The 57,671-nt window shown below is 71.5% G+C and carries 43 protein-coding genes and 2 tRNA genes (1 of these 45 only partly in view); 19 read left to right on the forward strand and 26 right to left on the reverse strand.

All coding sequences use genetic code 11. The features are described 5' to 3' along the window. From BUE48_RS07215 to BUE48_RS07225, 3 genes are all read left to right on the forward strand, one after another. A protein-coding gene (locus BUE48_RS07215; RefSeq protein ID WP_286989401.1) for an Eco57I restriction-modification methylase domain-containing protein crosses the window boundary here: on the forward strand, positions 1 to 913 show its final stretch. The gene continues 2,561 nt to the left of window position 1, outside the view; 913 of the gene's 3,474 nt are visible here — the last part of the coding sequence; its start codon lies beyond the left edge, outside the window; it ends in the stop codon at positions 911 to 913. Between the two features lie 138 nt (positions 914 to 1,051). After that, positions 1,052 to 1,501, forward strand: a complete 450-nt coding sequence (locus BUE48_RS07220; RefSeq protein WP_286989402.1) for a lamin tail domain-containing protein — start codon at positions 1,052 to 1,054, stop codon at positions 1,499 to 1,501. A 286-nt stretch (positions 1,502 to 1,787) separates the two neighbouring features. Beyond that, positions 1,788 to 4,697, forward strand: coding sequence for an AfsR/SARP family transcriptional regulator (locus tag BUE48_RS07225; protein WP_286989403.1), 2,910 nt, complete (start codon positions 1,788 to 1,790; stop codon positions 4,695 to 4,697). On the opposite strand, the gene BUE48_RS07230 is transcribed toward BUE48_RS07225, so the two are convergent. Together BUE48_RS07230 and BUE48_RS07235 are read right to left on the reverse strand one after the other, a co-directional pair. After that, on the reverse strand, positions 4,651 to 5,190 hold the full coding sequence (locus BUE48_RS07230; RefSeq protein WP_286989404.1) for a hypothetical protein: 540 nt from the start codon (positions 5,188 to 5,190) through the stop codon (positions 4,651 to 4,653). The genes BUE48_RS07225 and BUE48_RS07230 overlap by 47 nt on opposite strands. A gap of 4 nt (positions 5,191 to 5,194) precedes the next feature. Continuing rightward, positions 5,195 to 6,535 (reverse strand): FAD-dependent oxidoreductase, encoded by a 1,341-nt coding sequence (locus BUE48_RS07235; RefSeq protein WP_012851833.1) that lies wholly within the window; start codon positions 6,533 to 6,535, stop codon positions 5,195 to 5,197. A gap of 325 nt (positions 6,536 to 6,860) precedes the next feature. On the opposite strand from BUE48_RS07235, the gene BUE48_RS07240 reads away from it, so the two are divergent. From BUE48_RS07240 to BUE48_RS07265, 6 genes are all read left to right on the forward strand, one after another. Further along, positions 6,861 to 7,427, forward strand: coding sequence for a TetR/AcrR family transcriptional regulator C-terminal domain-containing protein (locus tag BUE48_RS07240; RefSeq protein WP_012851834.1), 567 nt, complete (start codon positions 6,861 to 6,863; stop codon positions 7,425 to 7,427). A gap of 397 nt (positions 7,428 to 7,824) precedes the next feature. After that, the gene (locus BUE48_RS07245) at positions 7,825 to 9,045 is read left to right on the forward strand and encodes an acetyl-CoA C-acetyltransferase (RefSeq protein ID WP_012851835.1); all 1,221 of its coding nucleotides are present in this window, start codon (positions 7,825 to 7,827) and stop codon (positions 9,043 to 9,045) included. A 43-nt stretch (positions 9,046 to 9,088) separates the two neighbouring features. Then, positions 9,089 to 9,850: a 3-oxoacyl-ACP reductase FabG gene (gene fabG / locus BUE48_RS07250; protein ID WP_012851836.1), complete on the forward strand. Its 762-nt coding sequence runs from the start codon at positions 9,089 to 9,091 to the stop codon at positions 9,848 to 9,850. Positions 9,851 to 9,877: 27 nt separating this feature from the next. Beyond that, on the forward strand, positions 9,878 to 10,330 hold the full coding sequence (locus tag BUE48_RS07255; protein ID WP_012851837.1) for a MaoC family dehydratase: 453 nt from the start codon (positions 9,878 to 9,880) through the stop codon (positions 10,328 to 10,330). A 1-nt stretch (position 10,331) separates the two neighbouring features. After that, positions 10,332 to 11,525: an acyl-CoA dehydrogenase family protein gene (locus tag BUE48_RS07260; RefSeq protein WP_286989406.1), complete on the forward strand. Its 1,194-nt coding sequence runs from the start codon at positions 10,332 to 10,334 to the stop codon at positions 11,523 to 11,525. 28 nt (positions 11,526 to 11,553) lie between these two features. After that, positions 11,554 to 12,657 (forward strand): acyl-CoA dehydrogenase family protein, encoded by a 1,104-nt coding sequence (locus tag BUE48_RS07265; RefSeq protein WP_286989407.1) that lies wholly within the window; start codon positions 11,554 to 11,556, stop codon positions 12,655 to 12,657. Positions 12,658 to 12,775: 118 nt separating this feature from the next. Here BUE48_RS07265 and BUE48_RS07270 read toward each other — a convergent pair whose 3' ends face one another. From BUE48_RS07270 to BUE48_RS07280, 3 genes are all read right to left on the reverse strand, one after another. After that, a complete protein-coding gene (locus BUE48_RS07270; RefSeq protein WP_012851840.1) occupies positions 12,776 to 14,044 on the reverse strand; it encodes a PucR family transcriptional regulator in 1,269 nt (422 codons plus the stop codon). A 94-nt stretch (positions 14,045 to 14,138) separates the two neighbouring features. Continuing rightward, positions 14,139 to 15,335, reverse strand: coding sequence for a hypothetical protein (locus tag BUE48_RS07275; protein ID WP_286989410.1), 1,197 nt, complete (start codon positions 15,333 to 15,335; stop codon positions 14,139 to 14,141). 148 nt (positions 15,336 to 15,483) lie between these two features. Further along, positions 15,484 to 15,556 (reverse strand) — tRNA-Pro (locus tag BUE48_RS07280). Between the two features lie 143 nt (positions 15,557 to 15,699). On the opposite strand from BUE48_RS07280, the gene BUE48_RS07285 reads away from it, so the two are divergent. The 4 genes from BUE48_RS07285 (at position 15,700) to BUE48_RS07300 (ending at position 20,644) form a co-directional block, all read left to right on the forward strand. Next, positions 15,700 to 16,515 carry a hypothetical protein gene (locus BUE48_RS07285; protein ID WP_286989412.1) on the forward strand — a complete coding sequence of 272 codons (816 nt, stop codon included), beginning with the start codon at positions 15,700 to 15,702 and terminating at the stop codon, positions 16,513 to 16,515. Positions 16,516 to 16,593: 78 nt separating this feature from the next. Continuing rightward, entirely contained in the window at positions 16,594 to 17,802 is a 1,209-nt protein-coding gene (locus BUE48_RS07290; protein ID WP_012851843.1) for a hypothetical protein, read from the forward strand. Then, entirely contained in the window at positions 17,799 to 19,295 is a 1,497-nt protein-coding gene (locus tag BUE48_RS07295) for a hypothetical protein (protein WP_012851844.1), read from the forward strand. The genes BUE48_RS07290 and BUE48_RS07295 overlap by 4 nt, the downstream gene beginning before the upstream one ends. Beyond that, positions 19,292 to 20,644: an AAA family ATPase gene (locus tag BUE48_RS07300; protein ID WP_012851845.1), complete on the forward strand. Its 1,353-nt coding sequence runs from the start codon at positions 19,292 to 19,294 to the stop codon at positions 20,642 to 20,644. Before BUE48_RS07295 ends, BUE48_RS07300 begins: the two co-directional genes overlap by 4 nt. A gap of 1,951 nt (positions 20,645 to 22,595) precedes the next feature. Here the strand turns inward: BUE48_RS07300 and BUE48_RS07305 are convergent. The 4 genes from BUE48_RS07305 to BUE48_RS07320 all read right to left on the reverse strand — a co-directional run bounded on the left by BUE48_RS07305 (position 22,596) and on the right by BUE48_RS07320 (position 28,052). Beyond that, entirely contained in the window at positions 22,596 to 23,072 is a 477-nt protein-coding gene (locus tag BUE48_RS07305) for a hypothetical protein (protein WP_012851847.1), read from the reverse strand. Between the two features lie 116 nt (positions 23,073 to 23,188). Beyond that, on the reverse strand, positions 23,189 to 26,047 hold the full coding sequence (locus BUE48_RS07310; protein ID WP_286989414.1) for an ATP-binding protein: 2,859 nt from the start codon (positions 26,045 to 26,047) through the stop codon (positions 23,189 to 23,191). A gap of 185 nt (positions 26,048 to 26,232) precedes the next feature. Continuing rightward, entirely contained in the window at positions 26,233 to 27,459 is a 1,227-nt protein-coding gene (locus BUE48_RS07315; RefSeq protein WP_286989415.1) for an FAD-dependent monooxygenase, read from the reverse strand. Next, positions 27,456 to 28,052 carry a PadR family transcriptional regulator gene (locus tag BUE48_RS07320; protein WP_286989416.1) on the reverse strand — a complete coding sequence of 199 codons (597 nt, stop codon included), beginning with the start codon at positions 28,050 to 28,052 and terminating at the stop codon, positions 27,456 to 27,458. The genes BUE48_RS07315 and BUE48_RS07320 overlap by 4 nt, the downstream gene beginning before the upstream one ends. Positions 28,053 to 28,281: 229 nt before the next feature. Between BUE48_RS07320 and fadD5 the strand changes: the two genes are divergently transcribed. Both fadD5 and BUE48_RS07330 read left to right on the forward strand, forming a co-directional pair. Beyond that, entirely contained in the window at positions 28,282 to 29,859 is a 1,578-nt protein-coding gene (gene fadD5 / locus BUE48_RS07325; RefSeq protein ID WP_286989418.1) for a fatty-acid--CoA ligase FadD5, read from the forward strand. A 260-nt stretch (positions 29,860 to 30,119) separates the two neighbouring features. Further along, positions 30,120 to 30,353: an EF-hand domain-containing protein gene (locus BUE48_RS07330; protein WP_012851852.1), complete on the forward strand. Its 234-nt coding sequence runs from the start codon at positions 30,120 to 30,122 to the stop codon at positions 30,351 to 30,353. A 416-nt stretch (positions 30,354 to 30,769) separates the two neighbouring features. Here the strand turns inward: BUE48_RS07330 and BUE48_RS07335 are convergent, their stop codons facing one another. From BUE48_RS07335 to BUE48_RS07395, 13 genes are all read right to left on the reverse strand, one after another. After that, positions 30,770 to 31,975, reverse strand: a complete 1,206-nt coding sequence (locus tag BUE48_RS07335) for a TIGR02679 family protein (RefSeq protein ID WP_286989420.1) — start codon at positions 31,973 to 31,975, stop codon at positions 30,770 to 30,772. Further along, positions 31,975 to 36,075, reverse strand: a complete 4,101-nt coding sequence (locus BUE48_RS07340) for a TIGR02680 family protein (protein ID WP_286989421.1) — start codon at positions 36,073 to 36,075, stop codon at positions 31,975 to 31,977. The genes BUE48_RS07335 and BUE48_RS07340 overlap by 1 nt, the downstream gene beginning before the upstream one ends. Beyond that, complete coding sequence (locus BUE48_RS07345; RefSeq protein ID WP_012851855.1) at positions 36,072 to 37,268, reverse strand: TIGR02678 family protein; 1,197 nt, start codon at positions 37,266 to 37,268, stop codon at positions 36,072 to 36,074. The genes BUE48_RS07340 and BUE48_RS07345 overlap by 4 nt, the downstream gene beginning before the upstream one ends. Beyond that, positions 37,265 to 38,839, reverse strand: a complete 1,575-nt coding sequence (locus tag BUE48_RS07350) for a TIGR02677 family protein (RefSeq protein WP_425358354.1) — start codon at positions 38,837 to 38,839, stop codon at positions 37,265 to 37,267. The genes BUE48_RS07345 and BUE48_RS07350 overlap by 4 nt, the downstream gene beginning before the upstream one ends. A 700-nt stretch (positions 38,840 to 39,539) precedes the next feature. Then, complete coding sequence (locus BUE48_RS07355) at positions 39,540 to 41,624, reverse strand: DEAD/DEAH box helicase (protein ID WP_012851857.1); 2,085 nt, start codon at positions 41,622 to 41,624, stop codon at positions 39,540 to 39,542. After that, a complete protein-coding gene (gene brxD / locus BUE48_RS07360; protein ID WP_286989424.1) occupies positions 41,621 to 42,946 on the reverse strand; it encodes a BREX system ATP-binding protein BrxD in 1,326 nt (441 codons plus the stop codon). Before brxD ends, BUE48_RS07355 begins: the two co-directional genes overlap by 4 nt. After that, on the reverse strand, positions 42,943 to 44,439 hold the full coding sequence (locus tag BUE48_RS07365; protein WP_286989426.1) for a polyadenylate binding domain-containing protein: 1,497 nt from the start codon (positions 44,437 to 44,439) through the stop codon (positions 42,943 to 42,945). Before BUE48_RS07365 ends, brxD begins: the two co-directional genes overlap by 4 nt. Continuing rightward, the gene (locus tag BUE48_RS07370) at positions 44,439 to 45,158 is read right to left on the reverse strand and encodes a protein phosphatase 2C domain-containing protein (protein ID WP_041439396.1); all 720 of its coding nucleotides are present in this window, start codon (positions 45,156 to 45,158) and stop codon (positions 44,439 to 44,441) included. The genes BUE48_RS07365 and BUE48_RS07370 overlap by 1 nt, the downstream gene beginning before the upstream one ends. A 113-nt stretch (positions 45,159 to 45,271) precedes the next feature. Beyond that, positions 45,272 to 45,958 (reverse strand): vWA domain-containing protein, encoded by a 687-nt coding sequence (locus BUE48_RS07375; protein ID WP_012851861.1) that lies wholly within the window; start codon positions 45,956 to 45,958, stop codon positions 45,272 to 45,274. Beyond that, the gene (locus BUE48_RS07380; RefSeq protein ID WP_245537004.1) at positions 45,955 to 46,443 is read right to left on the reverse strand and encodes a hypothetical protein; all 489 of its coding nucleotides are present in this window, start codon (positions 46,441 to 46,443) and stop codon (positions 45,955 to 45,957) included. The genes BUE48_RS07375 and BUE48_RS07380 overlap by 4 nt, the downstream gene beginning before the upstream one ends. 17 nt (positions 46,444 to 46,460) lie before the next feature. Then, complete coding sequence (locus BUE48_RS07385) at positions 46,461 to 47,819, reverse strand: coiled-coil domain-containing protein (protein WP_286989429.1); 1,359 nt, start codon at positions 47,817 to 47,819, stop codon at positions 46,461 to 46,463. 693 nt (positions 47,820 to 48,512) lie between these two features. Continuing rightward, a complete protein-coding gene (locus BUE48_RS07390) occupies positions 48,513 to 51,410 on the reverse strand; it encodes a pPIWI_RE module domain-containing protein (RefSeq protein ID WP_286989431.1) in 2,898 nt (965 codons plus the stop codon). Positions 51,411 to 51,438: 28 nt separating this feature from the next. After that, positions 51,439 to 52,512 carry a hypothetical protein gene (locus BUE48_RS07395; protein ID WP_286989432.1) on the reverse strand — a complete coding sequence of 358 codons (1,074 nt, stop codon included), beginning with the start codon at positions 52,510 to 52,512 and terminating at the stop codon, positions 51,439 to 51,441. On the opposite strand from BUE48_RS07395, the gene BUE48_RS07400 reads away from it, so the two are divergent. The 3 genes from BUE48_RS07400 to BUE48_RS07410 all read left to right on the forward strand — a co-directional run bounded on the left by BUE48_RS07400 (position 52,463) and on the right by BUE48_RS07410 (position 55,030). Next, positions 52,463 to 53,800 (forward strand): RecB family exonuclease, encoded by a 1,338-nt coding sequence (locus tag BUE48_RS07400; protein WP_286989434.1) that lies wholly within the window; start codon positions 52,463 to 52,465, stop codon positions 53,798 to 53,800. The two genes, BUE48_RS07395 and BUE48_RS07400, sit on opposite strands and share 50 nt — an antisense overlap. 187 nt (positions 53,801 to 53,987) lie before the next feature. Next, complete coding sequence (locus tag BUE48_RS07405) at positions 53,988 to 54,443, forward strand: excisionase family DNA-binding protein (RefSeq protein WP_012851865.1); 456 nt, start codon at positions 53,988 to 53,990, stop codon at positions 54,441 to 54,443. Positions 54,444 to 54,445: 2 nt separating this feature from the next. Next, positions 54,446 to 55,030 carry a PIN domain-containing protein gene (locus BUE48_RS07410; RefSeq protein ID WP_012851866.1) on the forward strand — a complete coding sequence of 195 codons (585 nt, stop codon included), beginning with the start codon at positions 54,446 to 54,448 and terminating at the stop codon, positions 55,028 to 55,030. A gap of 161 nt (positions 55,031 to 55,191) precedes the next feature. Here the strand turns inward: BUE48_RS07410 and BUE48_RS07415 are convergent, their stop codons facing one another. The 3 genes from BUE48_RS07415 to BUE48_RS07425 form a co-directional block, all read right to left on the reverse strand. Next, positions 55,192 to 55,500 (reverse strand): hypothetical protein, encoded by a 309-nt coding sequence (locus BUE48_RS07415; protein WP_286989438.1) that lies wholly within the window; start codon positions 55,498 to 55,500, stop codon positions 55,192 to 55,194. Between the two features lie 74 nt (positions 55,501 to 55,574). After that, positions 55,575 to 55,877, reverse strand: coding sequence for a hypothetical protein (locus tag BUE48_RS07420; protein WP_286989439.1), 303 nt, complete (start codon positions 55,875 to 55,877; stop codon positions 55,575 to 55,577). 141 nt (positions 55,878 to 56,018) lie between these two features. Then, positions 56,019 to 56,291, reverse strand: a complete 273-nt coding sequence (locus BUE48_RS07425; protein ID WP_286989441.1) for a hypothetical protein — start codon at positions 56,289 to 56,291, stop codon at positions 56,019 to 56,021. A gap of 503 nt (positions 56,292 to 56,794) precedes the next feature. On the opposite strand from BUE48_RS07425, the gene BUE48_RS07430 reads away from it, so the two are divergent. Continuing rightward, on the forward strand, positions 56,795 to 57,094 hold the full coding sequence (locus BUE48_RS07430) for a VOC family protein (protein ID WP_012851869.1): 300 nt from the start codon (positions 56,795 to 56,797) through the stop codon (positions 57,092 to 57,094). Positions 57,095 to 57,484: 390 nt separating this feature from the next. Here BUE48_RS07430 and BUE48_RS07435 read toward each other — a convergent pair. Continuing rightward, positions 57,485 to 57,555: transfer RNA gene (locus BUE48_RS07435), tRNA-Gly, on the reverse strand. Between the last annotated feature and the right edge of the window lie 116 nt (positions 57,556 to 57,671).

Raw genomic sequence — 57,671 nt, forward strand, 5'->3', positions numbered from 1 at the left:
GGCGAAGATGCTGCACCACCACGACCACCGGTGGGCCACCTACGAGGCCGACGGCTCCATCCGGGACGTCACCGCGGAGGAGAAACGCGACCCCGGCTTCGTCGTCATGCCCCGCTACTGGGTGCCCGAGCACGATGTGCCCACCGGCCGCACCGACCGGCGGGGACGGCCCGTCATGGCGCCCGGGGTCCGCTCCCGCCTGGCCGCGCGCGGCTGGACGGCCGGCTGGATGCTGGGGTTCCGCAACGCCTGCCGCGCCACCGACGAGCGCACCTTCATCGGGCACCTGCTGCCGCGGGCCGGGGTGGGCAACAGCATGCCCGTGATCATCACCGACGACGCCTCCTGCGCCCCGGCCCTGATGGCCTGCCTGCAGTCCTTCGTGCTGGACTTCGTGGTCCGCGCCAAGGCCGGCGGCGCGAACATGAACTTCTTCATCGTCGAGCAGCTGCCGGTGCTCCAGCGGTCGAGGCTGCCCGAGCCCGCCCCCTGGGACGGCACCGCGACGTTGGCGGACTGGCTGGGCGCCCGCTTCCTGGAGCTCAGCCACACGTCCGGCGACCTCGGCCTGCTGCCCGTCGCCCCCTTCCGCTGGGAGGAGGAACGGCGGCGCCTGCTACGGGCGGAGCTGGACGCGGCGTTCTTCCACCTGTATGGGATTAAGCGGGACGACGTGGACTACATCATGGACACGTTCCCGATCGTGCGGCGCAAGGATCTGGCGGCGTTCGGGCGCTACCGGACCAAGGAGCTGATCCTGGCCGCCTATGACGCGATGGCCCGCGCCATCCGCTGCAAAGAGCCCTACCGGACGCCGCTCGATCCTCCGCCGGCTCAGGGCCTGTCCCAGGTGCGGCTCATCACCGCGGAAGCGCCCAAGGTGCAACCGCCCGGCGGGCGGGCGGCGCGCTGAGCCGTTCTTCCCCGGCCCCGGGCCGCACAGCGCTCCGTGAGGCCCGGATGACATGCTGTGAACACCTTGGATGGGAAGTGATCTTTGTGAACTAAATCTTCACAAGAAGATCTGGAGTGTGGTATCAATCTCTGCATCATGCGAAACCGAATCGTTGCCTCAGGTGCGGCCCTGTGCGCCGCGGCCGCCGTGATCTTGACTCCCACCACCGCCGAGGCAGCCGGGCCCGTGCAGATCTACCGGGTCTACTACGACTCGCCCGGCAAGGACACCGGCTCCAACAGCTCCCTCAACGCCGAGTGGGTGCAGATCATCAACCGGGGCACCAAGACCCGGCAGCTCAAGGGCTGGCGGATCCACGACAGGACCGGCTACACCTACACCTTCGGCTCGTTCAAGCTGGGCCCCAAGAAGACCGTGAAGGTCCGCACCGGCAGGGGCAAGAACACCTCCGCCAACCGTTACTGGGGCCGCCGCTGGTACGTGTGGAACAACACCGGCGACACCGCCTACCTGCGCCGCCCGAGCGGCTCCCTGGCCGACTCCTGCTCCTGGAGCAAGAAGGGCAGCGGCCACAAGTACTGCTGACCGCCTTCGCCGAACCTTTTCAGCACGCGTCCTTGAGCGCCGGGAGCCAAAGGGCTCGGCGATGCCCGGCACTGGGCCGTCCCCGCAGGCCGTGACCTGCAGGGACGGCTTGAAGAGGTTCACCGCGGGCGCGGCCCGCGCCGCCGGGACGCAGGCGGCGCGGGCCGCGCCCCCATCGATGCCGCACCCCTTTTAGGCCCGCCGATTGTTGAGCGACGCGCCGCCTCTTATCCTCTTGGCTTTACCCTCGTATCGGCCCTTTCGCGGGCCAGGGGTGGGGTTTGCGGTGGTGCGTTTTCAAGTGCTCGGGCCGCTCAAAGCGGACCTGGGCGGACGGCCGGTGAGGCTCGGCGGGCTCCGGCAGCGGGCGGTGCTGGCGGTGCTGCTGATCGCGCGGGGCAGGATCGTGTCGGCCGAACAGATCGTCTCCGCGGTCTGGGAGGGGTCCCCGCCGCCCTCGCCGACCACCCTGCACGCCTATGTCTCCGAGCTGCGCCGCGCCCTGGAACCGGACCGCCCGGCGCGCGCACCCGCCCGGCTGCTGGTGCGGGAAGGCCCGGGATACGCGCTGCGGATCACCCCCGACCAGCTGGACGCCGAACGCTTCACCGACCTGGCCGCGCGGGGACGGCGGGCACTGGAGGCCGGTGCGGCGGCCCAGGCCGAAGAGCTGCTCGGCCGCGCCCTCGACCTGTGGCAGGGACCCGCCTACGCCGAGTTCACCGACGCCGGGTTCGCCATCCCCGAGATCGCACGCCTGGAGGACCTGCGGGCCGGCGTCCAGGACGACCGCGTGGCCGCCATGATCGAGCTGGGCCGGCACGCGACGGCCGTGGGCCTGCTGGAGGCCCAGGTCGCCGAGCATCCACTGCGGGAACGCGGCTGGGAACTGCTGGCGCTGGCGCTGTATCGCTCCGGCCGCCAGGCCGACGCACTGGCCGCCCTGCGGACCGTCCGCCGCCGCCTGGCCGACGAACTGGGCATCGAACCGGGACCGGCGCTGCGCGCCCTGGAGACGGCGATGCTGACCCAGGACCCCGGCCTCGACCCGGCCCCCCGGCACGGCGCGGTCCCGCCCGGCAGGCCGCCCGCGGCGGAGCCCGTCCCGCCCCCCGCGGAGCCGCCCGCGCAATGGACGCCGGCACTGCGGCCGGAACCGGCGCGAACCGGCGGGAACCTGCCGTTCGCGCTGTCGGCCTTCGTCGGCCGGACCGAAGAGCTGGCCATGACCGGCCGCCTGCTGGCCGAGCACCGCCTGGTCACCTTGACCGGGACGGGCGGGGTGGGCAAGACCCGGCTGGCGCTGGAGGCCGCCCGGCGGCGAAGCGACCCCGACGGCCCCTGGCTGGTGGAGCTGGCCGGGCTGCAGGAGGAGACGCTGCTGGCCGCCGCGGTCGCCGCCGCGCTGGGCATCCCGGGGGTGAGCACCCCCGACCAGCTGGCCGCGGTGCTGGCCGGCCGGGAACTGGTGCTGCTGCTGGACAACTGCGAGCACCTGCTGCGGGGCGCCGCCGAACTGGTCGGTGCGCTGCTGGCGCGCTGCGGCGGGCTGCGGGTGCTGGCCACCTCCCGCGAGCCGCTGGGCGTGGCGGGCGAGGCGGTCTATGAGGTGCCGCCGCTGGAGCCCGCCGGGGACGCCGCCGAGCTGTTCCGCCGCCGGGCCGCCGCCGTGCTGCCCGGCTGGAGTCCCGACGAGGCCGAGCAGGCCCGCATCGTGCGGTTGTGCGCCGAGCTGGACGGCATTCCGCTGGCCATCGAGCTGGCCGCGGCCCAGTGCCGGGTGCTGTCCATCGACCAGGTCGCCGACGCGCTGGCCGACCGTTTCGCGGTGCTGGTCGGCGGCGCGGCCGGCGGCCCGTCCCGGCACCGCACCCTGGAGGAGGCCGTCGCCTGGAGCCACCAGCTGCTGGAACCGGCCGAGCGGCGGCTGTTCCACCGGCTGGGGGTGTTCGCCGGGGGCTTCGACCTGGAGGCGGCCGGGGCGGTCGCCGGCGTCACCCCGGTGCTGCCGCCGCTGTCGGCGCTGGTCCGCAAGTCGCTGCTGACCGTCGAGCCCGGCAGCGCCCCCCGCCGCTACCGCATGCTGGAGACGCTGCGCCAGTACGCGCTGCGGAAACTGGACCCCGCCGAACTGGAGGCGGCCCGCGAACGCCACCGCGCCTGGGTGCTGGCCCGCGCCGAGGCCGCCGACCGCCGGCTGCGCGGCCCGCAGGGAGCCGACCTGCTGGCCCAGTTGAGCGGGGACCTGGCGGAGATCCGGGCGGCGTTCGCCTCGGCGGCCGCCGCCGGGGACGGGGAGTACATGCTGCGGCTGGGCGCGGCGATGTACTGGTTCTGCTACCGCAAAGGGCACATCGCCGAGGGCCTGTCCTGGCTGTCGGAGGCGCTGGCCGCCGTGCCCGACGCCGACCCGGGGCTGCGGGCGCGCGCCCGCGTGGGCCTGGGCGGGCTGCTGTACCTGAACGGCCAGGTGCGGGACGCCTACGAGGCCGCGCTGACCGCCGGGCAGGAGGCCCGCGCGGCGGGGGACCGCATCACCGAGGCGCTCACCGACATCTACCGCGTCTACATGGGCGCGCTGGCCGGAGTGCCGCTGGATGTCGCCGAACTGAGCCGCACCGCCGTGGAACGGGCCCGCGCCACCACCGAAGAATGGCTGGTCGCCGAGGCGCTGATGGTGCAGGGCATGATGGCGCGCCTGGCGGGGGACCCGTCCGCGCCGCAGGTGCTGGAAGAGGCGATCGCGGTCGCGCAGGCCTGCGGTCACGGCTGGTCGGTCGGTTCGGCGCTGTGGGCCGCCATGAAGGCCGCGCTGGACCGCGGCGACGGCCCCCGCACCCTGGAGCTGGCCAAGGGCCTGCTCGACATCTCCGAACGCGACGTGGATGTGACCTCCTGGCTGGTGCTGCTGCACACCGCCGCCCACGCGCTGGTGCTGACCGGACGCCCCGAGTCCGCCGCCGTGCTGGTGGGCGCGGTGGAGGGCATCGGCCGGCAGGTCGGCTTCTCCCCGGAGAAGATGGACCCGCTGGACGGCCCCCGCACCTCCGCCGCCGTCCGCCGGGCGCTGCCCGCCCACGAGTACCGGCGGCACCTGGCCCGCGGCCGCCGCATGTCCCGCCGGGAGGTCTCCGCCCTGCTGGCCGATCTCATCGCCGAAACGACCGCAGCGGCGGGTCGGCCCGGCGCCCGGTGAGGACGTCGGCCACCAGCTCGGCGACCGCCGTCTCCGAAGGGGCCACCACGTCGATCACGGGGGTGCGCTCCTGCGCCAGCTCCAGCGTCCAGCCGCCGTCGCCGGCGTAGCAGCCCACCGTCAGCGCCGCCTCCCCCGACCACCCCCACGGCGGGGTGGCCGCCAGCCGGGGCAGCACCAGGCGCCCCTGGTAGACGCCCACCGGTGCGATCCCGGCCGCGGCCAGCGCCTCCGCCATGCGCTCCCGCCCGGCCCGCACCCGGGACGCCGAGCGGGCCCGGCGGTGCCGGCCGGCGACGGCCCGCAGGGCGAGGCCGGGCAGGTCCGCGCCCAGGCCGTCCCAGTCGCCCGGCGCGATGCCGTGCCCGTCCCCGGCCGCATACAGGTCGGCGAGCAGCGCCGCCGCCTCCCGCAGCACCGCGTCCGCGTAAACGGTGGCCGGCTGGGCCCGAGCGGCCGCCGCGACCTGCATGCCGGTGTCCGCTGCGCGCATCGGCTCAGCCCTCCTGCCCGGGCAGCAGCGGCAGCATGTCCTCGGCCGGCACCGGGCACGGGTGGACCGGCAGGGCCCATTCGGGACGGCGGCGCAGCACGCGGGCCAGCATGCCCGGGGCGAGCAGCCGCCGCGGGGGAGCGGCCAGGGCGGCCACGCGCAAGACGGCGTCGCCGACCACCGGGTCGGCCTCGGCCGCCGCGTGCAGCCGGTCGAAATAGGCGTTGCGCAGGCGGGGCGGCGTGCTGCACCCCAGCCACGAGCCTTTGGTCACGAGCGCCCAGGGGGCGTCGATGACCTCGGCGGCCTTGGCGAAGAACCGGCGGGCCGCATCGGCGGTCCCCTCCCGCAGCGCCTCCCGCAGCACCAGCGCCTGGCAGGCCGCCACGGTCACGTCATACCAGGAACAAGGACCGAAATGGCACAGTGCATCGCCGACCGCCACATACCGGCCGGGAAGGTGGCGCAGGCGCTCGTAGCGGCGGCGGACCCCGGCGGCCGGGCGCGTCAGCTGGGGCGGGCCGACCGGGTCCAGTTTGAGCATGAGCCGGTGAATGTCGGGAATCGGCAGCCGGGCGGCGAACGCCTCGTAGGCGTCCGGGTCGGCGCAGAGCGCGTCCTCGCCCGCGCCCAGCACGGTGATCAGCCAGCGTCCGCCCTCGGCCCGGGTCGCAAGCCCGCCGCGGGGCTCCGCCCCCGGCATGACCGCGATCACATCGGCGTCGGCGTCGCCGGGATGGGCGCGGTACTCGCGGGACACGCAGACCGGCCCGGGGCCCGCGTGCTCCTGCACGGGCGGCGCGCAGCCCAGTTCCCGCAGCCAGGCGATGCCGGGGTCGTCCCGCCCGGAGGCGTTCACCACCAGGTCGGCCGGGATCTCCGCGCGGCCGCCGGCCGTCTGCACGCGCACCCCGCCGGCCTCCGGCAGCAGCCCCACCGCTTCGCAGCGGAAGCGGATCCGCACGCCCGGCAGGGCCTCCACCCGGGCGCAGATCGCCTCCCGCAGCCGCGGCCGGCTGACGGCCAGCCCGCGCAGCCGCGAAGGCGCCGGGTGCAGCCGCCGCCCGCCGTGGTACCAGGCGCAGTCGCCCTGCAGATCACAACGGGCGGCGCCCAGGGCGGCCAGTTCGCCGATCAGCCCGGGAAACAGCCCCTCCAGCGCCTCGCAGCCCCGCGACGGCAGCAGGTGGGCGTGGCGGTCCCGCGCCGCGGACGCACCGGCCGGCTCGCCGCGGTCGATGACGCTGACGCGGGCGAAACGCTCCGCCAGCACCCGGGCGGCCAGCAGGCCGGCGATGCCCGCCCCGATGACGACGGCATGCCCGCCGCGGTCGATTTCCGTCATGACGATCCCCTCCACCGGCCCTGGCGCCGCATCCCTCACCCAGGCGCCGGGCCCTGCGATGACCAGGGTGCTCCCGGTGTCTTGGCGGGGACTTGGAACCTGCTTGCCCCGGCCGCATCCGCCCTCCAAGCGCACCGCGCGCAGGACGCCCGGCCGGCCGGGGCGCCAAGAAGAGTGAGAACTTTTCGTGAACTGTTCGCCTGAGGCGCCGCCGGACCGCTTACGCTTGGGGACTCCCCGTGCGGAGCGGGATGCGGTTTCGCAGGCGTGCCGGGCCGTTCCGCGCAGGGTGCGACGTGACGTCTCCTCGCAGTCGTGGAGGGCCATGTATTCCGATCGGGAGTGCTCTGCCGACCCGTCCCGTCGCCCGGCGGACGATGTGCGCCGCCGCGTGGTGGAGGCGGCCAGCGACACCCGGTTCCCCATGCGTTCGGCCGGCCGCTCCCATCTGGACGTCCACCTGTCGCTGCTGCAGGACCGCCTGCCGGTCTACGTCAGGACGATGGAAGAGATCCTGGGCAACGCCGGCCGGGCCGACGTCCACAAGAACCTGGTCCTGATCGCCCAGGCGACCATCGACTTCTATGAGGCCCTCCTGCCGTCCAAGGCGTCGGTGCTGGCCGACCCCGCCCAGCTCGTCCAGTACCGGGAGATGATGCGCTCGCGCGGCATCGGCCAGCAGCAGGCCGAAAAGGCGGTCGCCTGCTACCTGAACCGGGAGCGGGAGCTGGGCCGCCTCGGCGCGCGGGTGGACGTCCTGGCCGCCGCCCGGACGCTGCTCAACGGCTGCCTGGGATATGCCTTCAACCGGCTCCTGATGGGCCGGGAGGACCAGCCGTCCCCCGAGGAGTACGCCGACGGCCTGGTCGGCGGCCTCCGCCTGAACTCCTGACCCGCCCGGCCCGGCGCGCTCACTCTTGGTGAATGACATGACGCCTTCGCGTCATTGAGCGCGGGCGTCCCGCTGATTCGGCAATTGGGAATTTTCCCCAGCAGATTCCCTCCCATATTGGGACGGTGCCCACCCTTGGCCGGGTGCACCCCTTCTGACATGGGCGTTCTGCACAAAGTTCGTGGTGCGAACCGCATCGAACGACTTGTGAGATCTGGCTAATTTGTGCAGACAGTGAGATCCTCCGGCGTGTGCCATCGGCGTCATTCACCGGTTTTCCGGCCGGGCGCGGGGGCGTTCGCACAAAACCCGCCGCGGTCAGGGCGCGCGGTGGCAGCCGGTGACCACTTTGCAAGCGGGTACCGGCCACCCGGCCGTCACGAGGACAAGGACCGTCATGCCTGAAGCAGTGATCGTCTCGGCTGTGCGTTCGCCCATCGGACGCGCCGGCAAAGGGTCGTTGAAGGAGATGAGGCCGGACGATCTGGCGGCGCAGATGGTGCGCGCCGCCCTGGAGAAGGTCCCGCAACTGGACCCGGCCGACATCGACGACCTGATGCTGGGCTGCGGCCAGCCGGCCGGTGAATCCGGCTACAACCTCGCCCGGGTGGTGGCGGTGCTGCTCGGCTACGACCACCTGCCCGGCACGACCGTCAACCGGTACTGCTCCTCCAGCCTGCAGACCACCCGCATGGCCTTCCACGCCATCAAGGCCGGGGAGGGGGATGTGTTCATCTCCGCGGGCGTGGAGACCGTCAGCCGCTACGGCAAGGGACGCGCCGACGGCATGCCCGACACTCACAACCCGGTCTTCGCCGATGCCCGCGCCCGCACCGCGGAGTTCACCGAGGGCCGCGGCGGCCAGTGGAGCGATCCGCGGGAGCGCGGCGAGTTGCCGGACGTCTACATCGCCATGGGGCAGACCGCCGAGAACGTGGCGCAGCTGATGGGCATCAGCCGGCGCGAGCAGGACGAGTTCGGCGTGCGCAGCCAGAACCTGGCCGAAAAGGCCATCGCCAACGGCTTTTGGGCGCGCGAGATCACCCCCGTCACGCTGCCGGACGGCACGGTGGTCAGCGCCGACGACGGACCCCGCCCGGGCACCACGCTGGAGAAGGTCGCCGCCCTCAAGCCGGCCTTCCGCCCCGACGGCACGGTCACCGCCGGCAACTGCTGCCCGCTCAACGACGGCGCCGCCGCCCTGGTGATCATGTCCGACACCAAGGCCCGCGAGCTGGGCATCACCCCGCTGGCCCGGATCGTCTCCACCGGCGTCTCCGGCCTGTCCCCGGAGATCATGGGGCTCGGCCCCGTCGAGGCGTCCCGGCAGGCGCTGCGCCGCGCCGGGATGACCATCGACGACATCGACCTGGTGGAGATCAACGAGGCGTTCGCCGCCCAGGTCATCCCCTGCTACCGGGAGCTGGGCATCGACATCGACAAGCTGAACGTCAACGGCGGCGCCATCGCCGTCGGCCACCCGTTCGGCATGACCGGCGCCCGCATCACCACCACCCTCATCAACTCGCTGCAGTTCCACGACAAGCAGTACGGCCTGGAGACCATGTGCGTCGGCGGCGGCCAGGGCATGGCGATGGTGCTGGAACGGCTGTCGTGACGGCCCGGGAACGTCCGCTGAACAGACCACGAGGAGGACATTCATGACCCAGCAGGCATCCCGTACCGCCATCGTGACCGGCGCGGCGCGGGGCATCGGCGCCGCGGTGGCCAAACGGCTGGCCGGTGACGGGCTGGCGGTGGCCGTGCTCGACCTGGCCGAGGACGCCTGCAAGCCGGTCGTCGCCGAGATCGAGGCGGCCGGGGGCCGGGCGCTGGCGGTCGGCTGCGACGTGGCCGACGAGCAGGCCGTCACCGCCGCCGTCGAACGCGTGGCCGCCGAGCTCGGCCCGCCGCTCGTCCTGGTCAACAACGCCGGGATCATCCGCGACAACCTGCTGTTCAAGATGAGCACCGACGACTGGGACGCGGTGATGGCCGTGCACCTGCGCGGGGCGTTCCTGATGACCCGGGCGGCGCAGAAGTACATGACCGAGGCCAAGTGGGGCCGCATCGTCAACCTGTCGTCCACCTCGGCCCTGGGCAACCGCGGCCAGGCCAACTACTCGGCCGCCAAGGCCGGCCTGCAGGGCTTCACCAAGACCCTCGCGATCGAGCTGGGCAAGTTCGGCATCACCGCCAACGCCATCGCCCCGGGCTTCATCGAGACCGAGATGACCGCCGCCACCGCCGCCCGCGTCGGCGTGCCGTTCGAGGAGTTCAAGGCGGCCGCGGCCAAGCAGATCCCGGTCCAGCGCACCGGGCGCCCCGAGGACATCGCGCACGCGGTGTCCTTCTTCGTCAGCGAAGGAGCCGGGTTCGTCTCCGGTCAGGTCCTCTATGTGGCGGGCGGACCGCGCGGCTGACCGGAGCAGGGGGAGGAGATACACACCGTGAAGGTTTTCAACGGCGTCGCCGAACTGGAAAAGGCAGTCGGCACGCACCTGGGATACAGCGACTGGCACACCGTCACCCAAGAGCAGATCGACAAGTTCGCCGAGGCCACCGGCGACCACCAGTGGATCCACGTGGACACCGAAAAGGCCAAGGCGGGCCCCTTCGGCACCACCATCGCCCACGGGTACCTGACCCTGTCCCTGCTGCCGAAGCTGGTGCAGCAGGTCTACCGGGTGGACGGCCTGAAGATGGGCATCAACTACGGCTGCGACAAGGTCCGCTTCCCCTCCCCGGTGCCGGTCGGCTCCCGGCTGCGGGCGGGCGTGGAGCTGCTGGAGCTGACCCACACCCCCGCCGGCACCCGCGTCAAGGTCAAGGTCACGGTCGAACGCGAAGGCGGCGACAAGCCCGCCTGCGTGGCCGAATCGCTGTCGCTACTGGTGGCCTGAGATGACCGGTACCGAAGAGATGATCAAAGACCTCACCCGGCGGGTCGAGAAGCTGCTGGCCGAATACGACCCGGCCCGCACCGACCGGCTGGAGTTCCTGCGCGCCCGCTTCGACGCCGGGCTGGCCTGGGTGCACTTCCCCGAAGGGCTGGGCGGGCTGGGCCTGCCCCGGGAGCTGCAGGCCCACGTGGACCGCCTGCTGGCCGAGGCCGGCGCCCCCGACAACGACCCGCGCCGCAACGGCATCGGGCTGGGCATGGCCGCCCCGACCATCCTCGCCTACGGCACCGAGGAGCAGAAGAAACGCTTCCTGCGCCCGCTGTGGACGGGCGAGGAGATCTGGTGCCAGCTGTTCAGCGAACCGGGCGCCGGCTCGGACCTGGCCGCGCTCGCCACCCGGGCCGAGTGGGACGGCGAGTACTGGGTGGTCAACGGGCAGAAGGTGTGGACCTCCGGCGCCCACAAGGCCCACTGGGGGATCCTGGTGGCCCGCACCGACCCCGAGGCGCCCAAGCACCGCGGCATGACGTACTTCCTGTGCGACATGCGCGACCCGGGCGTGGAGGTCCGGCCGCTGCGGCAGATCACCGGGGAGGCGGAGTTCAACGAGGTCTTCCTGACCGACGTGCGCATCCCCGACGAGCACCGGCTGGGCGAGCGCGGGCAGGGCTGGCAGGTGGCCACCGCCACGCTGATGAACGAGCGGGTCGCCATCGGCGGCGGCGACATCCCCCGCGAAGGCGGCATGATCGGGGTCGTCGCCGACACCTGGCGGCGCCGGCCCGAGCTGCGCCGCCCCGACCTGCACGCCCGGCTGATGCGGCTGTGGGTGGAGGCCGAGGTGGCCCGCCTGACCGGCAAGCGGCTGCGGCAGAAGCTGGCCGCCGGGCAGCCCGGCCCCGAGGGGTCGGCGTCCAAGCTCACCTTCGCCCGGCTGTCCCAGCAGCTCTCCGGCCTGGAGATCGAACTGCTCGGCGAGGAAGGGCTGCGCTATGGCGACTGGACGATGAAGCGCCCCGACATCGTCGTCTTCACCGGCAAGGACGCCGGCTACCGGTACCTGCGCGCCAAGGGCAACTCCATCGAGGGCGGCACCTCGGAGATCCTGCGCAACATCGTCGCCGAACGCGTGCTGGGCCTGCCCCCCGAGCCGCGCGTCGACAAGAACGTCCCATGGAAGGACCTGCCCCGGTGACCGCACCGCAGGCAAGTGAGGAGAAGGCATGAGCGAGGATCTCAACCTGTTGTACACCGACGTCGAAGAGTCGGTGCGCGACAGCGTCCGCTCCCTGCTGGCCAAGCGGTGCGCCCCCGAGAAGGTGGTCGCCCTCTACGACGGCGGGGACGCCGGGCAGCGGGAGCTGTGGCAGGCCCTGGCCGGTGAACTGGGGCTGGCCGCCCTGCTGGTGCCCGAGGAGCACGGCGGCGCCGGCGCCTCGGCCCGCGAGGCGTCGGTGGTGCTGGAGGAACTGGGCCGCTTCGTCGCCCCCGTGCCGTTTTTGACCAGCGCCGTCGTCGCCACCACCGCGCTGGTGGAGGCCGGGGCCGGAAAACTGCTGGGGCCGCTGGCCGCCGGGGAGCAGACCGCGGCGCTGGCGGTGCCGCTGACCACCTCCCCTGACGGGCCGATCCCGGCGGTGACCGCAGATGGCGGCGCGCTGCAGGGGACGGCCACCAGCGTGGCCGGCGCCCTGGAGGCCGACGTGCTGCTGGTGCCCGTCCGCACCGAAGGCGGCCTGCAGCTGCACCGGGTGCCCGCCGAGGCGGCCCGCATCACACCGCTGACCTCCCTGGACATGACCCGGCAGATCGCCGACGTGGACGTGACCGGGGCGCCGGCCGACGCGGTGGCCGAAGGGGAGGCCGCCGAGCGGGCGGTGCGCGCCGCGCTGGAGACCGGGGCCGCGCTGATGGCCTCCGAGCAGCTCGGCGTGGCCCAGTGGTGCCTGGACACCACCGTGGCCTACCTGAAGGTCCGCCGCCAGTTCGGCCGGATCGTCGGCGGCTTCCAGGCCCTCAAGCACCGCCTGGCCGACCTGTATGTGATGGTCGAGTCGGCCCGCGCCGCCGCCCGGTACGCCGCCGCGGCACTGGCCGCCGACGACCCCGACCGTCCGGTCGCCGCCTCGCTGGCCCAGGCCTACTGCGCCGACGCGGCGGTGCTGGCCGCCGAAGAGTGCATCCAGCTGCACGGCGGCATCGGCATGACCTGGGAGCACCCGGCGCACCTGTACCTCAAGCGCGCCAAGGCCGACCAGCTCGCCTTCGGCACCCCGGGCGCCCACCACGCCCGCCTGGCGGACCTGGTCGACCTGCCCGCGGCCTGAGACCCTGCTCGTGGCGGCCCGCCGGCCTCGGCGGGCCGCCCGGCTGCGTCCTGCCCCGGAATGCGCCGGGCGCGTTCTGGGGCAGGGGCGCTCGAACCGGACGACTTCGCCCCGGCGGTCAGGACGGGGGCTGCTCGCCCGGGTCGTGACCTGCGGCGATCATCCCCAGGGACAGCTCCAGCCGGTCGCGGGCGTTCTGCAGGTCGCGGCCGGTGAGCGCCTCGATCTGCTTGGCCCGGTAGAGCACCGTGTTGCGGTGGCAGAACAGCACCTGCGCGGCCTGGGTCGCCGACCCGTTGTGCGCCAGCAGCGCCGCCAGCGTGCGCAACAGCATGTCCTTTTGCGCCGGCGGCAGGGCCAGCAGCGGCCCGACCGTCTCCCGCACCAGCACCGGCACCACCTCCGGGCTGCCGGCCACCAGCACCTCCGGAAGCCGCTCGGCGACGGTGACGATCCGCTGGGAGCCGCGCGGCAGCGACTCGGCGGCGCGGGCGGCCAGCCGGTAGGCGGTGGCGAACCCGGCCACGCCGTCGTGGGCCGCCGCCACGCCGACCCGGCCCGCCACTCCCGGCCGCAGCGCCTCCACCAGCTCGTCCACGGTGAACCCGCCGTGGCAGACCAGCCCGAAGTAGGTGCCGCCGCGCACATGCCAGTGCGAGGAGACGCCCAGCCTCTCCAGCCCGTCCTGGGGCGCGCGCAGCGGATCGTCGTGCGGCTCCTCCAGCAGCGCCACCACGCACGCCACCGGGTCGCCCGGCGCCACCCCCAGCGCCTCACGCGCCTCCTTGGAGAACTGCGGGTCGGTGCCGCGCCCGTCCACCAGCCCGTCCAGGAAGTTCTGCTGCCGCTGCAGGTCGCGGCGCTGCAGCCGGGCGCTCTCCCGCCGGTAGGCCTCCACCAGCGTGGCGTTCTGCACATCCAGCGCCGTCCACAGCCGCTGCCCGGCCAGCAGCAGCAGATGCTCGTCGATGTCGACCTTGTGGTCCCAGCGCAGCCGCAGCAGCGCCTCCCACAGGGTGCGGGCGCCCAGGTTGTAGGCGTTGAGCACCCGGTCCAGCGGCACCCCCTGGCGGGCCCGGGTCCGCCCGGTCTCCCGCCACAGCTCCACCGGGTGCTCCTCCGGCGGCGCCAGCCCCGCCATGGCCTGAATGCCGCGCCGCACGTGCTCCCGGGTGGTGCGGCGCTGGTCGGCCTGCAACTGGGGGGACTGCTCGCGCCAGTAGGGGTCGGTCTCCAGCAGCACCCGGGTGATCTCCTCGGCGATCCGGTCCACCTGCGGCAGCAGCAGCGAAAACGCCCGGGCGATGGCGCGTTCGGTCTCCGGATCCAGCCGCGGGATCCGCGGCGGCCGCACGGCCTCCCCGGCGGACCCCTCCCTGTGACGCACTCAAGCGAGCATGCCACCGCCTTCCGGATCCGCCAAACCTCCCTGTGACGGAGCACAACCGCCCCGAGTTGCGGCGAAGACGATTTGCGGCGCCTCAGCCGCCCGTCCGCATCCAGTGCCCGCCCTCCTGCCAGCCCAGGAAGCGGCGGGCGGCGGGGGCGGAGCCGTCGTCCAGGTCGCCGCCGGCCAGGACGTGGCGCAAACCGGCGAGCACCGGGTTCAGGCGGATGATGGTCTGCGCCGGGCGCCGCCGGAGCTCCTCCTGCATCCAGGCGGCCAGGGCGTCCTGTTCCGCCGGGGTGCACAGCGACATGGAGAACAGCGTCTGCCGCCAGGCGTAGGCGGCGTCCTTGACGGCCCGCAGCGGACGCGGATTGCCGAACACGCGCCCGACCTGGCGGCAGACCCCTTCGAAGGCGCGGCGGGCCGGGTCGGGCCGGCCGGGGGAGGGGGAGAGGCCGATCGGGCGGACCAGCGCGGCCAGGTTGTGCGTGGTCAGGATCTGCGCCTGCTCGATCAGCATGCCGTTGGACGGCACCGACCACCGCCTCTCCCGGATGCCGGCGCGCCGCCGGCACAGCGCGGTGAAGCCCTCGCAGACGCGCGTGCCGAACCGCTCGCCGAGCGGAGCGTCGGCCAGGTCGCGGACCGCGGTGTAGTCGATGCCGCAGTACCGCGCGTAGAGGCCGCCCTCCATCACGTCGGCGGCCGGCAGTGCGGCGTCGCGGAACTTGGCCGAGAAGGAGCCCATGAAAATGTCGGCGGCCAGTTCCTCCACCAGCGGCACCGCAAGGCCCGCCTGCCGGGCGCTCAGCGCGCGGTGCTCGGGCGAGCCGGGCCGGGCGCGCTTGGCGACCATCGAGTCCACGGCGTGCTGTAGCAGCCGGGACGGCCGGCGGCCCTCCAGCACGTCCTGCAGCGCCGTGCGCAAGATCGCCAGGTTCTCCTTGGGGTTGCGGTGCTTGGTGCACAAGGTGTGCTCGGCGGCCAGCCGGCGGTAGCGCGCCAGCAGCTCGGCGCCGCGCCGCCGCCACCCCTCGGGCTCCGCCGCGTGCACCCGGCCGTCCCGGACGGTCTCCAGCCAGTGCGCCAGCAGCTCGTCGGCGAACAGATTCCACACCGTCAGCGCCTCGTTCATCGCCGCGACCGCCGCGCTGGGCCGCCGCGCCGCCAGCCGCTCGCGCACCTGCCCGACCGTCCAGCGCTGCGTCAGGGACGCCTTCTGCGGCGCCCCGGAGGGCCGGGGCAGGAAACGCAGCCGGTCGGCGAACGGCCCGATCTCCTCCAGCACCTCCAGCGCGCCGGCCGCTCGGCAGCCCGGCGCCGGGTCTGCTCGTCCTCGTGAACGGCCGCGGTGAGGAACGCCTTGGCCATCTGCCCGGCGGCGTAGCCGGGGTTCGCCTGCGCCCGCGGGGCGCCGCCGGTGAAGTCGCCCATAGCCAGCGTGGCGGGTTCCGCCCCCGCGCCCTCCGGGTCCCAAGCCCGGCGCTCTGGCTACTGAGCTACACGCTGTCGTCGGCACGGCGTAAAAACCGGTGCCGACGCGATGCAATGGAAGACGCGATGCAATGGAATTGGCGCAATGGCCCAGATGGCGAAGCGAAGAGAAAATCGGGCCCGGCGGGAATGTCGCAACGGCTTGGTAGCCTGCGGCCGTGCGCGACGACGAGGCGGCCCTGGAGGAGCTCGAAGAGCGCATGGCCTCCCTGCGGCGCGCGCTCCGGGCGGCGCTGGTGCAGCGGGACTCGGCACGGGCCCGCAGGTTGCGGGCCGAGCTGCGCCGCACCGAGCGGGAATGGGAGGAGCTCGCCGCCCCGGCCGAGCGCAAGGCCCCCAGGCGGCTGCCCGCCCGCGAGCAGGCGCACCGGGTGCTGACGCTGCTGGGGGTGGCCGCCGCGCCCAGGCTCATCAGCGCCGTGCACGGCGCCTTCTTCCCCGGCGACCTGCCGGCCTCCCGGCTGTGGAACCTGCGGCGGGACGAGGAGCGCTCCTACCGGTCGGCCCCCGGCGCCCGCCCCTACTACCTGTGCCCGGCGCTGACCGCCGACCTGCTGGCCCCGGCGCGGGGGCTGCTGACGGTGAGCACCTGGCCGCTGGAGCGGCGGATCATCGGCCCGCACAGCCCCCGGGTGGACTTCCTGACCGCCGCGGTGCGGATCTCCACCGAGGTCCTCGCCCGCCGCAGGGCGGGCAGGCCCTGGCCGCCGCAGGCCAGGGCGCGGGCCGAGCGGCTGCTGCAGGAGCTCGCCGCCGGCATTCCCGACGCCCTGCCGCCCCCCGCCCGCGGCGCCGCCCGCGCCGACCCCGAGCAGGTGGCCCGGGCCGCCGAGACCGAGCTGGCGATCCACGCCGAGACCGACCGGCGGGAACGCGCGGCCGCCGCCGAACGCGCCCGCCGCCTCGGCGACACGGAGCGGCTTTTCGGAATCCGGCTCGCTCCCGTGCCGGGCCGCGCCACCATGGGACGCTGACCGGGCCTTCCGGCAGGCCGGCCCGGTGACCGCCCGCAACCTGACGACCGTCATCGCGTACTGAACAGGGTTTTCGCTGTGGACTCTGCCGCCGCCCGCCTGGCCGCGCTCCGGGGCGCCGCACCGCCGGTGAACCACGACGCCCGCACCCTGGCCGGGCTCAGCGCCAACCCCGGCTGCGCCCGCCGGGCGCTGCTGGACGCCTGCGGCGCCGACAAGGGCAAGATCGCCCGCCGGGCCGGCCACCCCTGGCAGTTCGGCATGTCGCCGTTCGCCCTGGCCCGCGGACGCGACTTCGAACGGCGGCTCAAGGACAACGGCGCGGCGCTGCTGCTCGCCCTGCTGCGGCAGGAGCTGGAACTGCCGCTGGAAGAAGTCGCCTACGTCCCGCTGGAGACGGTCGGCGACAACACCGGCCGCGAGCTGCGCCACCGCAACACCTGCCGGCGGCTGCTGGCGGCCGCCGCCGGCAGGGAGCCGGGCACATTGTTCGACCACCCGCTGCTGCGGCTGCAGATCGGCGGCGTCCCCGTCTACCTGGAACCGGACCTGGTGGCCCTCAAGGCCGCCGGCCGCTTCCACGTGGTGGAGATCAAATCGTTCCCGGTCATCGACGGCCGGGCCGACCCCGAGCACGCCGCCGCGGCCGTCAAGCAGGCCGCCGTCTACGTGGTGGCGCTGCAGGAGATGTTCGCCGAGCACGGCGTCGACCCCGACGTCGTCGCCACCTCGGTGGTGCTGGTGACGCCGAAGAACTTCGGCAACACGCCGACCGCCACGCAGGTGGACGCCCGCAAGCAGATCGCGACGATCCGGCGGCAGCTGCGGCGCATGCGCCGGGTGGAGGAGCTGCTGGAGCCGCTGCCGCCGGGGCTGACCTTCGACCTGGCCCCCGACGAGTGCGGCCGGCCCACCCGTCCGCCCGAAGAACTGACCGCCCACCTGCGGCAGGTCCCGTCCCGCTACCGGCCCGGCTGCATCGCCCGCTGCGAGCTGGCCGGGCTGTGCCGCAGCGAGGCGCGCGAGCGCGGCTCCCTCGATGTGTTCGGCCCGGACGTGGCGGACGTGCTGGGCGGCATCGACACCGTCGAGGCCGCCCTGGCGCTGGCCGAGGGCACCCGCGCCCCCACCGAGGAACAGGCCGACATCGCCCGGGCGCTGCGGCACGCCGAACGGCTGCGCGCCGAACTGGCCGGAGAGCCGGCCAGGCCGTCGCGTCCCGGCACCGAACCCGCCGGGGAGCGCGCCGAGCGGCCTCCCGCCCGGTCGGCCGGGGGAGCGGCATGAGCACTCTGGCCGCCCTGGCCCGCCTGCGCGCCGCCCGGCAGGGCAGGGCCGAACCGCTGTGCCGGGTCCGCCACCACCACCTGACGGACGAGCCGCTGGTCCTGGTCGTGCTGAACCTGTCGGGGGAGGCCACCGCCCCCCTGGCGTGCATGGCGGGCACCCGCCGGGATGAGGCGGTGACGCTCACCGTCCCCCAGCCCCGCAACCGCGACCTGCGGCAGGAGTTCTACCGCGAGCTGGCCGCCGTCGTGCTGGCCCACATCGCCCGCTGCGAAGACGACCGGCAGGAGCTGCCGGCGACCCGCACCAGGCCCGCCCAGCCGATCTGCACCGACGCCCCGCAGCTGGTGGTGGCCAACCGGCCCACCGCCGACTACCTGCGCCTGATGGGCCGCGCCACCCGCTTCCAGCGCCCCGGCGAAGACGGCGGCGACCAGGCCGTGGCGCACCTGGGCCAGTGGCTGACCTTCTTCACCGAACGCGCCGAATACCCCGGCTCTTCGCTGCTGCTGACGCTCACCGAGCAGCTGACCGCCCACTGGGCCACCGGGCAGAGCCGGCTGGAGGACGCCAACCTCGCCAAACTGCTGGCCTGGATCGACCCGCCGGACGGCCTGGACGGCGCCCGGGCCGCGCTGGCCGCCGAGAACCCGGTGGACTTCCCGCCCGCCGGCCCGGCCACCGACCCCACCTTCGATGAGGTGGAACTGCAACCGGCGATGCAGGCCTACGACGAGGCCGTCGCCGCCGGGGACGAGGAGGCCGCCCGCCAGGCCGCCGCCCGGCTGCGCCAGGCCGTGGCGGGCCAGCTCGCCCCCACCTGGCAGCGGATCTGGGACGGGCTGGAGCTGCTGCGCGCCATCCCCGAGGCGGCCGGCTGCCTGCGCCGCTGGGAGGACGACCGGCTGCGCTTCACCGCCATGTCCCAGCACATCCGCGACGGCGGCCCGCCCCAGCCGATCCACGACCGGGCCGTGGACGCCGCCATCCGGCTGGCCTCCCTGGAACGCGCCCAGCAGCTGTTCGACGACCAGCGGGCGCTGGACGACCCGTTCGTCCTCGCCGAGCGCCGCACCACCGGGGAGGCGTTCGGCGGCGTGGTGGTCGACCGGGACCTGGAGCACCTCGGGCAGAGCCCCACCGGCAGACCCGTCCGCCGCCCCCGCTTCACCGTCCGCACCGAGGACCCGCCGCCCTATGACACCACCCGCACGCTGGCCAGCCCCCGGCACCCGGGCAAGACCGTCCGCATCTGCCAGGTCACCCCGGACGGGCCGCAGGCGCACCTGATCCTTTTGGAACTGGTGTCGGGCATGGGCAACAGAAAGGAGCTGCCGCCGGACGTGGTGCCCGACATAGGGGAGACGGTCTGCTACACCCCCGTGCCCAGCTGGCGGGGCAGCCCCAAGTACCCCGCCGCCGAGGAGACGCCGTGGACCCACGGCGGCCCGCCGTCCCAGCCGGGTGACGTCCCGCAGCCCGAGGAGCCATGACAGCCACCGACCTTCCCGACGCCTCCGCCGCCTCCGAGGCCGCGGTCCGCGCCATCCTGGACGACCTGGCCGCCCTCACCGCCCCGGGGGCCGGGCGCGGTGTGGTCGTGGACTCCCCGCCCGGCGCCGGCAAGTCCACCCTGGTCCGCCGCGCCGCTCGCGCCCTGGTGGCGGCCGGCGAGCAGATCATGATCGTCGCGCAGACCAACAACCAGGTCGACGACCTGGCCTCCCGGCTGGCCGCCGAGGCGCCCGCGCTGCGCATCGGCCGGCTCAGCAGCACCGACTACCGCGGCCCGCTGCTCGGCTCGGCCGCGGTCCGCGTCGCCACCAAACCGGCCGAACTGGACGACTGCCACATCACGCTGGGCACCGCCGCCAAGTGGGCCACCGTCGAGGGCCACCACCGTCGGTGGGCGATCGTGGACGAGGCCTACCAGATGCGCTCGGACGCGCTGCTGCTGGTGGCCCCCCAGTTCGACCGCGCCCTGTTCGTCGGCGACCCCGGCCAGCTCGACCCGTTCGCGGTGGTGGAGACCGACCGGTGGGCCGGGCTGGCCTACGACCCCCGCCTGAACGCCGTCGACGTGCTGCTCAACCACAACGCCGACACGGTCGTCCAGCGCCGCCTGCCGGTGTCGTGGCGGCTGCCGCCCTCGGCGGCCGCGCTGGTGTCCCCGGCCTTCTACCCCTACACCGGGTTCGCCGCCGGGACCGCCGAAGAGGAGCGCCGCCTGGAGTTCACCGTCGCCGGCATCGGCTCTGCGCTGGATGAGACCTTGGAGACGGCCCGCCGCCACGGCTGGGCGCTGCACGAGCTGCCCGCCCGCCACACCCAGCGCACCGATCCGCAGGTCTGCGGTGCCGCCGCCGCACTGGCCGCCCGCTTCCTGGCCCGCGGCACCGTGGAACGATGCGAGCACCATCCGGACGGCCGGGCGCTGACCCCCGCCGACATCGCCGTCGGCGTCGTCCATCGCGATCAGGCCGACCAGGTGCGCCGCGCCCTAGCCGGCACCGGCGTGGCGGGCGCCGAGGAGATCGTCGTCGACACCGCCAACCGCCTCCAAGGCCGGGAGTTCGAGGTGGTCGTCGTGGTGCACCCCCTGTCGGGCCGCCGCGACGCCACCGCCTTCCACCTGGAGGCGGGCCGGCTGTGCGTGCTGACCTCCCGGCACCGCCACGCCTGCGTGGTCGTCGCCCGCGCCGGCATCCCCGACCTGCTGGACGCCCACCCCGTCGACGACCCCGTCCACCTCAACGTCCCCGTCAAGTTCCCCGACGGCTGGGAGGCCCACCACACCCTCCTGGCCCACCTGGAGCCCTACAAGACCGCCGTCACCGGGTGAGGGAGCCCGGGACGGCTGCCCGGCGTGCCGGCAGGGGCAGGCGCAGCACGGAAAGGGCGCCGCCGGGGCGTCGCGATGGGACCGTCTTTCCGGGGCAGATGGCGGCGACATGGCCACGATCGGCGCTGTTCGCCACTCACCGGGCCCACCGAGCATGGGCAGCAGCATGAGGCAGGGAATCCCCACGAAGAAGACGCCTATCGCGAGGACAACGAGGAGACCGGGGCCGGGAGGGAGGGTATGGCTCAAAGCGTCCACGGCCACGGACGACGGGTAGAAGCTCATGAATGTCCAGGCGAACGCACGGTATGAGAACAGGGGAAACCCGTCCCACCAGCCGAAGAACAGCCCCCACAGCATGACGCCGAGGCCGAGGTGGGCGAGGATCAGCCACCCTTGGAATTCGCCGCCGACTGTCGGCGGGAACTCCTCTAGTTCGTCCGCCACCTCCGCTGCGACGACCTCCCCCTCCCAGATCCGCAGTGTGATCGGTTGTCCGGGGCGGGCCTCGCGGTAGAAATCTGATTCCACATTGTGGGTCTGCCGGGAACCGTCGGCTCGCTGGAAGGTGATCTTGTAAAGAGTGATCCGCTCGCCGGTGTCGCTTGCCGTTGTGGTGTCGGTGCGACGACTGACGATGAGGCCTTGCTCACGGGCGAAGCAACCGCCGACGCTCTGCTCGCACGCCATGACCTGACCGAACTGCCGGAGCCGGTGGTAGGGGTCCTCGGCGGCGGCGAGCGCCGCCACGAGTATGCCCAGCCCGGCTGCGGCCAGGATCCACCGCACGAAGGAACGCCGATGCGGCAACTGGCAGCCCAGCCGAAGGCGGAGCGGAGGCAGGGAGGGGGAGATGGGGTACGTCATGGCACACCCCTCGCATGAAATTCGCCCGATGCTCCTCCAGTAAAAGAGGACAGGGCGATCTCCAGTAGGGAATTTTCCGCACTACGCGGCCCTGGCTGCCGGAAATGACGGCCCCGATGCGGTCCGGTGCCGTGTCATCGAAGGTCACGACGTCGCCCTTGACGGCGAGCCTTTCCCAACACGTGCCCAAAAGGCCGGAGACGGCAGCCTCGATAGTGTCCGGTGCCGCGGCCTTCCAGGTCATGGCATCGCCCCTGACTGCGACGTTCCCGTCTCGGCCTGCGGAGACGGCGTGTTGAAAAGGTTCAGCGATGCCGCCCGGCTCTTGGCGGGCATGAACCCGGCGCTTGTGGTGCTCGATCTACGCGTCTTATCGCTCGGCTCTCTCCTGCAAGGCGCGGCCCGGCGCAGCCCGGGCGTCGCGCCGGGCCGCGCCGGACAGCCGGCGCATCGGCCGGCTTTCCCTTCCGGTGCACGGACGTCCAAGACGCCGGGGCGGGCGTGCGGCCGCGGGCTTTGGGTCCCCTTGAGGCCGCGGCCTGGGTACCGGAAGGGCCGTGCGGGGGCACGGCCCCGCACGGCGCTCGGCGGGCCTTTTCCGGGGCGCCCCTTGCCGCGGGGCGGGGACGATGCGAGCCGGGCGCCGCCGGGCTTTTCGTTCCCGCCCTTGAGGGCGCGTGCCGGAAGAGGCTCATCGGTGAGTCGTGATCGACACGCGGCCCCGCGGGCCGGGGACGGGCGGGGCGCACTCGGCGGCGATACCGTGCCCCGGGATGTCACGCCCCGGGCGCTCCCGCTCCGTCCCGGCCGCCCGGCACCGGGTGCCGATCGGTGAGCCTTTTCAACACGCCGTTCCCGCAGGTCGAGACGGGGACGTCGCAGTCAGGGACGGTGCCGTGACCTGCAACGTCATGGCCTCGAACACCGTTCGGGCTCCCGTCCCCGCCTTCCAGGGCCACATGTTGAAAAGGCTCGGTGGACCCTTGTCGAGCACGCCGTCTCCGCGGGCCGGGACGGGTGCGCTGCGGCACCGGGCATCATCGAGGCCCGTCTCCGGCACCTGAGACCACGCGCTTGAGAAGGATCAGTGGAAGGTGAACTGGACCGAGTCGACGGTCTGGCTGTCCGGGCACAGCAGGCGCCTGGGGGACAGCTCGGTGGCGGTCAGGTTCGACCCGGTGTAGGTCCGGCTCGTGCCCACCCGGTAGACGGTGAGGTTGACCACCTGGTAGCGGCAGGTGCCCACGATCGGGGCGGTGACGTTGACGACGACCTGCGGGGAGAAGGCGGTGCCGGCCGCGTCGTTGAAGGTGACGGTGGGGCTGGCGCCCAGGGTGACGGTGATGCCGGAGGTGCTGCAGGACGGGCTGACCGTTGTGTGGTCGATCGTCAGCGTGTTGGGCGGCGTGTCGCTGGTGACCGCGTTGGACCAGGTGCACGTCACGCCGGCGGCGGTGACGGTGCCGTCCACGTGGCCGGGGGCCGCGTGGGCCGGGGTGGCGGTGAGGGCGACGGCGGCGGCCGCGGTGGAGAGCGCGGCCAGCAGAGCGGGGGTTCTCACAGGATCCTCCTCGGGGCGTGCGCCGGCCGGGGCCGCGTCGGGGGTGGGGCGCGACCCGCGACGAACGTGAATCGAATTCATAATCGGCGGCTTGACTAGTCCGATGACCCGTCCTTTCAGGACGGGTTTAGTCCGCGGCCGCACCGGGCGCACCGGCAGATGTGCGAGGCACCGGCCTCCAGCGCGTCGCGCAGCTGCCGGCGGTTGCTGACCTGGAGCTTGCGCATGGCGTTGGCCAAGTGGTACTTGACCGTGCGCTCGGCCAGGCACAGGGCCGCGGCGATGTCCCCGTTGGTGCGCCCCGAGGCCGCCAGGGCGGCGATCTCCTGCTCCCGCGGCGACAGGCGGTCCCCGTATCCGGGCCGGCCGCGCCGGTGCGGCACCGGCAGGCCCGCCGTGCGCATCAGCTGCTTGAGCCGGTCGGCGTCGCGGAGTTCGCCCAGCTCGGTGAGGGTGCGCCAGGTGCGGCGCAGCAGCTCGGCGTCCACGGCCTGCCCGGCCGCCAGGCGGCAGCGCGCCTCGCCCAGGCAGGCCTGCGCCGCCATCCGCGGGTCGGGCAGCGCGGCGTACCGGCGGCGGGCGCTGCGGTAACCGGCCGCCGCCCGTTCCGCATCGCCCCGCCGTTCGCTCAGCCGCGCCTCGGCCAGCTCGAGCGCGGCGCGGGCCAGCGGCGCGTCCCGTCCCGCCAGCGCCTCGCGGTAGCGGGGCAGCACCGCCTCCACCAGGTCCAGCGGGACGAACGGCAGCAGCGGCGCGGCCCACACCCAGATCTGCTTGCCCGCCAGCTCGGCCAGCACCCGGCGGGCCAGCGCCCGCCCCGCCCGCCGGTGCACCGCGCTCAGCGCCGCCTTGTTCAGCTCGGCGACGGCATGGGCCGCGACGGCCAGCTCCCCGATCTCGTGGGCCTCCTCGGCGACCGCGCGCAGCGCCCGCCGCGCCTCCTCCATCCGGCCCTGGCCCGCGCAGATCTGCGCCGACACCAGCCGCAGGGCCAGGCTCTGCCGGCTCGGCGGCTCCTGCGGCCCCTCGGCGGCGTCGGCCTGGCCCATCGTCCAGCGGATCCGCAGCGCGATGGCCCGCAGCCGCGGGCCGTGGACCGTGATGCGGGTGGCGGCGGCCAGGCGGCGCGCGCGTTCGAGGAACTCCAGGCCGCGCGCATAGTGCCCCAGGTGCAGGGCGGCCTCGGCCAGGTCCAGCAGGCCGTGCAGCAGCTGCCGGTTCACCTCCGGCCGGTCGGTGCGATCCGGCAGCGCCTCGGCCGCCGCCCAGCCTTTGGGGTCGCCGCAGGCCAGCAGCGAATGCGCGGTGCCGGTCAGCACGGCCGCGTGCGCCATCGGGTCGGCGGTCTGGGCGAGCGCCGCGCGGGCCCGGTCCAGGTACCCCAGCTGCACCGGCAGGGCGTGCCCCGGCAGGCGGTCGGGCGCGGCCAGCACCGTCAGGGCGATCGCATACAGCTCCGGGTACGGCATCAACGCACCGAGCCGGACGTACAGCTCGGCCGCGGCGCGTTCCATCTCCCGCCGGGAGGCGCCGCCGTCCAGCAGCGACCAGGCCCACAGCACCAGCAGCTCGGCCCGCCGCTCCGGTGCGGCGGCACGGCGGCGGGCGTCGGCCAGCAGCGCGGCGGTCGTGCCGGCGCGGTCGGCGCAGCCCGGCGCGGCCCAGCCCAGCCTGACCGCCAGCTCGGTGCGCCGGTCCCCGGTGACCGCACCGGCCCGCAGCACCTCCTGCAGCAGGGCGTGGGCGGTCTCGAAGGCCCCCTCGGCGGCGGCCCGTTCCGCGGCGGCCGCCGCGCACGCCGCCCAGCCCGGCACGTCACCGGCCCGCCGGTGGTGCTCTGCCGCCGCGACGAGCAGCCCGGTGCGGCCGCTGCGGGCCAGCTCGCGCGCGGCGAGAGCGTGCAGCCTGCGCCGCCGGGGCCCGGGGATCGCCCGGTAGACGGCCAGCCGGGCCAGTTCGTGGCGGAAGCGCACCGCCGTGCCGCCGGTGTCCTGCTCGCGCAGCAGCCCGTGCCGGACGGCCTCTGCGAGCGCGGCGCAGGCCCGGTCGGCGTCCAGCCCGGCGACCGCGGCCACCGGCTCGGGCTCGGCCGCCTCCGCCAGCACCGCCGCGGCCTCCAGCGCGGCGGCTCCCGCCCCCTCCAGCCGCCCGATCCGTGCCAGCACCTGGGCGGCGATCCGCGGCGGGACCGCCTCCGCCAGTTCCTGCGCGCCCAAAACCCAGCGGCCGTCCACCGGCCGCAGCAGCCCGCGGCGCCGCAGCAGCCGCACGTCCTCCCGCACCGCCAGCGGCACCCCTGCGCTGCGCGCGTGCAGCACGTCGGCGACGTGGCGGGGCAGCGTCGTCTCCGGCTCGCCCAGCACCGCCTCGGCCAGCCGCCGGGTGCCGTCCGGCGACAGCGGCGGCAGGCGCAGGCGGACGGCGTCCGGCCCGGCCTCGGTGAGGGCCGCCGGAGGCGCGCAGGTGACCACGACCGACAGTTCCGGCGGCGGCCGCGCCCCCAGCATCCGGACCAGTTCGAGCGTGGCCCGGTCGGCCCACTGCAGGTCTTCCAGCACCAGGACGGCCGGACCCAGCCCGGCGAGCAGCGCGGCCATGGCCCGCACCAGCCGGTGGCGGGCCAGGTGGGGGTCGGGCAGCGGCGGCGGGGGCGGCGGCAGCACCCCGGCCAGGTCGGGGAGCACCGGCCGCAGCGCCCCCGTCACCGCGTTCAGCGGACGCGCGGGCGCCGGGCGGGCGGCGGCGACCGCCTCGATCACCGGCCCCAGCGGGCAGCCGGTCAGGGTGGGGTGCGCCGCCCCCACCAGGCGGCGGGCGTCCGGTGCCGCCTGCGCCAGCGCCCGGTGCACCAGGCTGGTCTTGCCGATGCCCGGCTCGCCCTCCACCACCACGATGACCGGCGGCCGGGCGAGCGCCGCCGCCAGCGACCGCAGCGCGCCGTCGCGTTCCAGCAGCGCGGGCTCCCCAGGCGGCATGACCGAAACCTCCCGTTATCCGCCTGGGATCGTCACATGCCGGAATATCGGCGTCCAGTTCCGTTTCTGCTCCGGGCGAACCCGGCCGAGACCATCGCTTGGGCGGCGTTCGAAGCGCCGCCGGATGAACGCACTGGATTCCCCGGGTGCGCCGCCGGCGCGAGGGGAGACTGCGCCGGTGAGCCCTAGATCCGGCCGCCGGCCGGTTGCAGGGCCGGGGCGGTCACCGGGGCGTCCCAGTCGATCCGGTAGCGCTGCTCGGCGCCGAGCATCCGCTCCGGCGTCAGGAACGTCCTGGTCAGGATCGGCATCATGAGCCGCATCGCGGTCTTGGCGAACGGTCCGAGCGCCTTGCTGTCGTTGGTCTTGGCGCCGCGGTCGATGACCTTTTCCACCCGGCGGCGGCGCAGGCGCTCGTAGGCGGCGAAGGCGGCGGCGGGATCGGGCAGGTCGCGCAGGCAGCGCGCCAGTTCCACCGCGCTCTCCAGCGCCATCGAGGCGCCCTGGCCGGAGCTGGAGGACGGGGCGTGGGCCGAGTCGCCCACCAGCACCATGCGGCCGCGATGCCAGCACGGCACCTTCGGCATGTTCTCCAGCGAGCCGAGCACCACGAGCTTTTCCGGGTCGGTGTGGTCGAGCACGTCGCGGGCGGGGGTGTCGTCGGCGTAGACCTCCTTCAGCCGCCGCATCCACTCGGCCTTGGCGGTCTGCCGGGCCTGCCGTCCCGGCATCGGCCGGTCGTGCGGCACGTTGGCGAACCAGGCGGTGCGGCCGTCCGGCTGCACCCAGTACCCGAAGAAGCCCCGCCTGCCGAACACGAAGTACATCGCATCGGGCTCGGCCGGCACCGCGATGTCGGCGGCCGCGCCGAAGTTGAGCAGCTTGGCGCGTTCGGGCTCGGGGGCGTTGGGGTCGATCAAGCGGCGCACCGTGGAACGGATGCCGTCGGCGCCGATCAGCACCTCGGCGGTGGCGGTGGTTCCGTCGGCGAACTCGGCGGTGACGCCGCCCGGCTCCTCGTGGACGCGCACCAGGCGCTTGCCGTACTCGATCCGCACGCCCTGCCGTTCGGCCGTCTCGTGCAGGGCGCGGCACAGGTCGTCCCGCCACAGCCCCAGGCTCGGCGGCAGGCCCTCCAGGCCGGGCAGCTCGGCGAGCCTCCTGCCCCGCCCATCGGCCATGATCGACCGGTTCATCGGCTGGCCGACGCCGCGCACCGCCTCGGCCGCGCCGATGACCTCCAGGGCGGCGATGCCGTTCGGCGCGACCGCCAGCGTGACGCCCACCCCGTCGGCGGTGCTCGGGTACGCCTCGTACACCGTCGCCTCGATGCCCGCCTTCCGCAGCGCCATCGCCGTGGCCGGGCCGGCGATGCCGCCTCCGATGACCAGCGCGGTCTTTGCTGCCGTCATGGTCGGCTCCCGAATCTCTCTTCCCACTGCCGGACGTAGTCGGGCCGGGCCAGGTCCCGCCGAAGCTCGGTGACGAAGCGCATCTCGGCCTCCAGCAGGGCGAGCCGGTACTGCTCCTCCACCAGGAACACCCAGGCGACCCCCTGCTCGGTGGCGCCCCGGATGCGGGCGCGGGTCTCCTCGGCCTGGGCGCTCAAGGCCTCCAGCCGCTGGCCGAGCAGCTCCACGGTCTCCTCGGGACGCAGCACCACCAGCAGCGACAGCGCCACCCCGAACAGCGGGTACTCCTTCTGCGGCCGGGCCACCAGCTCCCGCATCCAGTCGTGGAGCTCGGCCCGCCCCTGCGGGGTGATGGCGTAGATCGTGCGCTCGGGCCGCTGGGTGTCGCGGACGGTCTGCTGCTCGACGATGAACCCCGCCTTGGCCAGCTGCTTGACCACCATGTAGAGCGACCCCCGGTTGTAGGGGATGCTGCGGTCCTGGTCGCTCTCCTGCAGCCGCCGGCCCAGCTCATAGGGGTGCATCGGCTCCCACGTCAGCCAGGCGAGCACGGCCAGCGCCAACGGGTTGCTCACCTTGCGTCGCTTTGCCACCGATGCCTCCACTTCCAATAGTCAGGATCAACTATCAGACACCAAATAGTCAGTGTCAACTAATTTCCCTTAATGGTACCGCCCTCCGGCCGGGGAGCCCGGGCGTTCCCGCAGGTCCGGCGCGTCCGCGAGGCCGCTCTTTGAGGCGCGGTGTCGCCCAGGGGGTCCAGTAATCCCTTACTGGCGGGCGCTGGATACTGTCCTGGTCGGTCTGGTGATGGGAGGAGACGTGGCGGCAGATCTGGTATCGGCCCCCTTGTCCTGGCGGCGGCAGCACTGGAACACGCACCTGGAACGGCATGCCTTCGCCGTCCCCGACCAGGCGGCGCTGCGCTTCGAGGGCCGCACGACGACCTGGCGGCAGCTGCGCGACCGGGTGCACCGCCTGGCGAACGCGCTGGCCCGCCGGGGAGTGGGCTTCGGCGACCGGGTGGCGCTGCTGACCGGCAACCGCCCGGAATTCATCGAGGCGATGCTGGCGGCCACCCGGCTCGGGGCGATCGCCGTCCCGGTCAACTTCCGGCTGACCGCCCCGGAGATCGCCTACGTCCTGGAGAACTCCGAAGCCAAGCTCATGGTCGCAGACGGCCTGGCCGACCGCCCCGCCCGCCAGGCCGTGGAGCAGATCGGCCACGACCTCACCGTGGTCACGGTCTCCCCGTCCGAGCCCTGGCCGCAGGCCGAGGCGTACGAGGACCTGATCGCCGAGACCGGCCCCGACCACGACCCGGTGGACGTCCCCGAATCGTCCCCCGCCCTGATCATGTACACCTCCGGGACCACCGGCCGGCCCAAGGGCGCGGTGCTGTCCCACCAGAACCTGCACGCCCAGGCGCTGACGATCATCCGGGCGTTCGGCTGGGTGGACGACGGCGAGGTCAACCTGGTCGCCTCCCCGCTGTTCCACATCGGCGCGATCGGCTCGGTGGTGCCCGCCCTGCTGATCGGCGCGACCATCGTGATCGCCCCCACCCGCCCCTTCGACTCCGGGGAGATCCTCGACCTGCTGGAGGGGGAGAAGGTCACCACCGTCTTCCTCGTCCCCACCCAGTGGCAGGCGTTGTGCGACGACCCCAGCGTCCCCAAGCGCGACCTGAGCGCGCTGCGCGTGATGTCGTGGGGCGCCGCCCCCGCCAGCGACACGCTGCTGCGGCGCATGGCCGAGGTGTTCCCGCACGCCTCCAACGTCGCTTTGTTCGGCCAAACGGAGATGTCCCCGGTCACCTGCGTGCTGCAGGGCAAGGACGCGCTGCGCAAGCTCGGCTCGGTCGGCCGCCCGGTCCCCACCGTCGCCGCCCGCATCGTCGACTCCGACATGAACGACGTCCCGGTCGGCGAGGTCGGCGAGATCGTCTACCGGGGGCCGTCCCTGATGGAGGGCTACTGGCGCAACCCCGAGGCCACCGCCGAAGCCTTCCGCGGCGGCTGGTTCCACTCCGGCGACCTGGTGCGGGCCGACGAGGAAGGCTTCATCTACGTCGTCGACCGCGTCAAAGACATGATCATCTCGGGCGGGGAGAACATCTACTGCGCCGAGGTGGAGAACGTCCTGGCCGGCCATCCGGCCATCGCCGAGGTCAGCGTGGTCGGCCGCCCCCACCCCCACTGGGGCGAAACCCCGGTCGCCTTCGTCGTCCTGCGCGACCCGCAGACCACCTTGACCATCGAGGAACTCCGCGAGTGGGCCTCCGGCAAACTGGCCCGCTACAAGCTCCCCACCTCCCTGGAGATCATCGACGTCCTGCCGCGCAACGCCTCCGGCAAGGTCCTCAAGCCCGTCCTGCGCGAACGCCTGACCAAGAGCTGACCCACCGGCGGCGGCCGGCCCCCACATCGAGACCGGCCGCCGCCGGAACCAGCGGGAAACCCAGCCACCAAGGCCCTGCCTTCCGCTGCCGGCACGCGTCGGCCGCCCCGTCAAGCGGGCCTCTTTCGTCTCCTCTTGCCGGGAGAACGGGACACCCGGACGCGACCTGAACCACACCGCTTCCCATCCAGAGCGGACCAAACCGCCTTCCCAGAGTGACTACGATCAGGGCCACGATCGCCTGCGCGAGGGGGAAAACCATGGCCGACCAGTACGAAGCGGTGTTCGCCCGCTACGACACCAACGGTGACGGGCAGCTCACCGTGGAGGAGGTGACCGCCGCGATCGCGAGCATGTTCTCGGCCTCCGAGGTCAACGACCTGTCCGGCATCGTCAAGGCCCTGTTCACCGAGTACGACACCGACGGCGACGGTCTGCTGTCGGTGTCCGAGTTCGTCCCCCTGGCCAAGAACCTCCCCGAACTCGGCTCCTAGGCCTGAAGCACCTGCGACCCGGCCCGGGCATGCAGGGTCATCCGGGCAACATGACGTCCCGGTGAGCGACACTCCGGCCAACGTGCACCGGTCGCTTCTACCACGTCGTTTCCGCAGGTCGGGCAGGGGACGTTTGGGGACGAGGCGGCGGCCGGTAAGGGCGCCGCAGCGGATGTCGCAAGGCTCCCGCCCCAGACTCCAAGACCACGTGGCGGAAGCGCTCTGAAAATGCTTCAGCCCTGGCGGGAGGCGGTATGGCACGGTTCCTCATCCACCTCATGGAAAGCCTCCGTGAGTGAAACCACGCGAGTGTTCGCGGGCGAAGCCTGCCGGGCCGGGGAGCTTTGCGGCGGTGCCCGGGATACAGGCTTCCCTCTCCCGTCCACGGGGCTTGAGGGGCGCCTTGGGGCAGCCGCTCAAGCCGTCAAGTCGGTGAGGAGGGCGGGGATGAGGCGTTCCTCCATGACGGCACGGCCGGTTTCGTGCATGCGGGTCGCCAGGGACGGGTCCCACGGGCTGGAGGAGGGGGTACCTCGTAGCGGCTCGGAGTCTCCGGCTGCCAGGGCGGAGTTGTAATCGGCGGTGCTCATCCGCCAGGGGACGGCGCCGTAGCGGTCGAGAGCCATGGCGGTGGTGCGCAGACCGGTCCAGTCGAAGTCGCCGCGCCAGTGGACGGGGCGCCCGGCGCAGTGGCTCAGCAGTCGGTGACAAGCGGCGGACGGGATGCCCTCGGTGCAGATGAGGGCCGCATCGGTGGGAACGGTGACCGCGGCGCGGAGCACAGAGGGGTTCTCGCATACCCATACCGCGGGGGACGTCACCGTGATCGGCATGGTGATGAGCTGGTGGAGGGTGATGCGGAAGGGGACGCGGGCCGCGGCGGCCCCGGTCAACCACTCGCCCAGGGGAGAACCAGTGGCGGTCAGGCCGAGGACCAGCACCTGGCTGGCCAGGTCGTCCACGACCACCCCGGCGGTCTCCCACAGCTCGCGTTCCGCCAGGCGGGTACGGGGGACGGGGAGCGCCGCCCGCAGGGCCAGAGCACGCAGCACCAGCCCGGCCAGCGGTCCCCGCGATAGGGCCTTGGTGTCGCCGGTGGCGCGTTCGGCCAGCACCGGCAGTGGCAGAGTGTCGGCCGGCAGCAGGTCCAATACGGCCGCGGCCCGGCCGAGCAGATCGTCTTCGCCGCGGCCGAGCAGCCTGGTGAGGGTGCCGTCGGTGGCGATGCCCTCCAGCCACTCCTGGAACCACGGCTCACCTGCATGCCGGCTCCGCCGGGCCCGGGTCAGCGCGGCCCGGCGGCGGGCGCTCTCGGCGGCCTGCCGTTCGGCGCGGGGGACGACCGGGCCGGCGACCGCTTCGACAGCGCTGCGCAGGTCGTCGGCCAGTCCGGCTCGGCGCAGCGCCTCCTCCAACGCCTCCAACGGCACCGACAGCGAAGAGCCCCGGCCGGGGCGGCGTCCCAGCAGCCGGGCGACGGCGGTCCGCTCGGCCTCGGAGGGACGCTCCAGCCGCACCGGCCCGGTGAGGGGACGGCCGTGCTCCAACCGCTGGACGAGCCGTTCGACCAGGCGTTTCAGAGCGGGATCGCCCAGCACCCGCCGCAGCCTTTGCCCATCCATCAAAACAGCGCCTGTTCGTCGGACGGAACGGAGGCCGGGGGACGGGCCGCATAGTCGCGTTCGACCATGGTGCGGCTGCTTCCGTCCCACTCCCAGGTCGTGACGTGCACGGCGTCGATGCCGTCGCGGCGGACCAGGTGGTGGGTGGCGATGCCGGGGACGGTGGAGTAAAAACCCCACTCCCGTTCGCTGGTCATCACCACGTCCAGATCGAAGGCCGCCAGCAGGCCCAGGCATTTGCGGCGCGCGTCATCGTCCACGCCCGCGAACGCCTCGTCCAACATGACCAGCCGGGGTGCGTCCGGATGCGCGGAGCGGTAGTGGGCGGAGGCGGCGGCGAACAGCGGCAGCGACACCGCCAGCACCCGTTCCCCGCCGGAGGCCGGCCCGGACGCCGGACGCCACCGGTCATCGGAGCGGCGGTCGATGAAGAAACGGTGCCAGGACCGGTAGTCCAGCGCCTCCCGGAGATGGTCGTGCCAGGTGCCCTGCTCGTTGCGGGAGCGCACCGCCTCGATCTGGGCCTGCAGGAATTCGCTGACCGCCGTGCGGTCCTCCTCCGACCACAGGTCGCCGCTCTGGCGCAGCAGCCGGCGGCGGGCCTCGGCCAGCCCGGTCGGCCCGTCCCGGCGCGGCTCCCAGCGCAGTCGCAGCCGCATCCCGGTGCTGGTGGGACGCTCCTCCAGCTCGGCGTTCATCCGCTCGACCTGGGCCTCGGCGTCGCCGATCAGCTCCTGCAGATGACTGGCCACCTCGTTGACCAGGTGCTCTTCCAGGAGCTCCCGTTCCCGGGCGGTCAGTATCCGCTCCTGGTAGGCGATCGCCCCCTCCAGGAGGTTCAGCAGCTCAACGGGGGAGCGGTCGCGTCCAGAGAAGTGGACGGTGACGACGAGCCAGTCCCCGTGCTCGGCCTGGACGCGGTGGCCATGCCGGGTGAGGGCGGCGGAGAGATTCTGAAGGCCTGTGGCGGTGCGGTCTTGGAGGCTCCGCCAGGACTCGTCGTCGATCGGGACGTCGCGTTGCAGTGCTTGCTCGGTCTGCCGGGCGATGCGGAGGGCGGTGGTGGGCGCCCACGGCTGCTCCGGCAGTTTCAGGTCGGACAGAGCCACTTCCAGCAGACCGGTACGGGCGAAACGCTGGAACTCGGTCACCGCCTCGTCCCGCCGCTCGGCCTCCTTTTTCAGGTTTTCTTCGAGCAGCGCCTTGCGGGCCTCGGCTTGGGCCTGCTGCTTGGCGGCCTCGCGCAGCGCTTCCTCTGCCCTTGGGATGTGGGATTCCAGCTCCTTGATGCGGGTTCGGGTCTGCGTGAGCCGCCGGTTCAGCTCCTCCACGGTGACCTGCAGGGAGCTGCGCAGCGTGTCGCGGCGGAGGACCGCCTCGGCGGCCTCACGTTCGGCTCTGGCGACCTCCTCCAGGGCGGTCGTGTGGGCTTGGCGGGCCTCCTCCAGATCCTCTGCCCAGTTGGCCAGCTCCGCCACCTGCTTGACGTGCACCCATAGCGCGCCCAGTAGCCGCTCCACGGCCGGGGTATAGGCCTTCACCGCCTCGGCCAGCTTGCGCAGCTCCTCAAGTGAGGTGGGAACGCGCACGTCGGCGGCGGCTTCGTCACGGGACTGCGCGGCCTGCGCAGCCGCGTGCTCGGCGGCCCGAACCACTTGCCGCTGCTTTTCCACCTTCTCTGCGGCACGCCGCAGAGCCCTGCGCGCCTCTCGCCATGCGCTGTGGGCGTTCCGCAGCTCTTGGTCGGACGGCCTGTCCTGCAGCTCGGCGGTGAGCCTGGCTTGACGCTGCTTGACGGCCTCGATCGCCGTGGTGGCCGCGGTGATCCGCTGCTTCTCCCGATCGATGAGGAGGTCCAGCTCGGCCAGGCGCCGTCGCCGCGCCTCCTCCCGGGCGGCGTACCCGATGAACTCGGCGGCGGGCTTGGACCAGGCCCCGTGCAGCGGCCCCAGCCGCCACCTTCCGTCGGCGGCCACCCACACGTCCGGGTGCGTCGGCCCGGCCAAGCCGATCGAGCGCAGCACCGCCTCCACAACATCGGACGACAGGGCGGCGGCCTGGGGGTCGTCGGGGTCGATGGCCGGGCGCAACACCCCGGTGAGGTCGCCGGTCTCCACGGGTTTCCCCGCCACCAGGACGGTGTCGTGAGTGGCGGGGTCGAGCAGCCGTCCCTCAGGGGTGATCCAGGCGTCGAGCAACCCAGAGGCCTGCAGCGCGGCCTCCAACCCGGCGCGCTCGGCCTCGGCGAGGTCGTCGTGGAAGTCCACGACCCGCCACAGCGGCGCACCGGGCCGGTCATCCCGCACACCCTCCCCGCGGGTGAGCGGGACCGGCGGCCGCTGCACCTCCCCGCGGCGCAGTACGTCCTGTTCCGCGGTGAGACGCTCAAGTTCCTCCCGGTTCGCTTGCAGTGCGGCCTTGGCCTCCGCCCGCTGCCGGGCCAGCTCCCGCTCCGCCGCCGCGGCGGCCTGCCGCAGCGCGCCCTCGGCCGGGTTGTCTCCCTCCAACGTCTCGGCCCACCAGGCCAGGTCCACATCCTCCGGGTGGGGGACGGTCAGCTCGGTGACCCGGGCGGCATACGACCGCCACGCGGCGACCAGCGCGGACGCCGCCTCGGAGACCGCGGCATGGGCCTGGGCGACCTCATCGGCGGCGATGTCGTGTTCGTGCTCCCGCTCGCCCAGGGTGCTGCGGGCCGCCACCAGCCGTTCGTACTGCTTTTCTGCCTGCTCGGCCAGCACGGTGACGTGAGCGACGGCTCGAGCCCGCCGTTCGGCCGCCGTCTGGGCGGCCCGACGGGCCCGGCGCAGCAGCGGCTCGATCTCCTCCTCCGGTGGGCCGTCCGGCAGCGCGAGCGCTGCTCGCACCTGGGCGTCGTCGGCCTCCAGCCCGGCACTCCGGGCGGCGTCGGTGAGCAGCTCGCCCGCTTCCTGCACTTCGACGCGGGTCTGCGCAGCCGCCCGAGTGGCGGTCTGGTGCCTGCGCTGGAGTTTGCCGTACTGGCGGGCAGCCGTCTCGGCGTGCCTGCGGGCGCGCTCAGCGGCCTGCTCGGCCTGCTCGGCTCGCTGTTCGGCCTCGTTGAGGTCCCTCAGCCTCGGGTCGCCGGTCAGCTCGTCGCGGACGGCCTTCTGCTCCTCCAGCTCACGTTTGGCGGCCTCCACCTGAGTCTGCAGCTCTTCTTCCCGCCGCCTGGCCTGCTCCGCCTCGGTGCGGGTGGCGGCCAGGCCGCGGCCGACCTCCTCGTGCTCGGACGCCGCCCGGCGCACTTTCCCCGCCTGGCGGCGGGCCGCCGCCGCGGCGTAGCGGCGATAGGGCTTCAGGAAGTGGGAGAGGTGCGTCCGGGCGTCCCGCAGTCCCGCCAGCTCCTCACGCTGCTGCTCCAGCTCGTGGAAGGCGGCGGCCACATCGCTGATCACCGCCTGGTCCACCGGAGGCAATGCCTGTGACAGGGCCTGTGACAGCTTCTCCTCGTCCGGTTTCTTCGACAGTTGCGGCTGGCGCAGTTGCAGCAGCAGGCTGATGAGCGCCTGATACCGGTCCGCTCCCAGGTGGAAGAGGCGCTCGTCGATGGTCCGCCGGTACTGCTCGGCCTTCCGGGTGACCTGCCCGTGCGTGCCGATCTCCTCGGCGAGGCGTTCGAAGGGGAGCGTGGTGTCGTTCGGGCCGATCAGGAACAGGTCCCGGCCGATCCGCTGAGAGGTGGTGAAGAACCACCGGTCGGCGATGCCGCGTCCGGTGACGGCCTTCATCCCGCAGCCGATCGTGAAGTACTCCCGCCGGCCCTCTTCGGTGCGGCGTCCGAACTCCAGCCAGGTGTACCCGAGCCGTTCGTCATAGCGACCGCCCAGCAGCAGGTTCCACTCCATCTTCTTGCCGCGGTCACCGTCGGGCTCGACCCGGCTGGCGGTCAGCTCACCGTCCAGCAGGAACGGCAGGGTGAGCGCCAGCACCTTGGACTTGCCGGTGCCGTTGTTGCCGCGCAGCAGCATCCGCCCGTCGCGGAACCAGAACTCCTGGTAGTCGTAGTAGAACAGGTCCACCAGCCCGCAGCGCAGCGGCTGCCAGCGCCGACGTTCCGCCTCCGGCAACGGGGAGGTCATGCGTCCTTCTTTCCGACGATGGTGGGCTCGGCGTAGCGGTAGCGGGCGATGGCCGGCAGCGCCGTCACCTGCTCACCGGACATCCGGACCAGCCCGAGCGCGGTGAGCCGGTGCAGGGCCCGCGCGGTCAACTCCCGCTCGGCGCCCGGCTCGGCGGCGGTCTTGCGCCAGTGCGTCCGATGGCGCTGCGCCATCGCGGCGAGGTGTCGGTGCAGCTCATCCAGCGGGACGGGACGGCCCTCCGCCGGCGCGGCGGCCAGGTACTCGGCGACCAGCAGTGTGGCATGGCCGTCGGTGCCCTCCTCGGGCATGGCCAGGTCGGTGGCCTCACCCGTGGGGTCCACCAAAGCGATGCCCTCGGCCCGCACCTCGGGGACCAGCCCGGTCGCCTGCTGGATGCGCCGCAGCAGCGGGCCGCGCTGGCGGTCCAGGTAGGTGCGCTCCTCCTCGGTCAGGTCCGCGTAGTACACCACCGGGTCGTCCAGCAGCCGCCGGGTGACGGCGTGCCGGAGGACGCGGTTACGGCCGTCTTCGGTGTCCGGTTGCACGTCCTCGGTGATGGCCCGCAGCCGGTCGGCGAAGCCGGCGCCCGCCACGGTGGACGGGCCGCGGCGCGCGATCAGCAGCGCCGACAGCACCCGCCGGTCCACGTCATAGAGCGCGTCGCCACTGCCGGCGACGAATGCCTGCTCATCCCCGGCCACCTGGGCCAGCACCCCGATCTCCAGCAGCAGCCGGGCGACCGTGACCAGGTCGGACCGTTCCTCCGCGCTCTCCAGGGTGAAAGTGACGCCCGCCTCGGTGAGCTGCGGGTCGGTGGCAAGGCGCAGGATGCGTTCGGCGAGCCGGCCAAGGGTGATCTGGGACTCGGCGCGTTCCAGCACCGCCAAGGCCAGGCAGGTGAGCACATAGCGGCGGCGGCTGAAGCGGGTTTTGACGGCTGCGCCGCGGGTCCCGTCGTCGTGGCCGGCCGGGGTCTTACGGAGCCGCGCCACACCCGAGTCCATCTGAAGCGACCAGCCGGCCTCCCGGGCGAACCAGTCCGCCAGCCACGCCGCATGCCTGCGGACCAGCGCGAAGAGCGCCGGGTCGGGGCGGGCCGGGGTCAGCAGCGGATGCCGCAGCAGTGCCCGCGCCGCCCGCTGCCGCTCCTCCTCCTGCTGGGAGTCCAGCACATCGGCGAGCACGGTCATGACGCGGCCGCCCGGTTGATGATGGTCAACTCATGATCGGGCCCGTACATGGTGCCGTCCTCGGTGGCGATGGCCGCGGTGCGCCCGCCGCCGACCGGGCGGAGCACCAGCTCCAGGGCGCCGTCGGCGGTCTGGGTGCGGATGACGCCGTCGGCGCCGGGTGGACCCGCCGACAGCGCCTCTCCCAGCAACCGCAAAAACAGCCCGAACTCCTCCCGGTCCAGCGCGCCGAGCTCGCTGAGCAGCACCGGACGCCCGGTCGCCAGGCGGCGGCGCGCCGCCTCGGCCTGGGCTCGTTCGGCGGCCAGCTGCCGGGCCAGGTATGCCTTCTCGATCGACCGGTCCCGAACCCTGGCCGCCCGGCCGCGCCGCTGGTAGTGGCCGGTGGCCCGCAGCCGTGGCGCGATCTCCACGGGTGGGGCGTCCGCCCAGCGGGTGGCGGCCGGGACCGACTCGGCGTCGCTTGGCGCGGTGTGGTGGCGAGCCGGGCTCAGCCCGAACGCCGCCCGCCACAGCCGGTGCGCGTCCTCCTCGGTGGGCGCCTGGGCGAACCACCGGGCCAGCTCCCGGAAGTCGGCCGAACGGTCACTGCGCCCGGCGCGCCGCTCGACCAGCACCCCAACGGCGGCCAGCAGATCGAGGATCGCCTGCCGGGTCCGCTGCCGCAGCAGTGCGGCCTGGCTGGGATGGGCGCGATCGCCGAGGAACCACGAACGCAGCCCCGTCCAGCGCTCCTGCCACTGCCGCAGCTTGTCGGCGGCGGGGTCGGCGGATGGGTCATCATCGGCGCCGGGCGCCACGTCGGCCGCCTCCCGCTCGGCGGCCAGCCGCAGCAACGCCGTCACGTCCGTGAGCTCCCGCAGCGTGGCGGCGATGTCGTGCGCCTTGACCACCAACTCGGAGACGAACCGTTCCAGGTAGGTGATCAGCCGGTCCTTGTAGGCCAGAAAGGCCTCTTCGTCGATGTCCTGCAGGTCGATCGTGCGTTGCAGGCTCCCCATGAACGCGCTCGCGTTGGCCGCCAGACTGTCGAGCCGACCGGAGATCTCCAACAGCAGGCTGTGCACGATCGCCGGATCCGGATCGGACCGCTCGGCCAGCTCACGCAGCGACCGCAGCCTCACCCGCAGATCCTCCAGCGCCACCGCCTGCAGCTCACCACGCCTGCCGATCTCTTTCTCGTAGACCTCCAGAGCCCGCTCCGCGGCCTCACCCTCCCGGCTGAGCTGGTACAGATACCGGGCCCGGTAGAAGTCCTCCACCGTGGTCACCCGCCCGGTGTCCGGATCTGCCCGCAGGTTCCCCCACTCCGCCAGCCGCGCCAACGCGTCACCAATGGCCTCCGCGCTCACCGGAGGGCCGCCGTCTTGGCGCAGTGCTTCAACGACGTCTTCAGGTCGCAGATGCACAACGAACCTGCGCTTGTTGTCCATGAAGGCTCGCATCACCCGCCGGTAGAGCGGAGCGGACGGGGAGTCCAGATGCGCAAACGGCCGCGGCCCCTGCCCCTTCATCACACCCCTTGGTCCGGCACTGTCACGGTAAGTATGACGCCATTGGCGCTGCGGCATGACCTGAACACCGTTTTTGTGTGTTCACCTCCAAGTCGCGACACTCCGGCTCTCTTTTCGGTCTTCACAAAACCTTCGAAGAAGGCTGGATATAATAAGGTGTGAAATCTTTTCAACATGTCGTCTCCGCAGAGTGGGACGGGATGCTCAATCTCGTCCTGGCGCCCTGGGGCGGCGCGCGGTCGGACATCGCTACAGTTGCCCTCCTCGTTCGAGTCTCCGCGTCGGGAAAAGCGCACGATGATCGGTGCTACCGCGATGCAGCTGCAACTGAGGAGCCGAAACAAAGCGTCGATGTGGTGAGAACGAGACCGACCCCCGGACGGTGCGTAGCGTAAGCGCCATGGGAGCCCGAGTGGCGGCGTTCCTCGAAACGGTCCCGGCAACATCACCTCGGCCTGCGGGCGCCTTGCGTAATACCGCTCCGTGAGAACTGGGGCGCAAGTCCAGACGGCCTCCAGAGCTGCGGCACCACAGGCTGTAGCAGACCTTCTGACGGACTGTCCCCACATGCGGCCTGTGGAGACGACGCGTTGAAAAATTCGGCAGAAAGCCGAACTAATGGCGCCTCAGGTTGGTTGAAGAGAGGAGTGGGAACGGTGACGTACGGTTTAAGTACCAGTACGCAGGTTATCGAAAGCGGCTGGCTCCGGGCTGTTGAGTGAGCTTTGTGAATGAAATGCGCACTCCTCTTCCCGAGTTATGCGCTCTGGGAAAAGATGCACGGCTCGTTGAGTACTTTCCACGCGTTGTCGCGGTCAGCCAGCCGGGCGGCGAGCGTGGAAGCGGCGAGATCGGAGGGAAGAGCTGCACTGAACTTCAGCCCGTGCACCGCTCGCGAGTCCACCTCGGGATCAGCTAGCCGGTGCAAAGAGCGACCGACCTCGCGCCAGGTCACGGCGTCCAAATCGTTGCGAAGCCGAATGTAAAGATCGTCAGGACGAGCACAGGGGTCGGCGAGAGAACCGAGAGACGCCTTGAGCGTAGCGTTGACGCGGGTGCCGGCCCACGTCCACCAGAGCACATCGTGCCCGGACCGCACCACGATCGTGCGGTCCGGTGCCGCCACATCGGCGAGCTCGGCGCGGGCCGTTGCCAGAGCGCGGGCCGCACGGTGAGTCAGCCGGACGGGGGGATCCTCGCCCAGGACGACCTGACGGATGGCCCGAGCCAATGCAAAGGACATGGCGAAAGACGACGTGGTCGACCACCGGGCGATCCCACCGGTCCCCTCGATGGGGAGGACGTGGCAGCGTCGGCGCTTCCAGTCGATCCAGTCGACCTGCCAGGTTCGCCCCGCCAGGAGCAGTAGACGCGGCCCTTGCACCGCTCGGGTGAGGAGCATGGGGTCGCATCGACCGATCTCCTTGCCACCCTGGAGGACGGTGAATTCGGGGGGCGCTGTGAACGAAGCCATCAGCTCCATAAAATGACGCCGCCCGAAGTCCTGTTCCGCCTTCTCGCCAATGAGGAGATTGTGGCCGTCCCGGCGCAGATAGCCCTTCGCTAGAAGATGCTGCATGATTGGCTGCGTGGCAGCGGGGTCGAACAACCAATGTCCGTTCCACCAGTCTCGCCACAGAGCGTCCCCGATCGCTCCCTCCTGCAGTGCGAGGGCCAGGACCTGCTGCGCAACGATGTGCCGCGGATTGGGAGGCGGTAGGGAGGGCTCCACATAGCCGGTGCTCCATAGCAGGAGCAGACCGGCCGCGGTGAGGGTGTCCTCTTCGCTGAGCGTTAGCAACAAGCAGTTACGCACCTGGCCCGGCCGCCGGCCGGTGCGCCCCAGCCGTTGTAGAAAGGAGGACACTGACCATGGGGAGTTGATCTGGATGACCCGGTCGAGGTCACCGACGTCGATGCCCAGCTCTAGGGTGGAGGTGGCGACGATCACGCAGTCGCGGGCCTGGCTGAACGCCTCCTCGGCGCGCCTGCGTTCGTTTGCCGATAGTGAGGCGTGCGACAGGAAGACGGTGACGCCGAGCTTGCGCAGTGCCTCTCCGAGCTCTTCGACGGTCTGCCGGGAGTCGCAAAACACCAGCCGCTTTTCGCCGTGGTGCAGCATGGAGATGATTTTTGCAGCGTTGGCGAGGTTGCCGACCCGGTCCAACTCGATCTCAGGCGGACCCACGGCGGACTCGATGGCTGGCTCTACAACCTGGGCAGGACGCCTCCCCGCACCTTGCAGCCACGCCAGCAGGCCGGAGGGGTCCCCCACCGTCGCTGACAGTCCGATGCGCTGCAATGGCCGGCCTGTCAGGCGCGCGATGCGCTCCAGCACGCACAGCAGATGCCAACCCCGGTCGTCTTTAGCAAAGGCGTGAACTTCGTCTATGACGACGCTGCGCACCCCCGATAGCAGTCGCCGGTGATCGACACTCGCGCTGATGAGCATCGACTCTAGCGACTCAGGAGTGGTGAGCAGGATATCTGGAGGATTACGTAGAATCGCCTGCCGCCTGGTGACGGAGGTGTCGCCGTGCCAGAGCCGCACTGTCCTGCCGAGCCAGCCCGCATACTGGGCGATCCGCGGCTCCAGGTTGTTGAGCAGCGCTTTCAGCGGACAGATGTACAGCACTGACAAGCCCTGCCAGCCCTGCTCGGCCATGACGGTGAGCAAGGGAAACAAGGCAGCCTCGGTTTTCCCTCCAGCGGTAGGGGCCACTAGTAGGGCGTCGCAGTCGGGAGAGAAGCTCTTTAGGAACTCCTCCTGGAGAGGACGCAGCTGCTGCCAGCCGAGAGTAGCGGACAGGTGATAGGCGAGGGTTGGATGCAGCTTCGTCACAGGTCGATATCGATGTCACCCGCGGAGGACGCGGTACCTTGCAGCGCATTCTGCTCTTCAATGGTCAAATTGTCGAGCCGGTACCGAGCGTAGTGGACGCGGGGGTTGAAGTCCGGATGCTCGGCCACCTTGAACAGCACGTCCGAAACCAGGCTTCGCAGGAAAACCCGGGGCGAGGTGCCGACGCCGAGCTTCCCGGCCACTGATGTCGCCAGGTCCTTAATGTAGGCGTCGTCCACCAGTTGGTTGATGCGCTCGCGGGCCTGCGGCTCGCCTTCGGCGTACAAGTCGCGCACCCGCCGGCCGAGTTCCACCAGCTTGTCCAGGTCGAACCCGGTGAGCCGCAGCCGGTGGCTCTGCATGGAGTCGAATCGGGGGTCGGTGTCGAAGTCCACGTCCAGCCGTTGGGCCAGCGGTGGGAGCTGGGGGACGCCCGTCGGGCCGGTGAAGAAGGCGGGTGTACCGGTGATGAGCAAGAAGAGCCCGGGAAAGGAACCGCGGTCGATCTCATCGATCAGGTGTCGGAGGGCCCCCAGGCTCTTGTCGCGCACGTCGGCGCGGAGCCGCTGGATCGTCTCCAGCTCGTCCAACACCAGCAGCAGTCCGGTGTGGCCGCAGTCCCGCAGGATGATTAGCAGGCCGCGGAGGAAACCGAAGGCGGTGTCGGCGTTGACCTCCCCTTTGAGGCCGGCCTGGCGCTTGACGGAGGCGGCCACATGCTCATCCCCGCTGACCCACGACAGTAGTTGCATCGCGGTGCCGCTGTCCCCTGCCATGCGTGCCTTCCGATAGGCCCGCAGCGCGGTGGCCAGGGACGGAGCCGAGTCGGCGACCTCCTTGAGCCGGACGTCGATGCGCTTGTTCACCGCTGCTTCAACCCGGTCGCGGTCTGCCGGGTCGAGTCCTTCTGCGGCGCACACCTCGTCCTCAAGGTTCAGCAGCCAGTCCTCGACCAAGGCCCGGAACGCACCTTCAGAGGTCTCGGCGATGGTGAGGTTCTTGATGAGCCGCTGGTAGATGACGTTCAGCTTGTGCAGCGGAACGTCCTGGGAGATCTGCACCTCGCTGGAGGCCATGTTCTTGTCCCGGGCCCGCTGGGCCAGCCAGCGGGAAAAGAACGTCTTGCCCGAGCCGTACTCGCCCTGAACCGCCTTGAACTTCCACCCGCCGCGGGTGACGGCGGCCAGCTCCTCGTCGAGTCGGGCGAAGCGTTCCATGCCCACGGCGAAAAGGTCCAGGTCCCGCTCCGGAACGGTGCCACGGCCCAGTGCGTCGATGACCTTGCGGCGTCGGGCGGGGCTGATCTTCTTGGGTCGGCTCATGAGGTCACCCCCAAGAACTGCTCTTTGAGGAGCGGGATGTTGAGCTGCAGGGTCTGGTCGTCGTCCCGTAGTTCGAGGACCTGTTCATCATCGAGGTTGAGCAGCCGGCACACGCCGCCGAGTTCCATGACGATCCGATCCGGCAGCTTACCGAGCAGCCGGGCCAACTCGGCGACCGGCCTGCGGCCTCCCTTCTCGATGAGGAGATCGATGAGTCGGGCGACCTCTTCGTCGGTGAAGCGGGCCCGCGCCCCGAGAGTTGCTCGCTGTTCGACGAAAGCAGCGGAGGCCACTACCTGCGCCCCCAGCTTCGGCCTGGCCACGGGCGCCGTATTACGGGCCGGCAGGGGCGTCCGTGCCTGTGGAGGCGAGGGCTGGGTGCTCTTCCCCGGCTGATTCCGTAGGGATGTGGGCTGGGGACCCGATGCGGACGCCGAAGATGGTTTCGGCACTGATTTCACTTTCGGCCTGGGCCGCGCTGGCGCGGCTGGGGGCACTGCCCGCTTCGGAGAGGCGGACGGCGCTTGTGCTTGGCCGGGCAGGCTGATGGGCCGCCATATGCGCTGCTGACTCGTCGTCACTAGTGGCGCCAAGTTCGTGGGGGTGGCTTGCTGAACCCGGACGGGTGGGGGCTTGACCGCGATCCACTTGCGTCCGGAAAGGGCTTGGAGCCACTCCCGCGCGGTGGGGCGGAGGCCGTGCGGTGCCGCGGCACGGTCAAAAAGCCGGGTCACCGCGTCAGCGACGTGAGAGTCGACGCCCTCTACCAGTTCCAGCTTTTGGCCCGGGCGGACGTAGGCGTTGCGGCTCAGCACCCGACCCACCAGCAAAGCGATTTTGTATCTGTCGGTGTCGAGGTCGAGGCCGGTCTTGGGTAGATGGGGGTCGTCCCATTCGGGGGTCTGCGCTTGGGGGAGGACCGGTTCGCCGCCGTGCCGCCGTACACCGTCGCAGTCGAGCATGAAGATCCGGTAAGGACGGGTCTGGGACCACAGCAGATTCCGGAAGGAGATATCGCCCAGCACGAAGCGGTGAGAGTGCAGGAAGTCGATGAACCGCACTGCCGCGGTGGCGATCTCAACACGGCCCGGCCCGTCCGGCAAGTGCAAGGACTGCCAGGTGTGGTTCGGTTTGTACAGCAGGTACTGGAGCTCGACTGGTCGGTTCTTGCCGCCGATCGGCCCGGTGAACTCCGGAGGGATTTCCCGCATGAGGAAACCGGTCACCGCGCCCTTGTGCACGACCCGTGCCAGTGGCCAGGCGCTTTGCTCGAAAAGGGAACGGCTGTCGGCGCTGGGCAGCCCTCGCCCGAATTCCACGAGCTCGGCTAGAGCTGGGGCGAAGGGCCTTCCGGCGTTTTGCAGGTACTCCTTGTAAACGAGCTTCTCGTTGCCGAGTACTCGGGTGACGACGCCCTGCCCGCCTTCCCCGAGCGGTTCGTCCTCTAGCCGCAGGCTGCTTCTCGGACGGTCCAAAGGATGCGGTACCAGCATCAGGAGACCCTCCAGATGCAGATGGCCGTCCGGTCATCGTCGTGGGTGCGGGCTTTGAAACCGACCTGCCAGAGGAATTCCGTCAGGGACGGGGGACCGGAGCCCCACCAGGCGGCCAGCTGGTTGCGGACCTCACTGCCGCGCATGGGTTTGGCGAGCCCGTCGGTGCACAGCAGCAGTACGTCCTCCGGGTCCAGTGACACAGGCTGGATCTCGACTTGGTCGGCGTGACCGGGCAGGGCCAGAGTCGCCGAAGTGGCGACCTCATAATCCGGCTCCTTGGCGAAGCACGACACCCACACGCCCCGGTGCAGCCGCATCGCCGCGCAGTCACCGACCCGCATCAGCCAGGCCTGCTGCGGCGAGCCGTGGACGTCGAACTGGATCACGGCGGTCAGGAACGTGGTGGCCAGTTCTTCGACCGCGACGCCGCGCCGGGCGGCCTCCGCTTCGATGGCGTCGGCGATACGGGAGAAGTAACGCCTGGCCGCGTCGGCAGCCTGCTCATCGGGCCGGATGCGCAGGTGCTCACGCGCGGCCTGGCAGGCGGTCATCGCACCGATGTGGGACAGCTGTGCGTTGCCCAGCCCATCGGCCACGCAGGCCAGGACGATGCGTTCGCTGATCCGCCACAATCCCATGGCGTCCTGCCGGGGCTGGGCGTTGTAGCGGTGCGCATCGCCGCGGGTCGAGACCGCGCGAATGACGAGACCGGGCATTGCCGCGGCGTCCAGGACGGTGTCAGGACAGGCCACATCCAGGCTTGGCAACTCGCCCGGTTCGATCTTGAAACGTGACGGACGCCCTATGACCAGTGGCTCTGGGAAGTCCATCAGACGCGATCCGCCTCCAGCACCGTGTAGCCCTTGACCTGGTCGGGGAAGACCATCTGGGCCCCGGCGTTGGGATTGGCAGAAAAGGCCGCCGAGGAGGCGACCGCCGAGGAGACCACCGAGTTCAGCAACTGCTTGGCGAACTCCCGCAGGGCGTTACGTGGATCGAGCTCCCCGTTGGCGATGAACGCCCGGAAGGTGGCGACGGCCCGCAGCGTCTCCGGTCGCACGTCACCGAAGCCGAAGGCCAGGATCGTCGGGCGGGGGCCGAAGTCCTTGGCGGTGAGCCGCTGGTGCGCGGTGGCCCAGTCCGAATCGGTGGGCTGGCCGTCGGTGAGGAAGAACACCGTGGGACGGAACGGGACATGGCCGGCGGCTTTGAGATCCCGGATGTCCCGCTCGATGGTGTCGCGCAGCAAGGTGAACGCCGCGCCGTAGGACGTGGCGCCCTTGGGAGCGAGCTGGGGGACCTGGTGCACGTCGTTGAGATCGGCCAGCGGCAGCAGCACCTCAGCGGTGTCACTGAAGCTGATGATGCACAGCCTCGCCTTGTCAGCGACCGTCGGGTTGCTGGCGATTTCGGTGACGATCTGGGGGAGCTGGTCGTTGATCTCCTGAAGGGGATTGCCCGCCATCGAGTACGACTCGTCGCACACCAGGTAGAAGGGGAGTATCTGCTCGCTCATGACACGGGCCTTTCCTCGGCACAGCCGTAGCTGATGAAGTAGATCTCCATGGAGACCGATCCCGCGGGGGCCGCGAGGTCGTGGAAGTTGCGGGTGGCGGCGGACCTGAACACGCTCGGGTACGCCTCTTTCAGGGCTCTGTTCACCCGTGACGCCAGGGCGACCCCCTGACCGCTGCCGCCGTCTCCGCCGAAGGTCAGCACCATGCCGGCACGCTTGCCGGAAAAGCCGGGGGCCTGCCTGTGCAGCCCTCGTTTGACTTGGGCGATGAGCGTTCGTCCGCCGGCCGCGGGGCTGACGGTGAACTTGGCCTTGATGGGTTTGGACTCCACTCCCTTGAGCTGCTCGGCACAGGGGCTTTTGGAAGGGGAGGGACCGGCGGAGGGCTTGGCCTCGGCCTCCGGCGGCGCCTGTGCGCCCAGCATGACGATGGTGAGCGCCAGGAGCATGTCCGCAAACAGCCACCCGGCCAGCAGGATCGTCAAGGAGGCCCGACGCTGTCTCATGCCGCGTCGCCCTGCCGACGGTCAGCGAGCTCGGCGATCGTCTGCGAGGCCTGCTGCAGGACGTTGCCGAACTCGGCGATTGCCGCTTTGAGCTCGTCGAGCTCGGCCCGCACCGTGCTCCGCGTCTCTTCCAGGGCCATGCCGGTGACCTGCGAGATCTGCTCGGGCAGCGCGGCGAGCCGTTCGAAGGAGTCCCGGGTGCGGTCCAGCATGTCCACGGTCCGGCCGGAGACGTCCGTGACGAGCTCGATGCGGCTGGCGTGCGCCCCGGCGGTGTCCGCCCAATCCCCGAGGGCCGCGCGGATCTCGGAGCTGGTCTGGCTGAAGGCCCGCTCGAAGTCCGTGGCGGTGCGTTCCAGGGTTTCGGTGAGCTGGTTGGTCAGCACCTTCACGGTCCGCTCTGTGGAGGCGCCCACGGCCTGCACCGAATCGGCGGAGCTGTCGACGGCCCGGGTGATGCTGCTGCTGGCGGTGACCAGTTCCCCGACCTCGTCCCGTAGCTCGCCCACGGAGGAGCGGATGGCCGAGGTGAGCCGGTTCAGCTCGTGGTCGAGCACCGACAGCAGGCTCTTTTTGAACTCTTCGATGGACTCCCCGGTCTTGAGCGTGATCGCGTCGGCTGCGGAGGTCATCGTTTCGGCGGCGGACTTCACCTCGGTGAAGTGCCGGCTGAAGGTCTTGGTCGTGCCCTGCACCTCGTTGGCGCTGGAGACCAGGGCGTCACTGGTCTTCTGCGCGGCTTCCAGGGCGTAGACCACGGCGTCCATCAGGTCGGACTGGGCCTTGCGGACCGTCTCCCCGATCTTGGTGATCTGCATGGCCGCTTGGGTGAGCTCAGCGTTGAAACGGCTGGGCGTCGACAGCCGTACCTGTGCCAGGTACAGGCTCGCCTCGGTCAGCGCCTTGCGGAGCCGGGCGCGCAGCATCACCAGCCGGCGTTCGGCACGGTCCAGGGAGCGGTTGTACAGCAGGTTCTCGCTCACCGTCCAGGCGACGAGGAAGAGGATCGCCAGTACCGTCAGCATGGCGACGTTGCTGAAACGGAAGAAACCGGGCAGTCGGCCATCGAAGCCCTGCTGCCACATCTCCAGGAACGGCCGCCGCGCCGCCTCGACCCCTTGGTCGTTTAGTACTTCGCCGTAGGCGGACGTGGCCTCGTGCAGCCCCACCCACGTGAAGAACACGGGCAGAAAGACCAGCACCGGCCCGACCGCCAGCGCGGCCTTGACTGCACGGGACGCCCAGTGCTTGCGGCTGGCCTTCTTAGGGAGCGGCTGGATGATCGTCTCATCGGGCGAGAACGCCGCGAAGAGGTCGACCTCGCACCAGCGCTCGGCCTTGCTCCGATCACTCATCGCCTCGGCGAGGTCTCTAAGCTGCTCTTTTCTCTCCGCCAGCTCCGGCTTCTCAGCGAGTTTCCGCAGCTCCTCGCCTACGTCATGCTTCCCCAATGATGAGACTCCCCCACCTGCTCTGCCGGCCATCCCGTGCAGAGCCACCCCAGGTCGAACTGTTTTAGCAGCTCTTGTCCTTGATGTCACATGAACTGCTTGTGTGCGGAGTTTTCTTATAGTTCTGTTACCAGGGAGGATGCTGTCTGCAGGGGCTCATGAGCGTTGACGGCTATCGCCTTGTGCAGGGAAGGGCTGCCCAGCCCGTCGGGGTGGGGCAAGGGGGACGTTCCCCCTGATGGCACGGCCGGTTTCGAGCGTGCGAGCCATTAGGGACGGGCCCCACGGGCCGGAGGATGCGGTACCCCGCAACGGTTCGGGGCCTCCGGTTGTCAGCGCTGTCACCTGCCCGCTGGCCACGTGAACCACCCTGAGTGGGGTGTTGGCTCCTGCCAGCCCCAGCGGCACCTTCTCTCGCCGTATGCGACTTACCCCTGTTATACCTGCCCGACCTGGACTCGTAGAGCTCCTTCTCAGCGATCGACGCTGTGGGCGTCCGGCGGTGCTGTCGGATGTCCTAGTGTCGAACGACGCCTGAATCATCGTCTTCGATCAAGCGGTGTCGGTCACCACCGGGGGGCCGACACCGCGAGAGGCTCACTCCCCGTTGGGAGCGAAGGGCTGGGCGGTTTCCGGTTCTGAAGGTCCCTCGCCCGGCGGATCCTCGTCGTGTGCGGTTTCTTCGGAGTCCTCCGGCGGCAGCGGGAGGACGTACTCCTGGGCCAGTTCGGCCAGGTGCAGGGGCAGCGGCAGGGCGAGGGCCTGGGGGTAGTCCGGGGGCTGGCGCAGGTGGTGGGCGGCCATCGCCAGCGCCTCCGGATCGTCGCCGTCGTCCTCGTGGCAGCCGAGCACGGCGAGCTCCACCAGACCGGGGTTCCAGCCGACCTTGTCGGCGTCGATGGTCGGCCTGCCGGAGCCGCGAGTGAGCGGCCGGCCGCCGAGTTTGTCGCCGCTGACGGCCGAGTCCTTGAACTGCGAGGGTTTGGGCGTGGTGCTCCAGAACACCCGGCCGCCGCCGGCTCCGTCAGGACGGGGCGCCACCCACAGGTGGGCGGCCAGGCCGTTCAGCCCGTCCTTGGGGTGGACGCCCCACCACTGGGGGGTCTCCCGGCCCGTGGTCTTGCGGACCCGCAGCAGCCGCAGGTCGGGGTCGAGCCTGCGGTGCGGGGCCACCCCGGTGCGCACCCGGTCGCGCTGCACCTGGCCGTCCTGCAGCCACGTCCAGTGCGAACGGACGTTCTGCGCGCAGGCCAGCAGCAGGGTCGGGACGCCTCGCAGGGTGCGCAGCACCGTCTGCAGCCATTCCTCGACCTGCCGGCGTTGCCGCTCCATCTCCCGGTGGTAGTCCGGTCGTCTGAAGGCCTCCTCGTCTTCGTCGTCGGCGGCCAGGACGGAGGAGACGTCGACCCGCTCGGTCAGCCGCAGCAGCAGCGACGGATAGGGGATCCAGGCGCCCGCTCCGCCGTCCGCCTCGGCGTCCCAGCCCCGCACCTCGGCGATTCCCTCCTCAGGACCGGGGGCCACCAGCACGGCGACCGGGACGTGCCCGGCCCAGCGGGTCCGGCTCGTCCGGTTCTTGCGCACCAGCCAGATCGCCGCATAGCGCAGTCCTTCGGGCAGCCCGTCGCTCAGCCCGTGCTCGGGGAGCACCCGCACCCCCAGCTGCCGCAGCCCGTCGTCCCAGGCCTTCTCGGCCCGGTGCCCGACGTTGCGGGTCGAGTCGTAGCCCGCGGTCTTCTTGGGCACCGCCACGAACTGGGTGAGGAGCCCGGCCTTGGCGAAGCCGAGCCGCAGCGCGAACTTCGGATCGTGATCAGAAGTGGTGAAGTCGGCGGCGCGGTCGAGTTCCACCAGCGCCAGCGACGGCGCCGTGCCCGGACGCTCGGCCGCCATCCAGCGCGCGGCCCGGTCGCGCCGCTCGGCGACCGCGGCGGTGACCATCGCCTTGGTCCGGCGTCCCTCCGGCAGCGCCAGGTCGTCGCCGAGCCCTTCGGTCAGACGCCGGCAGTGCAGCCGCACGAGCAGCTCCGGCGTGCGCCACTCCAGCAGGCCGCGCGGGCCTGAAGCGGCGCTCAGCAGCGCATCGATGGCCGCTCTCGACCCGCCGCCCAGACCGAGAAGGCCGATGAACGCCTCGACGGCCTCATCTCGCATCTGCGGCGTCTGCCACAGCAGCCACGCCTCCAGCACGGCCCGGTCGTCCTCGACGGCACCTAGCGCCCGCATCGCGTGCGCCGCGGCGGCCCGCACCTTCGCGGCGCGGCGCCTGTCGTACTCGGGCGTCTTCGTCTTGGGCGGGGTGTTGAGCGGTGTGGAACGGCCCAGCCGGGTGCGCACCCGCTCCGGCTCGGGACGCAGCTCCGGAGCGAACGCCTGCTCGGCCCAGGCCACGAGCTCTGAACGCTGATGGGGCATCAACCCCGGGAGAACCCCGTGGGAGCCCATGGCGGTGCTGTACACGACGGCGGCGCTCATGTCGTCGGCGAGCCATTCCTCCGGCGCCGTCACGATGGCCTCGGCGTCGGGGAACGACGACAGCGACAACCGGTGCAGCATCCCCGCCGGCCCGCCTTCGACCCAGCCGGTGACCCAGTCCCGCGCCTCCCGGTCCCAGCGGCGTTCCAACCGGGCGACGGCGAACCGGTCCGAGCGGGACGCGCCTGGCAGCCAGGGCACCCGCGGCCGCAGCAGCACCGTGGTGCGCCGCCGGCGGGGCAGGTACAGACGGCCGGCGGCGCCGACCCGGGTCGCCCAGCGGCGGATCCCGGTGTGCAGGTGGATCCGTGGCAGCGGCTCGAAGGGGACGGTGTGCAAGGTGACGTTGAGGGTGATCGAGTACCACCACCTCTGCCCGTCCTTGTCGAACCGCAGCGGCTCTGACACCAGTTCGGCGCCCTGGTCTCGGGGGCCGCGCGGCACCGCGTGAAAACGCAGGGTGCCGCTTCCATAGTCATAGGGCTCCAGGGCGAGGATCTTCCGGGCGAACCAGTCGGTGGTGAGCGGGTACTGGTGGGCGAGCGGCGCGGCGGTGCCGCCTTCGGTGACCGGGCAGCGCAGCAGCTCCAGCTCCACCGGTTCCCAGCGGGGCGGGGCGTCGTCCAGCATCGCGCGGGCCTTGGCCAGCAGCTCCCGGTAGTGGGGGTCTTTGGCCATGTCGGGTCGCAGGTCGCTCAGCCAGGCGTTGTACAGCGCCCGGAAAACCTGATCCGGCAGGCGTTCGACGCCTTCGGGGACCAGCAGCCAGTGTCCGCGCCCGTCACGCGGGCGCGGCAGCACCAGGTAGTCGGGGGCGAACGTCTGCAGGACCTGTTCCATCCGGCGGGTGGGCACGGTCCGGTAGGGCTCGGCGTCGGTGGGACGGCCCGCGTTGCACAGCTCCAGCAGCACCTCCCGCCACTGTTCGGGGAAGGGCAGGGCCTGATAGCGGGCGGTGACTGAGGCGTCCGGTGAGTCCGGCAGCCAGGAGGCCGTCCGGATGCGCGTGTAGGCGGGCATGCAAGGCTCCGTTCGAGAAACAGGCGTTTCAGGTTCGGTGGGTGAGTCCGGACAGCGCCTGGTACATCGGCGCGTACAGCATCCGGACCAGGGCCGGGTCGGCGGGATCGTCGAACCACGCCGGGTCGGCGTGGTCGTCGAAGTAGGGGGCCAGGATCTTGTGCAGGTCGGCCAGCAGGCCGTCCCGCGCCGGCGCCGTGACGGTCTCGCCCGGACGCAGCGCGGCGGCCGTCCCGGGGGCGAACTTGGCGTCCACGAACACGACCCGGGCGGGCACGCCGCCCCGCACCAGCCGGCCGATGACCTGCCAGATGGTGACGAGCTGGTCCCAGGCGAACGAGCGCCGCTCCCAGTCCTCCAGGTGCGAGTAGATGTAACGGCGCGACAGCAGCCGCCGCCATTCCTTGCGCGCCTGGTGCCGGAACTCCAGCCCGGCCTGATCCAGGTCGCCGGCCTTGGCGACCAGTTCCCCGAAGGTCGCCGGACCGGTGCGGCCGTCGACGCGGCGCAGGTCGCGGATGAAACGGCTCACCCAGTCGTTGACGGCGAACACCGCCAGCGACAGGTCGTCGGGCCTGGGGTGGGGCCGGGCCAGGAACAGGGCGACGCCGAAGGCGGCGTTGCGCTGGGCGTTGAGGATGTTGTGGCCGCGTTCGATCGCCATCAGCGGCGCCACCAGCACCTCGGCGTCCTCGTCCTCGGCGAACATGGCCAGGTCGCCGCGGCGCACCGTCTCCGCCCGCTCCTCGGAGCCCGGGCCGGGCTCGGCGTCGTCGGCGATCAGCACCCGGACCCTGCCGTGCCGGCGTTCGATGCCGTGCAGCGTCTCGGCGACCACGTCCGCCTCCCGGTAGCTGCCCACCAGCAGCAGCGCCCGGCGGCGCCGCTCGTCCTCGATGCGGTTGAGCTCTTGGGCGAGCGGCCCCGCGCCGCCGCCCCGGCCCGGGCGGCCCAGCCGGGCGGCCATCTGCCGGGCGGCGGCGGGACGGTCCTTGGGCGGGACGCCCGACAGACTCATGGGCCGTCCGTCGTCGTCATAGAGAAAACGCGTCGTGAAGGTGGTGCGGCGGACGGCCTCCAGCGCCCGGCTGGCCAAGTCCATGAAGGCCGCCGGGCATCAAAGGTTCGAACGCGGCGACCTGCTCGCCCTGACCTACGACGACCCGGCGCAGGAGGCCCGTGCCATCGCCGACCGCATCCAGCAGCTCCAGGGCGTCCCGTTCCAGGATGCGCCGGACGCCCCCGAGCGCGGTCTCAGCTACGCCGACTGCGCGGTGCTCTTCCGGTCGGTGCGCCATGACGCCGGTCCGCTGGTCGAAGAGCTCCGCCGCCGCGGCATCCCCTACATCATCAAAGGGCTGGTGCGGCTCTTTGAGACCCCCGAGGTGCAGGCCGCCGTCGCCTGCTTCCGCTACGTCGCCGGTCTCATCGATGCCGAGGCGGTCAAGGACGCCTGGCGCGCCGCCGACGTCGGCTGTGACGAGCGCCTGGACCAGGGCATCGCCGTCCTGGACGAGGCGATCGCCTGGGACGAGTCACGGCCCTGGGACTCCATCACGCTGCAGGGGGTGTTCCTCGGCTTTCTGGAGGCCATCGGGCTGCGTGAGGAGAACGTCCCCTCCCACGGGGAGACGGACGGCGGCCGCCGCGGTGAACCGGTCTTCTGCAACCTCGGCCGCTTCTCCACCGCCATCGGCGACTACGAGGCCATCCACCTGACCGTCCACCCGAAGGAACGCTTCGAGAAGTTCGCCAAGTGGCTGCAATACCAGGCCCCCGGCTACTACGAGGAGTTCGACGGCGACAACGGCTACGCCCAGCCCGACGCGGTGGTGATCGCCACCGAGGAACTGGTGGACCGGCACCTGAACCTGCCGTTCGCCAACCCGGCCGCCAAGGCCCGGCTGCGGCCCGCCGCGATCGCCTCCGTTCGCCGCTACCTGCGGGAGAAGGGAGCGACCCTGCGCCAGACCATGTTCTCCGAGCAACCGGTCGAGATCCACCCCGCTCCCGGCGTCACCGTCACCGGCCGGGTCGACCTCATCAAGCGGCTGGACACCGAAGAGGTCTCGGTCGTGGACTTCAAATCCAGCGAACGCGCCCAGGCCGAAGACGTCTCCCTCGCCCAGCTCCACCTGTACGCCCTGGGCTATCGGGAGCTCACCGGCGCCGACGCCGATCTGGTGGAAGTCCACAACCTCGACGAGGAGGGCAGCTCACTGCGCGAGGAGGTCGACACAGGCTTGCTGAACGACCTGACCCGCCGCGTCACCGAGGTCGGCAGGTCCCTGCGCGACAACGACCTGCGTCGCCTCCCCCGCTGGTGCGCCACCTGCACCTCCTGCGACTTCGCCGGCATCTGCCGCGACGGAACGGACACCTCTGGGTGAGCGCCGTCTCACAACCCGCCGTAGGGTGCTCGGGGCGCTCGCCGCGCGCCCCGAGCACCCCGAGCGCACTGCGGAGACTAGTGATCACCGCGGCTGCCGGGCGCTCACCGCCGGGGCTCATTGTTCCTTGCGTCTGCTGCGTTTGTTTCGGATACTGCGAATAGATGCCTTTGGGGCGGTGAGGGGTGTGGCAGACGTGCAGGTCAGGCGGATAGAGCCAGGAGCGGTCGATACCCGGCAGGCTGCGCGGGCCGTGCAGAGGATCAAGGCGTACCTTCAGCGCAATCCTCACGAGCAGGCCATCAGGGTGCATGCTGAGATCGGTGAAGAAGAGGCCTTGGTCCTGCCACGGCAGGCGGTGAGCTTGTTCGCCTACATCCTGTCCCAGATCGCCGCCGGGCGCGGGGTGTCGGTCGTTCCTTCGGATGCCGAACTGACCACGCAGCAGGCGGCCGATCTGCTGAACGTCTCCCGCCCTTATCTGATCGGGTTGCTGGAGAGGGGAGAGATCCCCTTCAGACGGGTCGGCCGACACCGTCGCATCAGATGGGACGACTTGATGGACTATAAGCGGAAGAGCGAGGCGCAAAGCCGCACGGCTGCCGACGAACTCGCCCGGCTCGGTCAGGAGCTGGGCATCTGACGATGGCGTTCGTGGTGGTCTACGATGCCTGCGTTCTGTACGGCAACACGCAACGCGACCTGCTGATCCGCATTGCCCAGTCGGGGCTGGTCCAGGCCAAGTGGACGAACGCCATTCTCGATGAGCTGCAAAAGAACCTGACCGCCGGCCGTCCGGACATTCCTGTGGAGAAACTGATCAGGTTGCGCACCCTGATGAACCGGGCGGTCCCCGATGCCCTCGTCGAGGGTTACGAACCGCTCATCGAGGCGCTGAAACTCCCCGATCTCGAAGACCGGCATGTCCTGGCCGCCGCGATCAAGGCTCAGGCCCAGGTGATCGTCACCTCGAACCTTCGAGATTTCCCGGCCGACATGCTGGAACCCTGGAACGTGGAGGCCAAAAGCCCCGACGACTTCGTCCTCGATCAGATCGACTTCGACGACCGGGTCGTGTGGGCGTGCGTCCAGCAGATCGTCGACTCACGGAACAACCCGCCTGAAACGGTCGAGGATGTGCTGGACGCTCTCGAACGCGCCGGCCTGGTCGAGTCCGTCGCGGCCTTGCGGACACGAAGTCATCGGGGTTTTTCAACACGCGGCCTTTGAAGACCGGGACGGCGGCCTCGGCGGTGTTCAAGGCCATGGCCGTGCAGGTCACGGCACCGCTCTCGGCTGTGACATCCCCGTCCTGCCGTGCGGAACGACGTGCTGACGGGGCAGGATGAAGCCGATCGGCCTTGCCGGAGCGGCCGAGCGCCTTTGAGGTATCAGGCACTGACGGCCTGGCTTGCTCGCTCGACGTCTTTGGGACATACCTCGGTGAGCGGGCAGGAGGCGCAGTCGAGTGTACCGGGGCGGCACCATTGGCGTCCGAGGAGCCGGCTGGGCAGATCGAGGGCGCCGGGACGGTCGGGGTGCGGCTCCCAGGCTCTGGCGATCATATGGTCGCGGTCGTCACGGTCCGCCAGACGGGTGCGGAGGAAGACGCGGCGCAGGTGGATGTCGTAGGCGATTTCGCCCCCATCCAGGTCCCTGATGGGTACGCCACAGTCGCGCTCAAGGATCTCCACCGTCATCGCGGCCTTCTTCTGGCCGATGCCGGCAAACGCCTCGAAGTGTTTCTTCAGCTCCTTTGCCGGGGGTGATCGGACTAAATGGCTCCGGCATCACCACCGCACTCGGTCATCACCCGCTGGGCTACCGGAACCAGCCATCTGGGCATTTTTTCGATATGTCGATGCAGCTTAAGCGGCTGCGCGATGGCTTCTCGCACCCCCGCCTCGTCTTGGGCAATCCGTTCGGGATCGAAGTGGCCAAGGCGCCGGCTCAGCAGGAACGGCGCACGCCATGCCCGCTCCGCCGGAACTCCTTGGTCGAAAAGGACACCGGCCAGGAAGGCGAAGTCGTTCTCCAAAAGGAGTCTGTTCGCCTCGGGGTCGCTTGTGAACTCCACCGTCGTCCCCTGCCGAGCCGACTTGTGCCGCTCGCCGTACGCCAACAGCGCGGCGGCCGCGGCGGCGCGGAGTTCGTCCTCATCATGGAACCGTACGCCGGCCGGGGCGGGACCAGTGCCGGATATCGGCGGAAGCGCTCGTCACGCGATGGGGTGAGAACGCAGGCGACCCCAGGCCGCGGCACAAAGGAGCGCATGACGCACCCACCCGGCGACGTCGTCTTGCCGGAGCTTGACCGCCGGGCTCTGCGGAACGTACGGCGCTCGGATTTCGTCGGCCATGACCACCACGGGGAGCGGGAGATAATCCGGTGGAACGTCGGCACCCGGTCTCAGATGCCGCTTGGTCACCTTGATCAGGCTCAGCAGCGCCTCTGACCGTTCGAAATCGTCGGACTCGACGCCTTCGACCATGGGTTCATCGCGAATTCAAGTCACTGAGCGCACGCGCAGGCGACCATAAACATCCCTGCGGCCGATCCCATGACGGACCTTGATTTCTTGGCCGTCCACCGCCGCCACGGCGACCCAGCCTCGTTCGAACCGCTCGGTCTCCTCGAGCCAGGCCATGAGAAGGGGCCCGTGGCCTTCATTTCCAGAAGCTGGATCTCTGGGTTCAGCGGGGCTCCACGCCGTTCGTGCTAATAAAACAGCGTGATTTCTGTGAACGGCGATCGAGGATTCACCGATTTCCTCTGCTCTCGGCTGGGGACGCACTGGCGGGTCATGCGCGAACTCTTCTCAGCGGCGCGCCCGGCTGTGCGGCCGGGCGTGAGCCCAGCCGGTCTTCCTGGGCGTAGAGGTCAGGGCCTGCCTGCGGGAGGTTCGGCACCAGTCCTCATGCCTAGGGCGTGTCCGTCCTCGTAACACGAGAGGATGCCGTTGAGCGGTCTGGGGCAGGCAACTGGAAGGTCTCAATGCGCGTCGCCTACATCGTGATCTACACCGATGCTCTTGAGGAGTGCCGTGTGTTTTACGCCGGGCTCGGCATTCGCTTTCGCAAGGAGCGGCATGAAGACGGGCCGGTCCATCATGCCGCGGTCTTGGAAGACGGAGCCGTGATCGAGCTGTATCCGGCGGCCGGTAAGCCCCCTACGGGCCGGTTGAGACTGGGCTTCACTGTGCGGCGTTCGACCACGTCGTTGCCGCTGGGACCGGGGCGGCACGTCCTGCGCGACCCCGAGGGCCGCACCGTCGAACTGGAAGTGATCGAGTGATCGTCAGGGCCGGCGGTGTGACGCTCGTCGTCTTCTGCGCTGCCCGGATGACTTCTTCCCGACCGTGGGCCGGTGAGTCGGCACGGCGGATGGAACGGCTCGGCGCGCGGTAAGGGGGCGGGATGGACATGGTGTCGGCGGCCTTTCCGGCCTTGGAGTGAGGAGCGCCGGTCTTGCCGGGTGAGACCGGCTCCTGCCCACTGTCGCTGATCGCCGGTAGGAGCAGGAACTGAGGACCGTCCCAGCGGATTTGCAAGGACACGGACAGGAACTTTGGAAGATCGGCGGTGTCCGGGCACGGTGTCGGACTTCGAGGGACGGGCGGCCGGTAAAAGGCCCGCGGCCCGGCCATCCTCGAGGTGGCCGGGCCGCACACCCGGGTGAATGCAGAGCGGGCGACGGGAATCGAACCCGCGTCACCAGTTTGGAAGACTGGGGCTCTACCATTGAGCTACGCCCGCATGGTCGGCCGAGAGAGCCCGGGGGATCCGGATCTCGGTCACTGCGTAGCGTACCGGTTTTCCGGGGGTCTTCGCGCGCGGGATGGGGCGAGCCTTCGGGGTCGGCGGATCGGGAT

The sequence above is a fragment of the Thermomonospora sp. CIF 1 genome, assembly GCF_001896795.1.
Taxonomy (GTDB): Bacteria; Actinomycetota; Actinomycetes; order Streptosporangiales; family Streptosporangiaceae; genus Thermomonospora; species Thermomonospora curvata.

Excerpts from the sequence above, each read along its gene's own strand:
- BUE48_RS07220 (WP_286989402.1), top strand. The coding sequence starts at position 1,052 with ATGCGAAACCGAATCGTTGCCTCAGGTGCGGCCCTGTGCGCCGCGGCC.
- BUE48_RS07230 (WP_286989404.1), bottom strand. The coding sequence starts at position 5,190 with ATGCGCGCAGCGGACACCGGCATGCAGGTCGCGGCGGCCGCTCGGGCC.
- BUE48_RS07235 (WP_012851833.1), bottom strand. The coding sequence starts at position 6,535 with ATGACGGAAATCGACCGCGGCGGGCATGCCGTCGTCATCGGGGCGGGC.
- BUE48_RS07240 (WP_012851834.1), top strand. The coding sequence starts at position 6,861 with ATGTATTCCGATCGGGAGTGCTCTGCCGACCCGTCCCGTCGCCCGGCG.
- BUE48_RS07245 (WP_012851835.1), top strand. The coding sequence starts at position 7,825 with ATGCCTGAAGCAGTGATCGTCTCGGCTGTGCGTTCGCCCATCGGACGC.
- fabG (WP_012851836.1), top strand. The coding sequence starts at position 9,089 with ATGACCCAGCAGGCATCCCGTACCGCCATCGTGACCGGCGCGGCGCGG.
- BUE48_RS07260 (WP_286989406.1), top strand. The coding sequence starts at position 10,332 with ATGACCGGTACCGAAGAGATGATCAAAGACCTCACCCGGCGGGTCGAG.
- BUE48_RS07265 (WP_286989407.1), top strand. The coding sequence starts at position 11,554 with ATGAGCGAGGATCTCAACCTGTTGTACACCGACGTCGAAGAGTCGGTG.
- BUE48_RS07295 (WP_012851844.1), top strand. The coding sequence starts at position 17,799 with ATGAGCACTCTGGCCGCCCTGGCCCGCCTGCGCGCCGCCCGGCAGGGC.
- BUE48_RS07300 (WP_012851845.1), top strand. The coding sequence starts at position 19,292 with ATGACAGCCACCGACCTTCCCGACGCCTCCGCCGCCTCCGAGGCCGCG.
- BUE48_RS07310 (WP_286989414.1), bottom strand. The coding sequence starts at position 26,047 with ATGCCGCCTGGGGAGCCCGCGCTGCTGGAACGCGACGGCGCGCTGCGG.
- BUE48_RS07315 (WP_286989415.1), bottom strand. The coding sequence starts at position 27,459 with ATGACGGCAGCAAAGACCGCGCTGGTCATCGGAGGCGGCATCGCCGGC.
- BUE48_RS07330 (WP_012851852.1), top strand. The coding sequence starts at position 30,120 with ATGGCCGACCAGTACGAAGCGGTGTTCGCCCGCTACGACACCAACGGT.
- BUE48_RS07335 (WP_286989420.1), bottom strand. The coding sequence starts at position 31,975 with ATGGATGGGCAAAGGCTGCGGCGGGTGCTGGGCGATCCCGCTCTGAAA.
- BUE48_RS07340 (WP_286989421.1), bottom strand. The coding sequence starts at position 36,075 with ATGACCTCCCCGTTGCCGGAGGCGGAACGTCGGCGCTGGCAGCCGCTG.
- BUE48_RS07345 (WP_012851855.1), bottom strand. The coding sequence starts at position 37,268 with ATGACCGTGCTCGCCGATGTGCTGGACTCCCAGCAGGAGGAGGAGCGG.
- BUE48_RS07350 (WP_425358354.1), bottom strand. The coding sequence starts at position 38,839 with ATGCCGCAGCGCCAATGGCGTCATACTTACCGTGACAGTGCCGGACCA.
- brxD (WP_286989424.1), bottom strand. The coding sequence starts at position 42,946 with ATGAGCCGACCCAAGAAGATCAGCCCCGCCCGACGCCGCAAGGTCATC.
- BUE48_RS07365 (WP_286989426.1), bottom strand. The coding sequence starts at position 44,439 with ATGCTGGTACCGCATCCTTTGGACCGTCCGAGAAGCAGCCTGCGGCTA.
- BUE48_RS07370 (WP_041439396.1), bottom strand. The coding sequence starts at position 45,158 with ATGCCCGGTCTCGTCATTCGCGCGGTCTCGACCCGCGGCGATGCGCAC.
- BUE48_RS07375 (WP_012851861.1), bottom strand. The coding sequence starts at position 45,958 with ATGAGCGAGCAGATACTCCCCTTCTACCTGGTGTGCGACGAGTCGTAC.
- BUE48_RS07385 (WP_286989429.1), bottom strand. The coding sequence starts at position 47,819 with ATGAGTGATCGGAGCAAGGCCGAGCGCTGGTGCGAGGTCGACCTCTTC.
- BUE48_RS07390 (WP_286989431.1), bottom strand. The coding sequence starts at position 51,410 with ATGCCCGCCTACACGCGCATCCGGACGGCCTCCTGGCTGCCGGACTCA.
- BUE48_RS07395 (WP_286989432.1), bottom strand. The coding sequence starts at position 52,512 with ATGGACTTGGCCAGCCGGGCGCTGGAGGCCGTCCGCCGCACCACCTTC.
- BUE48_RS07410 (WP_012851866.1), top strand. The coding sequence starts at position 54,446 with ATGGCGTTCGTGGTGGTCTACGATGCCTGCGTTCTGTACGGCAACACG.
- BUE48_RS07415 (WP_286989438.1), bottom strand. The coding sequence starts at position 55,500 with ATGACGGTGGAGATCCTTGAGCGCGACTGTGGCGTACCCATCAGGGAC.
- BUE48_RS07425 (WP_286989441.1), bottom strand. The coding sequence starts at position 56,291 with ATGGTCGAAGGCGTCGAGTCCGACGATTTCGAACGGTCAGAGGCGCTG.
- BUE48_RS07430 (WP_012851869.1), top strand. The coding sequence starts at position 56,795 with ATGCGCGTCGCCTACATCGTGATCTACACCGATGCTCTTGAGGAGTGC.